Origin of the sequence: Streptomyces sp. AK08-02 (assembly GCF_033795085.1) — a bacterium.
Lineage (GTDB): Bacteria > Actinomycetota > Actinomycetes > Streptomycetales > Streptomycetaceae > Streptomyces > Streptomyces echiniscabiei.
In genome coordinates this window covers 57,286-114,956 of the sequence record NZ_JARAZV010000003.1, presented here as the reverse complement: position 1 = coordinate 114,956, position 57,671 = coordinate 57,286, and the positions used below count along the sequence as shown (strand labels likewise).

Below are 57,671 nucleotides of genomic sequence, written 5' to 3'. Positions count from 1 at the left end.
TTCCTTCCGGGATACGCACCCACTTCCGCCGGGACCCCGCCGGCCCCGGCTGGCGAACCGGCCGGGCGCGGAGCACCCTGGAACGGGGGCCGCGCGTGTTCGTCGGGAGGCCGCCGTGACCAGTGCCGGATACCGCTCCAAGGCGGATGCCGATTTCTTCGCCGATGTCACCGACGTATTCAGAAAGCATCCTGAAGCTGCCCAGAACTACGCTCTGGCAAGCATGGTCCTGGAGCGGCAGATGAAGATCGATTTCACCCGGAAACACGGAATGTCCCGGGTCGACGGCGACCGGATCGTCACCGAGTTCAACGACCGGGAAACCGATCCGGAGGTGCTCCGCGCCCGCCTGTGCGTCAAGTGGGAACTCCACGGCCAGGACTTGGAGTGCGTGGACTGGATCGAAGCGCGGGAGTGAGGGGTGGGCGTGCGCTCCGCCGAGCGCACGCCCACCGGCGTGCTTCAGACGACCGTGCAGGACTGGTCGCCCAGCTTGAAGGCGGTCGGTCTGCCGTTCGTGCCCGGTGAGTTGCCCGTGAAGCCGAAGCTCACCGACGAGCCCGCCGCCACGTTCGCGTTCCAGTTCACGTTCTTCGCTGTCACCGTCGCACCGGACTGCGTGTACTCGGCGTTCCAGAGCTGGGAGACGGTCTGGCCGTTCGGGAAGGACCAGCCGAGTGACCAGCCGTTCCAGGCGGTGGTGCCGGTGTTGGCGAGTTTCACGTCCGCCTGGAAGCCGCCCGACCACTCACTGGTGACCTTGTACGTCACCGTGCAGGCCCCCGTGGGCGTGGGTGGGGTCGGGTCGGTGCCTCCGCCGCCCCCACCGCTCGTGTCCGACGAGTCGCCGTAGATGACACCCCGCCCGTTCGTCGACACGTACACGCGCCCGTACACCCTCGGGTCACCGGTGATCGCGTCACCCGTCCAACCCCACTGGTGGGCGTCGTCGTTGATACGCGTCCAGGTCGCCCCCTTGTCCGTGGAGCGGAAGATGCCGCGTACGCCGCCGATCTTCGCGCTCGTGTAGAGCGTCTGGTACGACGCTCCCGTCGCCGCCTTGCCGAAGCCGATCGTGTCGGCCTGGTCGACGTTCGCCAGCTTGGTGAACGTCGTACCGCCGTTCGTCGAGTGCCACAGGCCGTACGCGCCGTCCGACGCGCCGCCCGCCAGCCAGATGTCGCCCTTCGTGCCCGGCAACGCCTTGAAGCGCACGCTGTCGCCGGCCGGGAGACCGGTCGCCGCCGACGCGGTGAAGGTGGCGCCGCCGTCCGAACTCGCGTAGAACTTGCCCGACTTGAAGCCGTAGAACGTCTTCGGGTCCACCCGGTCCGACTCGACGATCGCTCCCGCCGGGATCCCCGACGCCGCCGCCCACGACGTACCGAAGCCCGTCGCGTACTGCACTCCCGTGCCCGCCGGGCTCCACACGAACCGGCTGCCGTCCGACGCCGCCGCGATCGTGCCGCCGCCCGAGACGCCCGAAGGATCCGTCCCCGCGAACCAGTTGGCGCCGTTGTCCGTGGAGAACGCGACATGCGGGCCGGAGTCCAGGTTGCCCACGCGGGCCACGATCCCCGGGTTGGTCTCCGCGTAGTCCAGGCTCGTGGTGGTGGTGAAGTTCGGTGAAGTGAACATCATCGAGGGGACCTTGGTGAGATCCGTGTGCCGGAATCCACCGATGTCACCCAGGGCGCTGAGCAGTACCGCGCCGCCCGACGGGGGAGCGGCCAGGTCGAGGACCGACGTCTCCTCCAGCCCCTGGACCATCGGCTTGATGCTGAACTGGCCGCCACTGTCCCAGTTGGTGAGGTTCTCGGTGCCGTAGACCGTGGCGCCGGTTCCGTACATCATGCGGTTCGAGTTGAACGGGTCGATCTCCATCGACTCCGTCATCCACCCCAGTTTCGGGCTCTGTTCGGGCGGCGACGGGTTGGCGCCGAAGGTCAGCCACGGTGAGGACGAGACATCCATCGTGTACCGGTTCGCGCGGGTGGGATACGAGGTGTAGTCCCATGCCTTCGTCCAGGTTCCGCCGCTGTCCGTGGAGCGGAAGAGCTGGGTGTCCGGCCACCACGAGCTGTACGCCGTCGCCATGACCGTGCCCGGCTTCTGCCGGTCGATCGTCAGCCCGCTGAACCCGTAGTAGGTGTCCGCCTCCGCGACCGGGCTGATGTTCGTCCAGGTACCGGTGGCCGTCGCGTACCGCCACAACTGGCCCTTGCCGCCGTCGTACGGTCCGCCCTTGTCGCTGTACGGCAGGTACAAGTAGCCGTTCTTCGCGTCCAGGACGCCCTTGTGGGCCAGATAGCCGGTGGGCTGTCCGGCGAGCCTCGTCCAGGTCGCGCCCGCGTCCGTCGAGCGGTACACCGCGTTGTCCTTGTCGGCGACCCCGACATAGATCGTGCGGGTCGTGCTGCCCGCCGTCCCCGTCGACTCGTCGAAGGTGACCCAGACGATCCCCTGGTTGTCGCCGGCGTACCCGCTGGTGTCGGTCGGATCCTGGGCGTAGTTCCCGACGTTGGGGAAGTTCGCCACCTGCGCCCAGCTCGCCCCCGAGTCCGTCGAGCGCCACAGCCCCTTGCCGCTGGGCGCGCCCAGATACAGCACGCTGTTCCTGTTCGGGTCGACGGCGAGACGCTCGCCCATACCGCGGCCGGGCATGTTGCCGCCCAACTTGAAGGGCAGGTCGGCCCGTTGCCAGCTCGCGCCCCGGTCACCCGACCGCAGCACGGCCCCGTTTCCGGGGTCCCAGCTGTTCGTGTACGTGCCGACAGCCGCGTACACCTTGTTCGGGTCCACGGAGTCGGAGGCGAGACTGACCACGCCGGTGTGGCCCCAGCGGTCCCAGCCGACCGAGTCCGTCAGCGGAGTCCACGTCTTCGTCGACTCCTGCCAGCGGTAGGCGCCGCCGATGTCGGTCCGGGCGTACGCGAGGTTCTTCTCGGTGCGGTTGAAGACGATCCCGGGGACGAAACCACCGCCGTCGATCCGGGCGTTCTTCCACGTGTACGTGTCGGCGGCGAGCGTCACCTCCGCGGCGTTCGGGGCGGCGAGGGCCACGGGACTGCCCGCCAACAGGCCTGCGGTCAGGGCCAGTACGGCCGTGAGGATACGGGTTCTTCGCATGGTGGGGGTCCTCTCGACAAGAGGTCTCATGGGTGGTGCGGGGGCGTGGGGGAGAGCAGGACACGACACCGGGCGGCCCCCAGTGCGGGAAGGGGCCGCCCGGCGCGGTACGCGGAGCTCAGGTCCGATCGGACCGGGCGGGGGCTATTCGAGTAGCTCCGCGTACGAACCCATGGCGAGGGCTATGTCCGCCTGGGCCCAGAACCGGTGGTAGGTGAACGAGGGCGCGGCGCCACCGGCCAGGTACGCCTCGATCTTCGACCAGTTGGGGTCGTTCTTGTAGAAGGAACGGAGTGAGGCGAACGTCGACGACGAGTTGACCGTGTCGCCGTTCGGCATCTTCCCGGTCCAGCCCGACGGCACGTAGACGGGGTCGTCGAAGCGGTTGTAGTCGGTGCGGGTCTCCGGGACGGCGATGCCCAGGGTGTCCTGGTAGTTGGACCACATGCCGTCGAGGAGCGCCTTCGCCGTCGTCGCCGCCTCGGTGTCACCGGAGCGGTCGGCGTAGTACGTCAGCGTCTTGGCGTACGCCGCCGCCACGCCCACGTCGTTGGTGTAGTCGGCGACGGTGACGTGAAGTCCCGCGTTGGCTCCCGGAGTTGTGGCGTTCCAGGTGTCGGGGGCGCCCGACCACTGGAGCGTGGAGGGAATCTGGTACGTCCCGTTCGGGTTGATGGTCGTCTTGGACAGCGCCCAGTCGACCCACTTGTCCAGGACACCCTTGGCCGCCGCGTTGCCCGTCTGCTGGTAGTACTCGGCGACCCGCTCCATGGACCACGCCTGGAAGCCGAACCACTGGTTGGACGGCGGGTCGTGGTACACCGGCTGCTGGTCGTAGTACATGCCGTAGAAGGTCGGCGTACCGGCCGGCGGAGTCGCGTAGCGGCCCTGCCAGCTGTTGGTCGCGCCGCCCGCGATGGCACCCTCGTTGGACTGGAGCCAGCGGTAGAACTCGATCTGCCGGCCCAGTGACTTCGACCAGTCCGCCTGCCCTGTCGCCGACTTGGGCTTGAGATCGGCGGACGAGCTGAGCGCGTAGGCGGCCAGGGGGTTCTGGTAGCCGCCGTGCGTGTGGCTGGAGCCGATGCGCCAGGCCCAGCCGGCCGAGGTGTCGGTGGCGCCGCCCCACGCGTAGTACCAGGACATCAGATAGTGCGAGGCGTCCTTGCCGGTACCGGCCGCGCAGGCCGTCGGGCCGACACAGTTCCCGATCTTCTTGAAGTACTTGTCGTACATGGAGTAGCGCAGATAGTCGCCCATCTTCGCCGCCTTGCCGACGGTCGTCGAGACGTCGGCACCCTTGCCCTGCTGCTTCGCCCAGACGTCCGCCCAGTACGCGGCCTGCACGGCACGCGCGTCGGCGTCCGGGGCGTTGGTGAACTTCCACTGCTTCGCGTACGACGCGTCGCCGGTGAACAGGTCCAGGTACCCGTTCGTACCGCCGTACTTGAAGGCGTCGCAGGTCGGCTGCGGAACGGTCTCCCACACCGATTCCTGCGGTCCGCGCTGGAAGGTGTTGATGTAGGAGGGGCCGGTGTCCGTCGGGCCCGCCTCGCACTTGCCGGGCGAGTTGCCGTAGCCGTACACGTTGTCGACGTCCTGGAGCCAGTGCATACCGTAGACGTCATCCGTGCCGTACGCGCTCTTCAGCTCGGCCGCGATCGGGTCCGTACCGACCGAGACACCGGTGTCCAGCTTGGCCGGGTACTGGCTCGGCAGGTCCCACTCGGGGGCGTACGTCGCCGGCTTGGAGGCGTTGTAGAAGGAGTTGGTCGGCTGGTCGGCGTGGGTGGGGATCATGTACTGCTCCATGATCGACCAGGCGCCGTTGAACTTGCTCCAGTCGCCCGTCACCTTGCCGTACATGGCCTGCAGCCACAGGAGGTAGCTGTACGCCTCCGACGTGGTCTCGTGGCCCTGGTCCGGCGCCTCGACGATCAGTGTCTCGACCGAGTGATAGGGGATGCCCTCGGGGGAGAAGTAGCCGCTCGCCGGGTTGGTGATCTTGCCGTAGAGGTCCAGGAACCGGGCGTCGTACACCTTCGAGGCCGCCAGTTCTGTGACGGTGACCGTCGCCTTGGCGTGCCCGGTGGCCGTCGAGTCGAAGGCCGCCGATCCGGTGCCCGTCGCGTTGGCGGTGATCGTCACCTTCTGCGCCGTGTTCCAGTTCGCCGGCGTGAAGGTGAGCGAGGCGCCGCCCGTCACGGACAGTCCCGTGTTGCCGCTCGCGCGAGCGGTCGACACGGTCACATTGGCACTCGGCTGCGTCGACAACTTGACGTCGTACGTCCCCGTCTTGCCTTGCTGGACGCCGAGTTGGGTGGGTACGGCGACCACGGCGGGACCCGAGGCGACCGTGATGCCGACCGGCGTGGACGGCGCCGAGGCGCCCAGGCTGTCGTACGCCTTCGCCAGCAGCGAATGACTCCCGACGGCCAGTGAGGTCGCCGAGTACGTGTACGGCGCGGTGGTGTCCGTGCCGAGCAGCGTGGTGTCGTCGTAGAACTCGACCTTGGTGATCGTCGCGCTGTCCGCCGCGGCCGCCGTGGCCGCCATCGGCACCGCGGTGCCCTGCGAGTAGACCGCGCCCGCTGTCGGGCTGGTCAGCACGGTGACCGGCGGCTGGTGGGCCCCGGCGCAGGTCGTTCCGTTGACCGCGAACGACGTCGGCGCCGCGTTGGCGCCGCTGTACGTGAACTGTCCACCGGTGCTGACCGCCGCGCCGGCGGCGATCGTCGCGTTGTACGTCGCGTTCTGCACGGTGACCGTCTGGCCGGACTGGGACCAGGTGCCGTTCCAGCCGTTGCTGAGCTTCTGGTTGCCCGCGTAGGCGTACGTCAGTGTCCAGCCGTTGATGACGTCCGTACCGCGGTTGGTGATCGTCAGATCCGCGGTGAAACCGGAACCCCAGTCGTTCGTCTTGTAGTCGACGCTGCACTGGACCACCGCCGCCTGTGCGGAGGTCGTGCCGGTCGCGAGCATGGTCAGGGGGAGGGCGAGGGCCGCCACGACAGCGGTCCAGAACCGCCGCGTGACGCGGCGTCTGCGATGGGGGTGCATGGTGCTGGTTCCTCCTAGCGGGCTCGGAGGTGCTCGTGGAGATGTGGGGAGGAGCAACAAGCCTTGAACCAGTGGGAGCGCTCCCATAGTGAGGACAGGTGTGTCAAGGGTCAAGGTGTTTGAAGACTCGAATTGATTCGACGACGACATCTGATGGAAACACGCAACCCCCTCTGTCCTTTGCCGTCACTTGGCGCTAACTTCGTTGACACCAGTGGGAGCGATTCCGTCAGTCGACGCGTCCGTAACGACGCGCCCGATCTGCAAGGAGTCGCTCATGCGACACCCTCCGCGTTCAGGTCTTTTACTTGTGCTCGGCGCTGCCGTCGCCCTTGTGGGCACGGCGGTCGCGCCGGTCCTCACAGCATCGGGAGCCACCCCCGCGTGCACGGTGGAGTACTCGGTCACCAGTACCTGGGACGCCGGTTTCCAGGGCTCCGTCAGGATCACCAACAACCAGACGGCGCTCAGCAGTTGGAGTCTGACCTTCGACTTCGGCGCAGGTCAGAAGCTCACCCAGGGCTGGAACGCCAAGTGGTCCCAGTCCGGCACCACCGTCACCGCGGCCAACGAGAGCTACAACGGCTCGCTGGGCACGGGCGCGAGCGTCAGCGCCGGGTTCATCGCCTCGCGGTCCGGGAGCAACCCCGTGCCGGCGTCGTTCAAGCTCAACGGCACGACATGCAACGCGGATTCGGAGCCGAGCCCGACACCGACTCCGACCCCGTCATCCACCGTTCCACCGGTCCCCGAGGCAGGGGCACCCGCCCTGCACGTGTCCGGCAACAAGCTCGTCGACTCCGGCGGCGCCACCCGGCGGCTGCTCGGCGTCAACCGCTCCGGCGGCGAGTTCGCATGCGTCCAGGGCAACGGCATCTGGGACGGACCGGTCGACAACGCCTCGGTCAAGGCGATCGCCGACTGGAAGGTGAACACCGTACGCATCCCCCTGAACGAGGAGTGCTGGCTCGGCCTGTCCAACATCAAGCCCGAGTACGCGGGCGCCAACTACATCGCCGCCGTCAAGGACCTGGTGGCGAAGGTGAAGGCGAACGGTATGACGCCGGTCGTCGAACTGCACTGGACCTGGGGCCAGTACACGGGCAACTCGGCCGGCTGCTCCGACGTGCACGCGAGCTGCCAGAAACCGATGCCCGACATGCAGTACTCGCCCGCCTTCTGGACCTCGGTCGCGAACACCTTCAAGGGTGACCAGACCGTGGTGTTCGACCTGTTCAACGAGCCCTACCCGGACCGCGCCACCTCCACGGCGGCCCAGGCCTGGACCTGTTGGCGGGACGGCGGCACCTGCTCCGGCATCGGGTACGAGGTAGCCGGTATGCAGGATCTGATCGACGCGGTCCGCTCCACCGGCGCCAAGAACGTGATCCTCGCCGGCGGGCTCGCGTACTCGAACGACCTCAGCCAGTGGCTGACGTACAAACCCACCGACCCGGCGGGCAATCTCGGCGCCGCCTGGCACATCTACAACTTCAACTCCTGCTCCAGCGAGAGCTGTTGGAACTCGACGCTCGCACCGGTCGCCGCCCAGGTCCCACTGGTGGCGGGTGAGATCGGCGAGAACACCTGCGCACACTCCTTCATCGACCGGGTCATGAAGTGGTTCGACGACCGCTCCCTGTCCTACCTCGGCTGGACCTGGAACACCTGGAACTGTGCCACCGGCCCGTCCCTGATCTCCGGTTACGACGGCACACCCACGGCCTTCGGAATCGGTCTGCGCGACCATCTGCGCGCCATCGGTTAGTGCACCAACTCCCCTTCCCAGCAAGGCGCTTCGCACCCCACAGGAAAACGAGAGGACAACCGCACTCATGAGCCGTACCAGAACAGCGATCCTCGCCTCCATGGCGCTGGTCGCCGGTGCCACCGGTGCCGCGGCGGCCGCCGCGCAGGCCGATGTCGGCATCGCCGCGATCCCCTGCACCGTCACCTACACGGTGCAGAACCAGTGGTCCACCGGCTTCACCGCCGCCGTGACGGTCACCAACAACAGCGCGGCCAAGACCAGTTGGGCCGTGAAGTGGGCCTACGCCGGTAACCAGCAGGTCACCAACGGCTGGAACGCGAAGATCACCCAGTCCGGCACCGCCGTGACCGCCGCCAACGAGACCTACAACGGCACGCTCGCCACCGGTGGTTCGGCGAGCTTCGGCTTCCAGGGCAGCTACAGCGGGACGAACGCGATTCCCACCACCTTCACCCTCGACGGCGTCACCTGCAACGTCGACGGTGGGACCGGCCCCACGAACCCGCCGGACCCCGGCACCGGTACGAGGGTCGACAACCCGTACGCCGGCGCCAAAGTGTACGTGAACCCGGAGTGGTCGGCGAAGGCCGCTGCCGAGACGGGCGGCAGCCGGATCTCCAACCAGCCCACCGGCGTCTGGCTGGACCGGATCGCCGCGATCAACGGAGTCAACGGCGGGATGGGCCTTCGCGCCCACCTCGACGCGGCACTCCAGCAGAAGGGCACCGGCGAAATGGTCGTCCAGCTGGTCATCTACGACCTGCCCGGACGGGACTGCGCCGCCCTCGCCTCCAACGGCGAACTCGGCCCGACGGAGATCGACAAGTACAAGACCCAGTACATCGACCCGATCGCGGCGATCCTCGCGGACACCAAGTACGCGGGCCTGCGTATCGTCACGACCGTCGAGATCGACTCGCTGCCCAACCTCGTCACCAACACCGGCAGCCGGGTCACGGCCACGCCCGCGTGCGACGTGATGAAGGCGAACGGCAACTACGTCAAGGGTGTCGGCTACGCGCTCAACAAGCTCGGTGACGTGCCGAACGTCTACAACTACGTCGACGCCGGCCACCACGGCTGGATCGGCTGGGACGACAACTTCGGTGCCTCCGCGGACCTGTTCAAGCAGGCGGCCACCGCCGAGGGCGCGACCGTCAACGACGTGCACGGGTTCATCAGCAACACGGCGAACTACAGCGCCCTGAAGGAGAACAACTTCACCATCAACGACTCCGTGGCCGGCAAGTCGGTCCGCGAGTCGAAGTGGGTGGACTGGAACCGGTACACCGACGAACTCTCCTTCGCACAGGCCTTCCGCAACCAGCTGGTGTCGGTCGGCTTCCCGTCCACCATCGGCATGCTGATCGACACGTCCAGGAACGGCTGGGGCGGCACCGCACGTCCCACCGGCCCGGGCGCGACGACCACCGTCGACACCTATGTCGACGGCGGACGCTACGACCGGCGCTTCCAGACCGGCAACTGGTGCAACCAGTCCGGCGCGGGTCTGGGCGAACGCCCGAAGGCCGCTCCGGCGGCCGGGATCGACGCGTACGTGTGGATGAAGCCTCCGGGCGAGTCCGACGGCTCCAGCTCGGCGATCCCGAACGACGAGGGCAAGGGCTTCGACCGGATGTGCGACCCGACGTACACCGGTAACCCGCGGAACAACAACAACATGTCGGGCGCGCTGCCGAACGCGCCGGTCTCCGGGCACTGGTTCTCGGCGCAGTTCCAGGAGCTCATGAGGAACGCCTACCCGGCACTTTAGGCTCCGCCGGTTCAGCGGTTCAGCGGTTCGCTTTTGACCGCGGGTCCGGTGGGGGCTGGTCGCGCAGTTCCCCGCGCCCCTGGGGGGCGCGGGGCGCGCCCGCCCTCATCGGGCCCGCTCAGGCAGTTGTCCCCAGTCCCCGGCGGATCGCCAGTTCCACCGGGGAGTACGTACCATCCGTACGTTCCAGTTCGTAGGGCACCGCCGGATGCAGTGGCGGTTGGGCCATGAAGCGGGGGCGGGTGCCGTGGTGCGGTTGCGCCGCGTGGACCAGGAAGGGGTGACAGAGGTACACGTCACCGGGGCTCCCCGTCGCGTATGCCAACGGCCGGTGTGCCGAGGCCGCCACCAGCTCCGGGGCGATCTCCAGCCCCGAGACGCCCTCTTCCCCGTACGGCTCCAGCAGCGGGGGTACGTCCAGATGGGAACCCACCCGGATGCGGGTCGGTGCGTCCGCCTCGCCGACCTCGGTGAACAGGAACAGCATCAGCAGGGACCGGTCCCGGGAGCGGAGGTTCGTGTACGGCCAGGTCGCGCCCTCGGGAAAGTAGCTCCCCTCGATGTGCCAGCCCGCGTCCTCGGGTTCCTCCTCGTGCGGGAACCGCAGCGGAAAGGTTCCCAGCGAATAGCGTGACGCCCAGCGGCCCTCGCCCACCAGCGCGTCGAACGCCTCATGCAGCACAGGGGTGTTGACCGCGGCGGCGAACGGGCCCTGCGCCATGTCCGACACCCAGTGCACGGGCTTGGTCCAGGTGCCCGGGTCGTCCGGATCGCACCCCGTCTCCCGCCACAGCATCCGTGCGCAGTGCTCGGCGACCCGCGACGGGAAAGCGCCCTCGATCTTCACGAACCCGTCTTCGAGGAAGCGCTCCACAAGCTCATCGTCCATCCGGACATCGTGGGGGAGCGGGGCTGCCCCACGCATCCGGTTTTTGCCGAGCCGGCCGGAGAGGGGATTTCTGTTTGCCGTAACGGCAACAGAACTGGCCGGTTCGGCGAGGGCGGAGCAGGCTGGTGCCAACGACAACGGGAGGCCCGCACACCATGGCCCAGCAGCACCGGCACGATCATGACCACGACCAGGCGCCCACCCCCACCCCCACACCCACCCACAACCACAACCACAACCACAACCACGACGACATCGACTTCGCCACGATGATCCCGCACCTGGAGGGGCAGGCCGAACTGTTCGCGCCCCTCTACGCCGACGCCCTGGCCTGGCTGTCCGGGCAGCAGCCCGAACCGGGGCTGATCGTCGACGCGGGCAGCGGCCCCGGCATCATCTCGGGCTTCTTCGCCACGGCGTTCCCCGAGGCGCGTATCGTCGCGGCCGACAGTTCGGCGCCGCTCCTGGAACGGGCCCGCGAGAACGCCGAACGACTCGGCACCACCGACCGCTTCAGCACTGTGCTGGCCGAACTCCCCGATGGACTCGGCGAGTTGGAGTATCCAGCCGACCTGGTGTGGTCGAGCAGGGCCGTGCACCACGTCGGTGACCAGCGCGCCGCGCTCACCGCGCTCGCCGCCGTGCTCGCGCCGGGTGGCACGCTCGCCGTGCTGGAGGGTGGTCTCCCCGAGCGCAACCTGCCGCGTGACCTCGGCTTCGGGCGCCCCGGCCTGGAGGCGCGGCTCGATGTGATCGAGCAGTTCTGGTTCAGTGAGATGCGGACCTCCCTGGTCGGCCATGTACGCGAGACGGAGGACTGGCCTGCCCTCCTCACCGCCGCCGGCCTGCGCCCCTCCGGCACTCGTTCCTTCCTCCTCGATCTGCCCGCACCGGTCACGGACGAGGCCCGCGCCTATGTGATCGGTGTCTTCGACCGGCGCCGCACGATGTTCGCGAAGGAGCTCGACGCCGAGGACCGCGCCACCCTCGACCGCCTCCTCGACCCCGACGACAAGGCAGGCCTGCACCACCGCCCCGACATCTTCGTCCTGGCCACGCACACGCTGTACACGGGATGCAAACCGCAGACGTAGCCGCGCCCGCCCCGGGCTTGACTTCGAGGGCGCTTCAACTGATGGACTCCCCGCTGTTCACGGACGCGCATGGCACACGCGCCGCACGGACAGGGCATACCCGTTCCACATACAGGGGGTAGACATCATGACCGACTCACCGAACTCAGCCGGCTCACCCGTAGCGCTCGTCACCGGTGGCGCCAGCGGAATCGGCGCGGCCGTCGCACGGCAGTTGCTCGCCGCCGGCCACCGGGTCACCGTCACCGGCCGGGGCAAGGAGCGACTGACCGGTTTCGCCGAGGAACTCGGGCACCCCCAGGGCCTGTTGACGATTCCCGGGAACGCGGCCGAGTACGACGACGTGCGCGCCGCCGTCGAGACGACCCTGAAGGAGTTCGGGCGGCTGGACACAGTCGTCGCCAACGCCGGTTTCGCGACCCACGACACGGTCGCCGACGGCGACCCGGCGGGCTGGCCGGAGATGGTGCTGACCAACGTCCTCGGACCCGCGCTGCTCATCAGGGCCTCGATCGACGCACTGAAGGAGACCCGGGGCCGGATCGTGCTGGTCGGCAGCGTCGCCGGGTTCGTGCACGGGCCGGGCAACATCTACGGGGCGACCAAGTGGGCGGTGACCGGCCTCGCCGAGAACACCCGCCGCCAGGTCACGGAGTTCGGCGTCGGCGTGACGCTGGTGGCCCCCGGGCGAGTCGAGACCCCCTTCTGGGACAGCTACGGCAGCCTGCCCCCGGGTCATCTGCTGACGGCCGACCAGCTGGCCGACTCGATCGTCTGGGCGATCCGGCAGCCGGAGGGGGTCGACGTCAACACGGTCGTCGTACGTCCGATCGGTCAGCCCAACTGACGTAGAAGCAGGGTGAGTTGTCCCGGTCCGGGGGTTCGGTGTCGCGTACTTGTACGCGACACCGAACCCCCGGACTCCCCTTCCCCCCGGCTCAGTTGTCGCGTCAGTTGTTGCGGATGAACTGCTTGGCCAGCTGGTCGCCCAGGGAGACCGCGGCGCTGTGGCTCTCTATGGGCGACACCTGCGAGTTCTTGAACAGGATGTACGTCACGCCGGAGTCCGTGCCGCCGGTCTCGGGGTCGGGGTCGATGCCGAGGGCCTGAGCGGTGGCGTACGACGCCTCGCCGATGATCTTCGTGGGGCCGGTGTCACCGACGACCGCGTACTCGACCTTGTTGTTGTAGATCACGGCGACCACGCCACCGCCCTTGATGCCGGCGCCGGAGTAGTTCCAGATGCCGCTGGAGCTGGGCACGACGACGTACGGCAGGGAATCGGCCTTGAGTGGCTTGCCGTTGGACTGATGGAACGCCGTGTCGTCCTGGTACCACGGGTCGGTGTCCTCGTTGCACTTCGACGTGCGCTGGCCGTCGCAGTCGACGTCCATGTCGGCCTTCCAGAACACGGCGCCGTTCTTGCCGCACACGGGGACCGACGCCGAGGTCTCGTCGTCGGTCCTGTACTTGCCGTTGGAGAGCTGGGAGCAGGAGGTCACCTTGGCGAGCAGGTCGGCCGCGCTGACCGAGCCCTCCCTGGTGGACACCGGGCGGGCCGCGCCGGAGGCGTACGAGGGGAGCGCGGCGGTGGCGAGCAGGGCCGCACCGGCGGCCGCGGTCAGGGTCAGTGTTCGAGAGCGCACTGTGGGGAGACCCTTCTGTTAGGAAAGTTTCCTTACCGAGTGGGCTCCAAAATGGACCTGCCAGCATGCCCGCGTCAACCCCGTCGACCGGGGTTCGCCGCGGCCCTGGTGTCTTCGTCCCGCCGGGAGTGGGGCTCCGCGCCGTCGGTCGGGGTGACGTCCCGGCCGTACCGAAAACCTGCCCACGGCTGCACGGCTGCACGGCTGCGTGACGTCGTGACGTCATGAGGTCGTGCATTCACGACCGCGTGACGGTCGCGAACTCGCGCCGGGGCAAGCCAAACGCCCCGGCACCGCGACCGGAGTCGGCGCGGGCCAGGGCGTTGGTGTGACTGTTCGGCGTGGCTGTCCGGCCGGTGTCAGCCCGACTCGAACGTGGCGGGGTCAGGACCCAGTCGGCGGCCCTCGTTCAGCGCGCTGATCGCCGCGAGGTCCTCCGTGTCCAGGCTGAAGTCGAAGACCTCGATGTTCTCCTTGATCCGGGACGGCGTCACGGACTTGGGGATCACCACGTTGTCCAGCTGCAGATGCCAGCGCAGGACGACCTGGGCCGGCGTGCGGCCGTGCTTCTGGGCGATGGCCACGATCGCCGGGACCTCCAGCAGGCCCTTGCCGGAGCCGAGCGGGGACCAGGCCTCCGTGGCGATGCCGTGCTCCGCGTGGTACTCGCGGGACTCGTGCTGCTGAAGATGCGGGTGCAGCTCGATCTGGTTGACGGCCGGGATGACCGACGTCTCGGCGAGGAGCCGGTCGAGGTGCTCCGGAAGGAAGTTGGAGACACCGATGGACCGGGCTCGGCCGTCCGCGGCGAGCTTCTCGAACGCCTTGTACGTGTCGACGAACCTGCCCTTGGCCGGCTGCGGCCAGTGGATCAGATACAGGTCCACGTACTCCAGGCCGAGCTTCTCCAGGGAGGTGTCGAAGGCGCGGAGGGTGGTGTCGTACCCCTGGTCGCCGTTCCAGAGCTTGGTGGTGACGAAGAGGTCCTCGCGGGGAACGTCGGACGCGGCGATGGCCTTGCCGGTGCCCTCTTCGTTGCCGTAGATCGCCGCTGTGTCGATGCTGCGGTACCCGGCCTCCAGTGCGGTGGTGACCGCCCGCTCGGCCTCGTCGTCCGGCACCTGCCAGACGCCGAAGCCCAGCTGGGGCATCTCGACGCCGTTGTTCAGAATGATCGGGGGGACCTTGCTGCTCACGAGCTCTCGATCCTTCAGTCGTCGGGTGGGGACTCCCATCGTACGATCACGAGCCGCGCCGCATCCCGGGCCGCGTTCCGAGCGCGTCCTGGGCCGTCTCCGTCGCCGGGGGACCCGTGCGAACTGACCGATGAGTCAGTCCCGGAAACGAGATTGGCCAAAATGCATCCGAGGTCATCGGTCCGGACCATTGACCGCAGCCCGTCATACCGCGACGCTGTATGGCGCCGCCGGACGAGGTGCTGAATTCTGTTCGGCTATGTGAATGACCTGTTGGCCTGGGCTTTCCCTCCCCCACCCGTCCGGAAAGCAGGCGTACGCCCTTGGGTGAGTCTGTGGTGCCTTCCGCCTCGATGAAGGGGCTCTATTTGCAAGACATCCGATGAAAGGTCCGACAAAGCCCCTGAATCCCATCGAAGGGGATGAACATGAGACACCGGCGTCTGTCCACGGCCCTCACGTCCGTCGCACTCACCGCCGTCACCCTGTCCGCCCTCCCCGCGGCCGTTCCGCAACCGGCCGTGGCCGCGAGCGGTCGGCCCGCACCCCGCCCGGCCGCGGACCCCGACCGGTCCCTGGCTGTCGTCGACTCCACCATGGCCCGCTACACGCCGAGCGCCATCGGCGGCTGGTCCTACCCGGTCGGCCTCTACCTCTACGGCCAGTACCTGGTCTACCGGCGCACCCACGACGCCCGCCAACTCGCCTACATCAAGGACTACGTCGACCGCTTCGTGAAGAGCGACGGCTCCATCGACCAGGCCTTCAACAGCCTCGACAGCATGCAGGCCGGCCGGCTTCTGGTGATCCTCCACCACGAGACCGGCCAGGACCGCTACCGCACGGCGGCCCGGAAGATCCGCGACCGCCTGAACACCTACCCGCGCACGGGTGACGGAGGTTTCTGGCACGCGGACACCGCGAGCCGTGCCCATCAACTCTGGGCGGACGGCGTCTACATGGTGAATCCGTTCCTTGTCGAGTACGGCAAGGAGTTCGGCGACAGCGCGTACGCGAACGACGAGGCCGCGAAGCAACTCGCCGTCTACGGCGGTCATCTGCAGGTCGCGAACGGGCTGCTCAGGCACGCCTACGACGAGTCGAAGAGCGTGGGTTGGGCCGATCCGGGGACCGGGCTCGCTCCCGAGCACTGGTGCCGTGCCGTCGGCTGGTACTCCATGGCCGTCGTCAACGTCCTCGACGCGATTCCCGCGAACCATCCACGCCGTCCACAACTCATCGCCATCGCGCGCAAGTTGGCGGCCGGTCTGGAGCGGTACCAGGACCCGGCGACCGGACGCTGGTTCCAGGTGATCGACAAGGGCGGAGAGAGTGGCAACTGGACCGAGACGTCCTGCTCCAGCATGTTCACCTACGCCCTCTCACGAGGTGCCCAACGCGGTTATCTCGACCCGCACTTCAAGGCGGTCGCCCGGCGTGGCCACGAGGGCGTCCTCGCGAAGCTCTCGACCGGCGCGGACGGCCGGACCGAACTCGCCGACATCTCCGTCGGTACGAACGTCGGCGACTACGCGTACTACGTCGCCCGCACCCGGGCCACCAACGACTTCCACGGTCTGGGTGCCTTCCTGATCATGAACGAACAACTGCGAGGTGATTAGTGTCATGAGCACGTCTAGAAGGACCCTGCTGGGTGCCGCCCTCGGCGGGGCCGCCGGAGCTGCCGTCGGTCTGCCGACCGCCACCACCGCCCACGCCGCCTCCTGGCAGCAGAAGTGGGCCCCGTCGGCGAGCGCCGACGGCCTCGACGCCTTCGAGACCATCGAGGACGACCGCGCCGACTCCCACCCCGCCGCACACCCGCACATCTACGCCACCGGCAACAACTGGCGCTTCAACATGCACACCGTCGACCGCGACACCTCGACCGACCGCCAGCGACAGGAGGTCACGGGCCTGCGCAACGGAAGCGGCGGCAACTACCTCAAGTGGACCGAGGGGCAGACCTGGCGGGTCACCTACTCGATGTACATCCCGAGCTCGCTGAAGGCGACCACCACCTTCACCCACATCATGCAGATGAAGCAGCCGGGCAACGGCACCTCGCCACTCGTCGTCCAGTCGCTGCGGCGGGTGAACGGCGTGCAGACCATCGAACTCAAGCTGGCCATCGACGACATCCTGATCGGCCGCACGAACCTGGACCCGCTGCACGACAAATGGACCGACGTCGACTTCCAGATCAAGGTCGGCAACGGGTCGGCGGGCACGGTCCGCTGGATCCTCAAGTCCGGCGGCTCGACCGTGATCGACGCCTCGAAGACCGGCGTCGACACCTTCCTGGCCGACCGCGTGCGACCCAAGTGGGGCATCTACCGCTCCCTCGGCGACACCTCCGGATCCCTGCAGGACACCTACATGCTGCTCACCAGCCTCCGTGGCTACCAGCTCGGTTGAGGAGTCGCCTCCATGAAACCCCCCACCGTTTCCCCGCGCGGGGCAGGGGCGATCGTCCTGTTCGTCCTCGCCGCCGTCCTCGGACTCACCCAGCCCGGCGCCCTCGCTGCACCGCACCCCGTCCCGGCCCCCGCTCCGTACTCCGCCTCGCGCGCGGCAGCCGTCAACCTCGTCGACGCCGTGAAGGACGTCGATGCGGCGGGTCCGGCGGTGCGACCGCTCGACCTGGACAACCCTCGCCAGGACTTCCTCCGGGCCTCCACCGGCGGCCTCTTCCTGCACTGGGGTCTGCGCACCGCACCCGCCCACACCAGCTGCTCCGCCTGGGAGAACGACGTCACGAACGGCGGCTGGACGCCCGGCTACTGGGTGCGGGAGGCGCAGAAACTGCACACGCAGTACCTCGTCCTCGCCACCTTCCACAGCCGCCTGGGCTATGCCCGCCCCTGGCCGTCGAAGATCCCGGGCTCCTGCTCCACCAAGCGGGACTTCGTCGGCGAGCTGATCACCGCCGCGAAGGCCAAGGGGCTGAAGGTCATCCTCTACATGACCGACGACCCCCAGTGGCACGCCGAGGGCGGCCATGAGTGGCTCGACTCGGCGGCGTACTCGGCTCACAAGGGCGCGAACGTCGACCTCACCACCCGTGAGGGTTTCGGGCAGTTCGGCTACGACAACTTCTTCGAGGTCATGGACCGCTATCCCGACCTCGGGGGCTTCTGGATCGACAACGACAACGCGTACTGGGAGAGCCACAACCTCTACGCGCAGATCCAGCAGAAGCGGCCCGGTTACACGCTCAGCAACAACAACGAGGACACGCCGATCATGGACATGATCAGCAATGAGCAGAAGACGGGAATGTCGCCCGTATACGACTACCCGCAGGCTGTATACACCGCACAACCCCGCCTGACCGAGGCGGACTTCAAGCTCCCCTCGTCCGGCGCCTGGTGGTACGACGGCTCCGACCCCGCCGTCGACCGTAAGCTCACCCTCGGCCGGCTCGTCACCAACGCCGGCTCCTCGGTGAAGGCACTCATGGCGGAGACCGCCCAGGTCGACGGCACCTTCCCGGCCAACCAGGCCTCCTTCAACACCTTCGTGGACTCCTACCTCGACCCTATCCGGGAGTCCCTGCACGGCACCGAGGGTGGCGGCTACCTGTACGGAGGTCTGAAACCCGGCTTCTGGAACGACGGGGCGCACGGTGTCACCACGGTCGCCAAGGCCGACCCGAACCGCCAGTACGTGCATGTGCTGACCCCGCCCAGCACCAGCGTGCTGCGCGTCCGGGACAACGGCTACCGCGTCGCCGCCGTCACCGACCTCCGTACCGGAGCGGCGGTCTCCTGGTCGCAGTCGGGCGGCGTACTCACGCTGAGCGGCCTCGGCGGCTGGGACCCGTACGACACCGTCTTCAAGGTCACCACGGCCGGACGGCAGGGCATCCTCTCCGGCCTCAAGGTGAGCGCGAGCGCGTCGGCGAGCGGCCACGCGGGCTCCGCCGCCGGCGACGGCGACCACCTCACCTACTGGGACAGCGACAAGACCCTGCCCGTCGACCTCACCTTCGACCTCGGCTCGGCGAAGCAGGTGCGGTACGCCGGGCTCAACCAGCGCGAGGACTCCGTCGCCTACGCCCGCTCGGACACCGAGCAGTCGGCGCGGATCAAGGACTACAAGGTGTTCGTCAGCGACGACGGCTCTACCTGGGGCAACGCGGTGAAGACCGGCCAACTGGCGAGCAGGCGCGGGATACAGGGGATCGACCTCACGGCCGTCAGCGCCCGCTACGTCCGCCTCGAAGTCGACACCACCTGGGCAGCCGCCACCGACACCACCCGCTACAAGCGCCTGCGCGTCGACGAGGCGTGGATCGGCACCTCATACGCGACTCCGGGGAACGGGGGACAGTCATGACGGGTATCACCCGCGTCCGATCGCTGGTCGTGGTGGTGATCGGGCTGCTGATCGCCTCGGCGATCCCGCTGCTGGCCACCGCCCGCCCGGCGGCCGCCTCCGACAACGGCCAGTCGGTCCGGCCCGCCATGGGCTGGAGCAGCTGGAGCTTCGTACGCCGCACACCGACCGAGGCGAAGATGAGGGCACAGGCCGACGCGCTGGTGTCCAGCGGTCTGAAGGACCACGGCTATGTGTACGTCAACCTCGACGACTTCTGGCAGAAGTGCGACGACAACGGCTTCGTCGTCGACTCGGTCGGCCGGTGGACCGTCGACTCGGCGAAGTTCCCCGGCGGCATCAAGGCGCTGGCCGACTACATCCACTCCAAGGGCCTGAAGTTCGGCTTCTACGTCACACCCGGCATCGCCAAGAACGCCGTGCTGAAGAACACCCCGATCGAGGGCACGTCATACCACGCCAAGGACATCGCCGACACGTCGAAGACCGAGAAGAACTACAACTGCAAGAACATGTACTACATCGACTACGGGAAGCCGGGCGCACAGGAGTTCGTGAACTCGTGGGCACGGCAGTTCGCCTCCTGGGGAGTCGACTACCTGAAGATCGACGGCGTGGGCGGTCAGGACATCCCCGACGTCCAGGCCTGGGACAAGGCTCTGCGTGCCAGCGGACGGCCCATCAACTACGCGCTGTCCAACAACCTTCCGATCGCGGACGCCGCCACCTGGCGGCAGCTCGCCAACAGCTGGCGCACCCAGGGCGACGTGGAGTGCTACTGCGGACCCGGCGCCAACGGCAGCGGCTATCCGCTGACCGACTGGTCCCATGTCTCCTCCCGGTTCAACACCGCCGCGTCCTGGCAGCCGCACGCCGGACCCGGCGGCTGGAACGACCTGGACTCCCTGGAGATCGGCAACGGTGACCAGGTGGGGCTGACCGCCGACCAGCGGCGCTCGCACTTCACCCTCTGGGCGATGGCGGCGTCCCCGCTGCTGCTCGGCACCGACCTCACCGCACTCGACTCCGTCGACAAGGCGATGCTGGCCAATGACCGGCTGATCGCCGTCGACCAGGACGGGGTGGCCGCGAAACGGGTTGTGAACAGTGGTGTCAGGCAGGTCTTCAGTAAACGGGAGAACAACGGCGACTACGTGGTGGCGCTGTTCAACACCGGTACGTCCGGCAACAGCACGGTCGGTGTGAACTGGTCGCAGGTGGGCTTCACCGGATCCGGCGATGTCACGGACCTCTGGTCGGGCTCGCACAAGGGCGTGATCGCGGACTCGTACAGCGCGACGCTGCGGCCGGGTGAAACACGGCTGATCCGTGTGAAGCCGGTTAACAACGTGAACGTTTCTGCACCGGCGGCGGCAGCAGAGGCGGCACCGGCAACAGCAGAGGCGGCGTCCCCCGGCCTGGCCGTCGCCCCCTACGAGTACCTCGGCTGGGGCAGTCCCCAGAACCCGACAGCCGTCATGTCGGCGACCGGCGTCAAGTGGTTCACACTCGCGTTCGTCCTCTCCGACGGCACCTGCAACCCGAAGTGGGACGGCACGCGCCCGCTGACCGGCGGCAACGACCAGTCGAAGATCGACGCGATCAGGTCCGCGGGCGGCGACGTGGTCGTGTCCGTCGGCGGCTGGAGCGGGAACAAGCTGGGCGAGAAGTGCTCCAGTGCCGCCGCGCTCGCCGGCGCCTACCAGAAGGTGATCAACGCCTACCGGCTCAAGGTGCTCGACATCGACATCGAGAACACCGAGTGGTCCAACGCGACCGTGCGGCAGCGCGTGGTGGACGCGCTGAAGACGGTGAAGGCGAACAACCCCGGCCTCAAGACGATCATCACCTTCGGCACGACCACCAGCGGCCCCGACGCCACCGGCGTCGACATGATCAAGCGAGCCGCGAACTCCGGCCTGGCGAACGACGTGTGGTGCGTCATGCCGTTCGACTTCGGCGGCGGCGCCACGAACATGGGCAGCCTGACCACCCAGGCCATGGAGGGACTCAAGGCCCGAGTGAAGGCGGCGTACGGCTACACCGACGCGACCGCGTACGCCCACATCGGCCTGTCCTCGATGAACGGCAAGACGGACGACTCCGGTGAACGCGTCCGCGTCGCCGACTTCAGAACGATGCTCGCCTACGCCCAGGAGCACCACATCGGCCGCCTCACCTACTGGTCGGTCAACCGCGACCGCCCGTGCGCTTCCGGCACCGACGGCGACGCCTGCAGCGGCGTGACACAGCAGCCGTACGACTACCTCAAGGTCTTTGCCCAGTACACGGGTTGAGAGGACAGCCATGAAACCCAGCAGAGCACTTCCGTGGGGGCTGTCACTGGCCCTCGCCGTCCCGCTCGTCGGCCTGGCGGGCTCCGCCGCGCGGGCCGCCACCGACTACCAGGCCGAGGACGCCACCGTCGTACAGGGCGCGGTGGCCTCCAACCACACCGGCTACACGGGCATCGGCTTCGTCGACTACACCAACGTCACCGGCTCGTACGTGGAGTTCACGGTGAGCGCCGCCTCCCCCGGAACCTCCTCGGTCGTCCTGCGGTACGCCAACGGCACCGCCGTCGACCGCCCGATGGACATCTCCGTAGGCGGCACCGTGGTCGCCGCCGGCGTGTCCTTCCCGGCCACCGCCGACTGGAACACCTGGGTCAACAAGACCGTCAACGTCCCGCTGGCCGCGGGCTCCAACAAGATCCGCGCGACCGCCACCACCGCGGGCGGCGGTCCCAACCTCGACCGCGTGAGCGTCGCGGCGGCGGCCGACACCCAGGCCCCGACCCGTCCCGGGCAGCCGAGTTGCGCGGACATCGGCGAGAACGGACTCACCCTGGCCTGGGGCGCCTCGACCGACAACGCGGGCGTGACGGCGTACGACCTCTACGAGCACGGCAACAAGATCGGTGAGGCGTCCGGGAGTTCGACCTCGAAGGCGCTGACCGGTCTGACGCCCGCCACCACCTACAACCTGACCGTCATCGCCCGTGACGCGGCCGGCAACACCTCCGCCGCCAGCCCCGTCGTCGACTGCACCACCAAGCCGAGCTCCGACACCACCCCGCCGACCAGGCCCGGCACCCTCTCGGCCGCCAACGTCACCGCGAACAGCGCCGAGTTGACCTGGGGCGCCTCGACGGACAACCGGGCGGTCGTCGCGTACGACGTGCGCAGCGGCTCCACCGTCTACAAGTCCGTCACCACCGGCACCTCGACCACCCTCACCGGCCTCGCCTGCGACAGCCCGTACGCACTGAACGTCGTCGCGCGCGACGCGGCCGGGAACGTCTCCGAGCAGAGCAACACGGTCGGACTCACGACCAAGGCCTGCGCCACCGACGGCGGCGTCCCGTCCTCCGTCTCCACGCTGTCCACGGGCTGGACGATCCCGTGGGGCACGTACTGGATGCCCGACAGCCAGACCGCCCTGGTCACCCAGCGGGACGACTTCGGGGTCTGGAAACTCGCCAAGGACGGGACCCGCACCAAGGTCGGCACCGTCCCCGAGGCCGTCACCACCAACGGTGAGGGTGGACTGCTGGGCGTCGCCGTCGACCCGAAATGGGCGACCACCCACTTCGTCTATTTCATGCACACCGCGTCCGAGGGCAACCGCGTCGTCCGCATGACGTACGACGGGACGAAGCTCGGCGACTACAAGGTCCTCCTCCAGGGCATCAAGAAGAACCGCTACCACAACGGCGGTCGCCTCGCCTTCGGCCCCGACGGCTATCTGTACGTCTCCACCGGGGAGGCCCAGACACCCGACCTCGCGCAGGACAAGAACTCCCTCAACGGCAAGATCCTGCGCATGACGACCGACGGGAAAGCGGCTCCCGGCAACCCGTTCGGCAACTACGTCTACAGCCTCGGCCACCGCAACCCGCAGGGCCTCGCCTTCGACCGCAACGGCCGGTTGTGGGAAGCGGAGTTCGGCAACAGCTCCAAGGACGAGCTGAACCTGATCAAGCCGGGTGCCAACTACGGCTGGCCCACCTGTGAGGGCACCTGCGACGTCTCCGGGATGACCAATCCCAAGGCGACCTGGAACGTCTCCGACGCCTCGCCCAGCGGTATCGCCATCGTCCGCAACGTCGTCTACATGGCGTCCCTGCGCGGCGAGCGGCTGTGGCGCATCCCGATCAACGGCGACAACGAGAGCGTGGGCACGCCGACCGCGTACTACGTCGGGACCTACGGCCGGCTGCGCACGGTCACCAAGGTGCCGGGCGCGGACCAGCTGTGGCTGTCCACCACCAACAGCGACAACAACGGAGGGGAGCCGGCCGGGTCCGACAAGATCTTCCGCGTGAACATCACCTAGTCCCGGCAGGAGCAGGCCCGACAGGAGGTCAGGCCCGGTACAGGGCCTCGACCTCCTTCGCGTACGCGTCCTCGATCGCCTTGCGTTTCAGTTTCAGGGACGGCGTCAGCAGACCGTGTTCCTCGGTGAACGGCTGGGCCAGGATGCGGAACGTACGGATCGACTCGGCCTTGGAGACCAGGGTGTTCGCGGCGACCACGGCGCGTCGCACCTCCTTCTCCAGGTCCGGGTCGCGGACCAGTTCCGTCGAGGTCAGCTGCGGTTTGTCGCGCATGGTCAGCCAGTGCTCGACGGCCTCCCGGTCCAGGGTGACCAGGGCCGCGATGTACGGCCGGTCGTTGCCGACCACGATGCACTGGGCAACCAGGGGATGGTCCCGGACGCGTTCCTCCAGGCCTCCCGGGGCGACGCTCTTGCCGCCCGACGTCACCAGGATCTCCTTCTTGCGGCCGGTGATCGTGAGGAAGCCGTCCTCGTCGAGGGAGCCCAGATCGCCGGTGGCCAGCCAGCCGTCGTGCAGGGTCGCGTCCGTCGCCTTCTGGTTGTTCAGATAGCCCTGGAAGACGTTGTCGCCGCGCAGCCAGATCTCGCCGTCGTCCGCGATGTGCACCGTCATACCGGGGATGGGCTGGCCGACCGTGCCGTAACGGGTGCGCTCCGGCGGGTTCGCGGTGGCCGCCGCCGTCGTCTCCGTCAGGCCGTAGCCCTCGTAGATGTGCACGCCCGCGCCCGCGAAGAACAGCCCGAGCCGCCGGTCCATGCCCGAACCGCCGGTCATCGCCTGCCGTACGCGTCCGCCCATCGCGGCCCGGATCTTGGAGTACACGAGCTTCTCGAAGAGCTGGTGCTGCATCCGCAGGCCCGCCGACGGGCCGGGGCCCACGTCCCAGGCCTTCTCCTCCATCGCCTCCGCGTAGCGCACCGCGACCTCGACGGCCTTCTCGAAGGGGCCGGATCTGCCCTCCCGTTCGGCCTTGCGACGGGCGGCGCCGAAGACCTTCTCGAAGATGTACGGCACGCCGAGGAAGAACGTCGGCCGGAACGCGGCGAGGTCGGGCAGCAGGGCCGCCGCGTTGAGCTGCGGCTGGTGACCGAAACGCACCCCGCCGCGGATCGCGGCCACCTGCACCATCCGGCCGAAGACATGTGCGAGGGGGAGGAAGAGCAGGGTCGCCGCCTCGTCGCCCTTCTTGGAGTGGAACACCGGTTCCCACCGCTCGATGACGGTGTCCGCCTCGAACATGAAGTTCGCGTGGGTGATGACACAGCCCTTGGGGCGGCCCGTGGTGCCGGAGGTGTAGATGATCGTCGCGGTCGACTCGGGGGTGACCGCGAGCCGGTGCCGGTGCACCGTGTCGTCGTCGAGGTGCGCGCCGGCCTCGTACAGCTCCTGCACGGCGCCGACGTCGAGCTGCCACAACTGGCGCAGCTGAGGAAGCCGGTCGATGACGGTGGCGATGGTCATCGCGTGGTCCTCGTGCTCCACCATCGCCGCCGTGACCTCGGCGTCGTACAGCATCCAGAAGACCTGCTCCGCCGAGGACGTCGAGTAGACCGGCACCACCTGGGCGCCGATCGTCCACAGCGCGTAGTCGAAGAGCGTCCACTCGTAGCGCGTGCGGGACATGATCGCGACCCGGTCCCCGAACCGGATGCCCCGCGCGAGCAGGCCCTTGGCGAGGGCGAGGACCTCGTCGCGGAACTCGCCCGCGGTCACGTCCCGCCACTGGCCCGCCTCGTCCTTTCGGCCGAGCGCGACACGCAGGGGGTCTTCCTGGGCATGTTCGAACACCACGTCGGCCAGTCCGCCCACGGGCGGCGCCAACGCCAACGGAGGGTTGGTGAATTCGCGCAAACCCGCTCCTAGTGACGCCTTGCACAGCGCCGTGAAAACTACCCCACGGCCTCATACCGCGGGAGGGGGTACGAAACCGGGCGGTGCTGTGCTTGTGCGCCGGCGTGGGCGGAAAATTGTGTCTGTATGGGTAGGGGACGGACAGATCCGCCTCCGTCGACGGATGACCAGGTCCCTGTATCTCCACCGAATCCGACCGACCCGCTCACCGCCCGTGCCAGGGCTCTTGGGACTCTCTTTAAGGTCTCGAAGAACCCGCGGGCGACCGCTCGCCCACTCTCACTGCGTTCCGGACGTCGATTTCGTCACGCCTGTTCCGTCAGCGCCGGTGCAGCCGGTCCCCGCTCGTCAGGATCGCCGCCGCCAGCGCGTCCGCCGCGCCCTGGGCCGACGTACGGCGTTGGCCGTGGACCAGGACGAAGTCGACCTGGCCCAGTTCCGGCAGCCCGGCGCGGTCGGGCACGCGGACCAGGCCGGGCGGGATCATGCCGCGTGAGTGGGCCATCACGCCGAGGCCCGCCCGGGCCGCCGCGATCAGACCGTTGAGGCTGCCGCTGGTGCACACGACGCGCCACGCCCGGCCCTGCCGCTCCAGCGCCTCCATGGCGAGGGCACGGGTGATGCCCGGTGGCGGGTACACGATCAGCGGCACCGGACGGTCGGCCTCCAGGCGCAGCCGCTGCGCGCCGATCCACACCAGCTCGTCGTGCCAGACCGGCTCACCACGCGGATCCTCGGGGCGCCGCTTGGCCAGAACGAGATCCAGTTTCCCGGCGGCCAGCTGCTCGTGCAGGGTGCCCGACAGCTCGACCGTCAGCTCCACACCGACCTCGGGATGGTCGCTGCGAAATGCCTCCAGGATCTCCGGCAGCCGGGTCAGCACGAAGTCCTCGGACGCGCCGAACCGCAGTCGGCCACGCAGCCGCGTGCCCGTGAAGAACGCCGTCGCCTGCTCGTGCACCTCCAGGATGCGGCGGGCGAAGCCGAGCATCGCCTCGCCGTCCTCGGTCAGCTCCACCGAGTGCGTGTCCCGGGAGAACAGCTGCCGTCCGGCCGCGTCCTCCAGGCGCCGCACATGCTGGCTGACCGTGGACTGGCGCAGCCCGAGCCGACGCGCGGCCTGCGTGAAACTGAGCGTCTGGGCCACCGTCAGGAAGGTCCGCAGATGAGAGGGGTCGTACACGTCTCCACGCTACCTCGTTATCGCGAAACACGATGACAGTCAGAGCGGTGTACGGGATTCCCGATCACGAGGCGGAGGAGGACGATGGAAAGGGCACGACCGTCCCTGAACCTGAGTAGTGGAGCACCGTGAAACGCCTGAAGTGGCCGAGTTGGATGCCGATCGACCCCTACATCCTGCTGTTGCTCGGGACGGTGGGCCTCGCGGCGCTCCTCCCGGCACGCGGGACGGGCGCCGACGTCGCCTCGGGTGCCTCCACGGCCGCCATCGCCTTCCTCTTCTTCCTCTACGGCGCCCGCCTCTCCACCCGCGAGGCGCTGGCCGGCCTGAAACACTGGCGCCTGCACGGCACGGTTCTCGCCTGTACGTTCGTCGTCTTCCCGCTGCTCGGCCTGGCCGCCCGTGGACTCGAACCGGTGTTCCTGACCCACGACCTCTACACCGGCCTGCTCTTCCTCACCCTTGTCCCGTCCACGATCCAGTCGTCGATAGCCTTCACCTCGATGGCCCGGGGCAACGTGCCCGCCGCGATCTGCGCCGGCTCCTTCTCCTCCCTCGTCGGCATCGTCGTCACCCCGCTGCTCGCGGCCACGCTGCTCGGCAGCACCGGCGGCGGCTTCTCGCTCGACTCGCTCGTCGACATCGTGCTCCAGCTGCTGGTCCCGTTCGTCGCCGGGCAGGTGCTCCGGCGCTGGATCGGGGCGTTCGTCACCCGGCACAAGAAGGTGCTCGGGCTGGTGGACCGCGGTTCGATCCTCCTCGTCGTCTACACCGCGTTCAGCGAGGGCGTGGTCGAGGGCATCTGGCACCAGGTCGGCCCGGGCCGGCTGGCCGGACTCATGGTCGTCGAGGCCGTTCTGCTCGCGGTGATGCTGGCGCTCACCTGGTACGGCGGCAAGGCGCTCGGCTTCGGCCGCGAGGACCGGATCACGATCCAGTTCGCCGGTTCGAAGAAGTCCCTGGCGGCCGGACTGCCCATGGCGAGCGTCCTGTTCGGGACCCAGGCCGCGCTGGCCGTACTGCCGCTGATGCTCTTCCACCAGATGCAGCTGATGGTGTGCGCGGTGATCGCCAAACGCCGGTCGCGGGACCCGGCGACCACCGACGAGACGGCCACCGAGCAGGAACCGGCGGCCCCGCCCCGCGTGACGGCAACGACACGTTCCGCCTGAGCAGCGGGCCGGGGGGCGCCCCGTAGGGGGCGCGGGGAACTGCGCGACCGGCCCGCACCGGCCCGCGGGAAACGATGCAGCTGTCGCGGGGAGCGGCTCGTGTTCACCTGGTCCAGCCGACGTGTTCCGGCTGAGCCGCGGGCCGGGGGCGCCCCGTAGGGGGCGCGGGGAACTGCGCGACCGGCCCCCACCGGCCCGCGGGAAACGATGCACCTATCGCGGGGAGCGGCTCGTGTTCACCTGGTCCAGCCGACGTGTTCCGGCTGAGCCGCGGGCCGGGGGCGCCCCGTAGGGGGCGCGGGGAACTGCGCGACCGGCCCCCACCGCCCCGCGGCGAACGATTCACCTACCGCGCGGAGCGACCGGTGCTCACCTCGTCCATCGGCAGCCACAGCACTGTACTGCTCGTGGCCGCCGCCTCGTCCACCGTCGCCGTCATGGAGGCCGCGGACAGTTCCGCGTTGTCCAACGCCCGGTCCCAGACCCGGACATCGTCGATCGCGCCGCTGAAGTGCTGCAGGCTGTCCACCCGTTGCCCGACGTGCACCCCGAACACCGAGTTGCGGCTGACCGACCCGGTGACGTCCGCGACGCTGACCGCCGTACCGTCGACGAAGAGGGTGAACTGGCCGCCGCCACGACGCAGGGCCGCGAAGTGCCACTGGCCGTCGTTGTAGGTACCCACGGAGGTCGCCGAAGCCGTCCTGACGGCCGACGCGCCGTCCCGGACGGTCATCAGGCCCCGGACCCGGTTGCTCGCAGGTTCGGCCCGCAGCCAGACCTGCGGCTGGGTGGAGCCGACCCCGCCCATCCACAGAAGCGGCCGGTCACCCGATGTCGCCGTGGTCCGGAACCAGAGAGCCACCGTGAAGTCCTTGGTGCCCAGCGGCAGACGGTCGCTGTACGGGAGGCGCACCGCGTCGTCCACGCCGTCGAACTCCAGCGCGCCCCCGCCGAACACCCCGGTGGTCTGCGTGGCACCGCCGAGAACCGCGGCCGGACGGGCGCCGGGGGCCAGGTCACGGGTGGTCGGGTCCGGGCCGCGCGCGGGCGTCAGCCAGTCCTCGGTGAAGCGGGCGAAGCGGATCTCGTCGCGTGCGTCGACGGTGCCGCCCTCGTACATCAGGCCCACCGTCTCACTGTCGATCTTGACCAGGTCGGAGTAGCCCGACCAGTCCCGCGAGACGACCGTGCCCCGGTCCACGCTGTCCCAGGTGCGCCCGCCGTCGTAGGAGGAGCGGATCATCATCGTCCGGCGCCGGTCGGGATCGCCCGGGCAGGCCAGCAGCACACGGGCGCCGAAGCCCACGGTGGAGCACTGGACCTGGGGCGCGTAGAGATCCGGGAGGGCGTGGAACGGGGTGAGGAAGCTGCTGCCGCCGTCCGCGCTGAAGGCCTGGGTGCGGTGTCCGAGATCGGTACCGTCCTGTTCGCGCCCGCTGACCAGGATCACCCCGTCCGAGCGCTCGGTGAGCGTCACCTCGGACGGCTTCTGCCGGAAGGTGCCGTCCGCCGCGATCGGCCAGGTGTCCGTGGCCCCGACCTTCCAGTGGTCGCCGCCGTCGTCGCTGATGATCAGCGCGGCATGGTTGGCGGTGATCCGACTGCCGTCCCACGTCTCGGTGTTGACGCCGAAGACGAGCCGGCCCGCGTTCTCGCCCCGGGTGAGCTGGATGCCGTGCACGGGGCCCGTCGCATACCAGGAGTTGTACTCGGGGGGCATGATCTCGGCGCTCAGATCGCGCGGCTCGGACCAGCTCAGTCCGTCGTCGTCGCTGTACTGCAGATGGGGAGTGCGGTCGCACGGCACCGGGCAGTTCCCGCCGCCCCGGCCGGTGTTCCAGCTCTCCGCGAGGAGGATGCGGCCGGTCTCCCGGTCCACGATGGGCGCCGGGTTGCCATGGGTGTCGACCCCGCCGTCGTCGACCACCTGCACCGGGCCCCAGGTGCGCCCGTCGTCGGTCGACCGCTTGACGACGATATCGATGTCACCGGCGTCCCCGCAGTTGTCCTTCCGCCCCTCGGCGAACGCCAGCAGCGTGCCCTTCAGGGTCCGGACGATCGCGGGGATCCGGTAGCAGGCGTAACCGGGGTCCTGGGAGGCCCGGAAGAGCACCTGCTGCTCGAACGTGGCCGTGGGGGTGGCCTGTTCGGCGCCTGCGGGGCTCGGCATCGCGAGCAGCAGAGCGGCCGTGGTGAACACGGCCGTGAGGGTGTATCTGAGACGTGCGCGAAGACTTGACGGCATGTACGGCCCTGCCCTTCAACGTCTGGACTTCATGCGTCTGGACTTCAGAGTTCGTGACGTGGGAGTTCGTGACTTCAGAGGTCTGGACATCTGAACAATCGGGCATCCGAAAATCTGGACATCCTACGTCCAACGTGCGCGCATCAGACGGTAGTTGGATGCTCAGCCGCCCCACAAGAACCGTGTGTCAGGGGATCAGGACAACCTTGCCGAGGTTGGTCCGGGACTCGATGACCCGGTGTGCTCCGGCCGCGTCCGCCAGCGCGAACTCCCCGTGCACCACCGGTCGTACGGTTCCTTCGGTGAACAGCCGCCACAGCTCGCGGCGCCACCGCTCGTACAACTCGGGTCGCTCGCGGGCTATTCGGCGCAGCTGGAAGCCGGTGACGGTCGTTGAACCCACCAGCAGGTCGTACGCCCGGACGGTCCCGCCGCCCGAGCTGTACGCGACGAGCCGCCCGCCGGGCGCGAGGGCGGCGAGCGCCGGGGTGAGCAGCGCCCCGCCGACCGCGTCGAGGACGTAGTCCACGGGTGCGGACCGGTCGCCGCGGTCCATCCGGTCGTACGTGACGACCTCGTCGGCTCCGAGCGAGCGCACGAAGTCGGCCTTGGCGGGGTCGGAGACCGCGCCGACCACCCGGGACGCGCCGCGCGTCCGCGCGAGCTGCACCGCGAGATGTCCGACTCCGCTCGCAGCCCCTGTGATCAGCGCCGTTTCGCCCGTCGAGGGGCGGGCGGCGGACAGCGCGCCGAGGGCGACCAGCCCGCTGCGGACGAGCGCGACCGCGGCCACCGGGGAGGCGTCGTCGGGGACGGGGGAGGCCATGGCCTCCCGGAGCACCGCGAAGTCGGCGTAGGCGTGGCCGAAACAGAGCCCGGTCACGCGCTCGCCCCGTCGGAAACCGGTCACCCCGGCGCCCACCGCCACGACCTCACCGGCGATCTCGCCGCCCAGCGGGACCGGCTCGTCGGCCTCGGTCACCTTGCGGACGGCGGGAAGGGTGACGCCGACCGCCTCGCAGCGGACGAGGAGCTCACCGGGCCCGGGTTCCGGCAGGGGGGCCTCCTCCAGGAACAGGGGACCACCTGTGTGCCCGTACCGAACGCGCCGCATCCGCACCTCTTACCTCGCACGTGGAGAAACCGTTGGGAGCCCCAACGATAAACGTATAACCATTGGGAGGTCCAATGATTATTGGTTAGTCTTTCCGCATGTCTGTCGAACTTCGCTCCATACGTGTCCTCCCCAGCTGGATCCTGGGGAGGGCCGCCGACCGCGGACGGGCACTGGTCGCCGCCGCGCTGGCGGACGAGGGGCTGAAGATGTGGCATCACGTGGTGCTCTCCGCCGTCGCGGAGGTGGGCCCGGTCGCGCAGGCCGAACTGGTGCGCGGGGTGGGGCTCGACGCCAAGGACATGGTCGGCGTGCTCAACGACCTTCAGGGCGCCTCACTGGTCGTGCGCACGCCCGATCCGCGCGACCGGCGCAAGAACGCGGTGACGGTCACGTCGGAGGGGCGAAAACTGCTGGCCCGCTGCGAGCGGGCCGCACGCAGGGCCAACGACGAACTGCTGGCGCCGCTCACCGGAGTGGAACGCGAACTGTTCCTGGGCCTGCTCACCAGGGTCTCGGGCACGCGTTAGCGGCCGGCGGCCCGATGGGCAGAAGCGGGGCCCCACCGGCGCAGGGGGCGCTCCCCGCCGTTCGGGACCCCGCCGCCGTGCCGCGGGGAAGCCGTTCAGCCCTGGGAGGCCGCGGCCCGCAGAGCGATACGGTCCTCGCCCGCGTACACGTTCATGTTGGCGCCCCGGAGGAACCCCACCAGGGTCAGCCCCGACTCGGCCGCCAGGTCGACGGCGAGCGACGAGGGCGCCGAGACGGCCGCCAGCACCGGGATCCCGGCCATGACCGCCTTCTGAGCCAGTTCGAACGACGCCCGGCCGGAGACCAGCAGGATCACGCGGGACAGTGGCAGGTCGCCGTTCTGCAGGGCCCGGCCGACCAGTTTGTCGACCGCGTTGTGCCGGCCCACGTCCTCACGGATGTCGAGCAGTTCGCCCTCCTCCGTGAACAGGGCCGCCGCGTGCAGGCCCCCGGTCCGGTCGAACACTCGCTGGGATGCCCGGAGCCGGTCGGGGAGGCTCGCGAGCAGTTCGGGGGTCACCCGGACCGGGGGAGTATCGGCGCCGTCGTCGATCGCCCAGCGCGCCGTCGTACGGACCGCGTCCAGGCTGGCCTTTCCGCACAGGCCGCACGAGGACGTCGTGTACACGTTCCGCTCCAGCGTGATGTCGGGCAGCACCACGTCCGGAGCCGTCCGCACATCCACCACGTTGTACGTGTTCGAGCCGTCCGTGGTGGCCCCCGCGCAGTACACGATGTTCTGGAGTTCGCGCCGCTCGGCGAGCACGCCCTCGCTCACCAGGAAGCCGGCGGCGAGCGCGAAGTCGTCGCCCGGTGTCCGCATGGTGATGGCGATCGGCTTGCCGTTCAGCCGGATCTCCATGGGTTCCTCGGCGACGAGCGTGTCCGGCCGGGTGGAGATCACCCCGTCCCGGATCCGGATCACCCTGCGCCGTTCGGTGACTCGTCCCATGTCCTGATCAGCCCCGGTTCTGTACGTGCTGGTAGGTGACCTTCTCGTTCTCATTGTCCTGCACGCGCGAGGTGGCGCCGCGGGCCGTGGAATTCCGCCACCGCGAGGGAACGGGTTGACGACATATTGTCTACAGTATGGGAGTCGACTCGGCAAGAGGTGTGCCCCTGGTCGGCTGCGGCCCTGTGGCCGGGAAGCGGAGAAATGGTGGCCGGGAAGGCGCGCTCAGGGTGGCCGGGGGCACCGTTCGTCCGGTCCGAACGACCGTTCGGCGCAGTGCGGATACCGTTCACCGCATACGGTCGGCGAGTTCGACCGGCCGCCTTCCCAACCGTGCGGCCGGTTCCTATCGTCCGGGATCATGAGTCCCCCCATAGCGCCGCCCGGCTGGAGCCGCTGGCTCGTTCCTCCGGCCGCACTCTCGGTCCACCTGTCCATCGGCCAGGCCTACGCCTGGAGCGTCTTCAAGCCGCCGCTGGAATCCGCACTCGGCCTCAGCGGCACCCAGAGCGCGCTGCCCTTCCAGCTCGGCATAGTGATGCTCGGCCTGTCCGCCGCGTTCGGCGGCACGCTCGTCGAGCGCAACGGACCGCGCTGGGCCATGACCGTCGCCCTGGTCTGCTTCTCCTCCGGCTTCCTGCTCGCCTCGCTCGGCGCCGCCACCGAGCAGTACTGGCTGATCGTCTTCGGCTACGGCTTCGTCGGCGGCATCGGCCTGGGCATCGGCTACATCTCGCCCGTCTCCACCCTCATCAAGTGGTTCCCCGACCGGCCCGGCATGGCCACCGGCATCGCGATCATGGGCTTCGGCGGCGGCGCGCTCATCGCCTCGCCGTGGTCGGCGCAGATGCTGGAGTCGTTCGGTTCCGACAGCTCCGGGATCGCGCTGGCCTTCCTCGTGCACGGACTGGCGTACGCGGCGTTCATGTCACTCGGCGTGCTCCTGGTCCGCGTGCCGCGCGGCGAGAAGCCCGCCGCCGACGGGTCGAGCGGGCCGAGCGCCCTCACGGGCGTCCAGGTCTCCGCGCGCAGCGCCGTGCGGACCCCGCAGTTCTGGTGCCTGTGGGTCGTCCTCTGCATGAACGTGACCGCGGGCATCGGCATCCTGGAGAAGGCCGCGCCGATGATCAAGGACTTCTTCGCGGACAGCTCCACTCCGGTCTCGGTGTCGGCGGCGGCCGGCTTCGTCGCGCTGCTCTCGGCGGCCAACATGGCGGGCCGGATCGGCTGGTCGTCCACCTCCGACCTGATCGGCCGCAAGAACATCTACCGCGTCTATCTCGGCGTCGGGGCACTGATGTACGCGTCGATAGCCTGGTTCGGGGACTCCTCCAAGCCACTGTTCATCCTGTGCGCCCTGGTGATCCTCTCCTTCTACGGCGGCGGATTCGCCACCATCCCCGCCTATCTGAAGGACCTCTTCGGGACCTACCAGGTCGGCGCGATCCACGGACGGCTGCTCACCGCCTGGTCCACGGCCGGGGTACTCGGCCCGTTGATCGTCAACTGGATCGCGGACCGCCAGGAGGAGGCCGGCAAACACGGCTCGGCGCTCTACGGGACATCGTTCGCCATCATGATCGGACTGCTCGCCGTCGGCTTCGTCGCCAACGAACTCGTCCGCCCCGTCGATCCCCGTCACCACGTGCCCGCGCCGAAGGAGGCCGCCGATGTCCAGCGAGAACAGTCCGTCTGAGAACGCGGGCCCGACGGACCGCCGGCCCCTGATCGCCTTCGCCTGGCTGTGGGTGGGCCTGCCGCTCTGTTACGGCGTCTACGAACTGGTGCAGAAGGCGACACAGCTGTTCACCGGGTAGGTGTTCGGACCCGGGGGAGTCTGATGGAAGCCGACAACCCGGCCGCGTTAATCCTGTGGCATCGCGTGCCGTCGTACTGGTGAGTCACTGATCAGACTGGAGGATCCCGCTACCGCAAAGCAGCAAAGGGGACCCGCCCATGAACGGCTCGCGCATCGCCGCCGTCGGTCACTACCAGCCCGCCAAGGTACTCACGAACGAGGACCTGGCGGGTCTGGTCGACACCAACGACGAGTGGATCAGAAGCCGGGTGGGCATCCGTACGCGCCACATCGCCGGGCCCGACGAGCCCGTGGACGAGCTGGCCGCGCACGCCGCGGCCAAGGCGCTCGCCGCGGCGGGCCTGGCCGCCAGCGAGATCGACCTCGTCCTCGTCGCGACTTCCACCGCCGTCGACCGCTCGCCGAACATGGCCGCCCGGGTGGCGAACCGCCTCGGCATCCCCTCGGCGGCCACGATGGACCTCAACGTGGTGTGCGCCGGCTTCACCCACGCCCTGGCCACTGCCGACCACGCGGTACGGGCCGGGGGATCGGTACGGGCCCTCGTCATCGGCGCCGACAAGATGTCAGCGGTGACGGACTGGACCGACCGCACGACCTGCGTACTCGTCGGGGACGGGGCGGGCGCCGCCGTCGTCGAGGCCTGCCCGCCCGCCGCCGCGGACGCGCCGGGACCCGCGGGTATCGGGCCCGTGCTGTGGGGCTCGGTGCCGGAGATGGGGCACGCGGTACGGATCGAGGGCACGCCCCCGCGTTTCGCACAGGAGGGCCAGAGCGTCTACCGCTGGGCCACCACCCAGCTGCCGCGCATCGCCCGCCAGGCGTGCGAGCGCGCCGGTCTCGCCCCCGAGGACCTCGCAGCCGTCGTCCTGCACCAGGCCAACCTGCGCATCATCGAGCCGCTGGCGGCGAAGATCGGCGCGGTGAACGCCGTCGTGGCCCGCGATGTCGTCGAGTCCGGCAACACCTCGGCCGCCAGCATTCCGCTGGCCTTCTCCAAACTGGTCGAGCGCGGCGAGATCTCCACCGGCGACCCCGTCCTTCTGTTCGGTTTCGGAGGCAACCTCTCGTACGCCGGGCAGGTCGTCCGCTGCCCGTGACGATTCCGGCTCCGGAAGGTGTTCGCCGAACACTCACGGTGCCTCGGCGCCCCCTCTTTGTCCTCTCAATGGAAGAAGTCGGCCTCAATCTGTGCTCGACTTCTTCCCAGCCCCGGCGGTCGCTGCTACGTTCCACTCGAAAGCCCGGCGAAGCGGCCGGAACCGTGGCAGGTTGGTGCCTGACCAGGCTGGGAGGGGCTTGTGAGACGTATGACCGCACGACCCGCGAACTCCCACCAGGCCCGACTGCTGCGGCTGTTGCGTGACGGTGGGCCCAACTCCCGGGCCCAGCTGGGGGATCAGGTCGACCTGTCACGGTCCAAGCTGGCCGTGGAGGTGGACCGCCTCCTGGAGACGGGCCTGATCGTGGCCGACGGACTCGCCGCCTCCCGAGGTGGCCGCCGCTCCCACAACATCCGGCTCGCCCCCGCCCTGCGCTTCCTCGGCGTCGACATCGGCGCGACCTCGATCGACGTCGCGGTGACCAACGCTGAACTGGAAGTGCTGGGACACCTCAACCAGCCCATGGACGTACGCGAGGGCCCGGTCGCGGTCTTCGAGCAAGTCCTGTCCATGGCCGCCAAGTTGAGGGCTTCCGGGCTCGCGGAGGGGTTCGACGGCGCCGGCATCGGTGTTCCGGGCCCGGTCCGTTTCCCGGAGGGCGTACCGGTCGCCCCGCCGATCATGCCCGGCTGGGACGGTTTCCCCGTACGGGAGGCACTCAGCCAGGAACTGGGCTGCCCGGTGATGGTCGACAACGACGTGAACCTGATGGCGATGGGGGAGCAGCACGCGGGCGTGGCCCGCTCCGTGAACGACTTCCTCTGCGTCAAGATCGGCACCGGAATCGGCTGCGGGATCGTCGTCGGCGGTGAGGTCCACCGCGGGGTGACGGGCAGCGCCGGAGACATCGGGCACATCCAGGCGGTACCCGACGGGCGCCCGTGCGCCTGCGGCAACCGGGGCTGCCTGGAAGCCCACTTCAGCGGCGCCGCGCTCGCCCGCGACGCCAAAGAGGCGGCCCAGCAAGGACTTTCGGCGGAACTCGCCGCCCGGTTGGAGGCGAGCGGCGCCCTGAGCGCCGTCGACGTCGCCGCCGCCGCTGCCGCCGGGGACGCCACCTCGCTCGACCTGATCCGCGAGGGCGGCAACCGCACCGGCCAGGTCATCGCCGGTCTCGTCAGCTTCTTCAACCCCGGCCTGGTCGTGATCGGCGGCGGGGTGACCGGCCTCGGCCACACCCTGCTCGCCGCGATCCGTACCCAGGTCTACCGCCAGTCGCTGCCCCTGGCGACCGGCAACCTGCCGATCGTTCTGGGGGAGTTGGGCCCCACCGCCGGAGTCATCGGCGCCGCCCGGCTCATCAGCGACCACCTGTTCTCACCCGCGTAGACCGACCCCGTCCCGCTCGGCCCACTCCGTAGCCACGTCACCCGACACACACCACCAGCACAGCGCCCTGCTCTGCCCTGCGAGAAAACGCCTGCCCAGCAAGCGATCCACCCTGCAACCGGCCCGCACGCCCGCCAAGGGGAACCGTCATGGCACCAGAACCACCGCTGCTCAGCATGTCCGGCATCACCAAGTCGTTCCCCGGAGTCCGGGCCCTCGACGGCGTCGACCTCGACGTCCAGGCCGGCGAAGTGCACTGTCTGCTCGGCCAGAACGGAGCCGGCAAGTCCACCCTCATCAAGGTCCTGGCCGGCGCCCACCAGCCCGACGACGGCGTCATCAACTGGCGCGGCGAGCCGGTCACCCTGCGTTCACCGATCGCCGCCATGCGCCTCGGTATCGCCACCATCTACCAGGAACTCGACCTGGTCGAAGGCCTGTCGGTGGCCGAGAACGTCCACCTCGGCCATGAACCGACGACCGCCGGCTTCGTCGTACGAGGAAGGACGGCGAAGACAGCGACAGCGGCTCTGCTCGGCCGGCTCGGTCATCCGGAGGTCGATCCAGGGCGCCTGGTGGGGGAGTTGTCGGCGGCGCAGCAGCAGATCGTCTCGATGGCACGGGCGCTCTCCCACGACGTACGGCTGATCGTCATGGACGAGCCGTCCGCGGCGCTCGACCCGGAGGAGGTCGACAACCTCTTCCGGATCGTCGGCGACCTGACCGCCGCCGGGGTCGCCGTCGTCTACATCTCGCACCGCCTGGAGGAGATCCGCCGCATCGGCGACCGCGTGACCGTCCTCAAGGACGGCCGGGCGGTGGCGGGCGGGCTCCCCGCGAAGTCCACGCCGACCAGCGAGGTCGTCGCCCTGATGACGGGCCGCAACGTCGAGTACGTCTTCCCGGAACGCCCACCGACACCGCGGGACGCGGCCGGCCCGCCGGTCCTCGAAGTCCAGGGGCTCGCCAGGGAAGGCGAGTTCGCGCCCGTCGACCTCACCGTGCGGCCCGGCGAGATCGTGGGCCTCGCCGGACTGGTCGGGTCGGGACGCTCGGAGATCCTGGAGACCATCTACGGCGCCCGCAGGCCCACGGCCGGTCAAGTGCTGGTCGACGGGCACGTGTTGAGGCCGGGCAGCGTACGGGCCGCGGTGCGCGCCGGGCTCGGGCTCGCCCCCGAGGAACGCAAGGCGCAGGCACTGCTGCTGCTGGAGTCCGTCACCCGCAATGTGTCGGTCTCCTCCATGTCCCGCTTCGCACACGGAGGCTGGCTCGACCGGCGAGCCGAACTGGCCGCGGCCCGCGCCGCCACCCGCGAGCTGTCGCTACGGCCCGACAACCCCTCCGTACCCGTGCGCACCCTCTCCGGCGGCAACCAGCAGAAGGCGGTCCTCGCCCGCTGGCTGCTGCGCGGCTGCCGGGTCCTGCTGCTCGACGAACCGACCCGGGGCGTCGACGTCGGCGCCCGCGCCGAGCTGTACGCGGTCGTCCGACGCCTCGCCGACGAGGGTCTCGCCGTCCTGCTGGTCTCCAGCGAGGTACCCGAGGTGCTCGGCCTCGCCGACCGTGTCCTGGTCCTGCGCGAGGGCCGGGTCGTCCACACGGCACCCGCCCGCGAACTCGACGAACACCGCGTGCTCGACCTCGTGATGGAAGGAGCCCCCGTGGCCAGCACAAGTTCCGCGGCCGGCGAAAGGGGCCCCGCGTCATGACGCAGCCCGTGTCCCCACCGCGCGACACCACCGACAAAGCCCCGGCAGCCGGTCAACTCCCGCCCTGGCGAGGTGTGGTGGCCCGCGCCGACATCCGCACCCTCTCCCTCCTCGGTGTCCTCGCCGCACTGATCGTCGTCGGCGGCATCACCAAGCCCGACGAGTTCCTCGACACCCGCAACCTCCAACTCGTCCTCACCCAGGGCTCGGTCATCGGCGTCGTCACCGTCGGCATGACCTTCGTCATCATGTCGGGCGGTATCGACCTGTCGGTCGGCGCGATCGTCGCCCTCTCCTCGGTGTGGGCGACCACCGTCGCCACCCAGGAGTACGGCTTCGCGGGCATCCTCTTCACCGCGGTACTCGTCGGCGTGGGCTGCGGACTGGTCAACGGCCTGCTCATCGCGTACGGCGGGATGGTCCCGTTCATCGCCACGCTCGCCATGCTGGCCTCGGCACGCGGACTCGCCCTCCAGATCACCGACGGTGCGACACAGATCGTCACGATCGACAGTGTCCTCGACCTCGGCGAGCGCGACGCCTACGTCCTCGGCATCCCGCCCCTGGTGCTCGTCTTCGCGGTAGTGACGATTCTCGGCTGGCTGATCCTGAACCGCACCACCTTCGGCCGCCGTACCGTCGCCGTGGGCGGCAACGCGGAGGCCGCCCGTCTGGCGGGCATCGACGTACGCCGCCAGCGCCTCTACCTCTACCTGCTGTCCGGACTGTGCTGCGGGATCGCCGCCTTCCTGCTGATCATCCTGTCCGGCTCGGGCCAGAACACCAACGGGAACCTGTACGAGCTGGACGCAATCGCCGCCGCGATCATCGGCGGCACCCTGCTCAGCGGAGGTCGCGGCACCATCGTCGGCTCCGTCCTGGGCGTCCTGATCTTCACCACGATCACCAACATCTTCGCCCTGAACAACCTGCAGAGCGATGTGCAGCAGATCGCCAAGGGCGCGATCATCGTCGCCGCCGTGCTCGTCCAGCGCCGCACCGCAAGCACGACCTGAGGGAAGGGTTCACCGCCATGCCAGAGCCGACGCCTTTCACAAGCCGCAGAGGACTGCTCTTCGGGACCGCCGCCGTCGGGGCGGGAGTCCTGCTCACCGGTTGCACCAGCAACGATCCGGTGGACGAGCCCGCCGCGAACGACAACCAGCCGGCCGCCGCGGACACCCCCGGCAAGGCCGTCACCATCGGCTTCGCCGGACCGCAGGCCGACCACGGCTGGCTCAACGCGATCAACGACAACGCCAAGAACAGGGCGAAGAAGTACTCCGACGTGACGCTGGAGATCACCGAGGGCTCGAACGACACCGCCGCGCAGATCGGCCAGATCGAGACGCTGATCAACAAGAAGGTCGACGTACTGGTGATCCTGCCCGCCGACGGCAAGGCGCTCACCCAGGTCGGACTGAAGGCCATGCGCGCCGGCATCCCCGTCGTCAACCTGGACCGGATCTTCAACACCCCACAGGCGTACCGCTGTTGGATAGGCGGCGACAACTACGGCATGGGCTTCAACGCGGGGCAGTACATCGGCGAGAAGCTCAAGGACGTGTCCGACGCCAAGGTCATCGAACTCGCCGGCCTCGACAACCTGGAACTGACCAAGCAGCGCACCCAGGGCTTCGACGACGCCCTGAAGAACTACCCCAACATCAAGAAGGTCGCCCGCCAGGCCGCCGAGTTCACGGTCGAGTCGGGCCAGGCGAAGATGGCCCAACTCCTGCAGGCACAGCCCAAGTTCGACGCCCTGTGGAACCACGACGACGACCAGGGCGTAGGCGCGCTGCGGGCCATCGACCAGGCAGGCCGCGACGACTTCCTGATGGTCGGCGGCGCGGGCGCCCTCTCCGCCTTCCAGGCCATCAAGCAGGACAACGGCGTCCTGAAGGCGACCGTGCTCTACCCGCCCACGATGGCCGCCTCCGCGATCGACCTGGCCCGCGCACTGGGCCAGGGCAAGGGGGTGGGCGGCCTCTCCGAGTTCGAGATCCCCTCCTCCCTCACGCTCTACTCGGCGGTCGTCGACAAGAACAACATCGACCAGTACATGCCGACCGGCTTCAAGTAGAGGGACACCCAGCAGGGGCTCCAGAGGGCAAGGTTCCTGGCGCGCCCCTTCAAGGGGCGCGGGGAACTGCGCGACCAGCCGCAACGCACCCGCAGCCGGACCCACTGGATCACCCCCCCACCACGAGGAGGACATCCGCATGGCAGAGCCGCAGGCAGACAAGCCGGCACTGGGCGTCGGCATGGTCGGATACGCGTTCATGGGCGCGGCCCACTCCCAGGGCTGGCGCACTGCGGGCCACGTCTTCGACCTGCCCCGGCGCCCGGTGCTCGCCGCGATCTGCGGCCGGGACCCGGGTGCCGTCCGAGCGGCAGCGAACAAGCACGGCTGGGCGGCGGCCGAGACCGACTGGCGCGCCCTCGTCGAACGGGACGACGTCGACCTCGTCGACATCTGCACCCCCGGCGACAGCCACGCCGAGATCGCCCTCGCCGCCCTCGCCGCGGGCAAACACGTACTGTGCGAAAAGCCCCTCGCCAACACCGTCGAGGAAGCCATGGCGATGACAGCGGCGGCCGAAGAGGCGGAGCAGCGCGGCCAGTTGGCGATGGTCGGCTTCAACTACCGTCGTCTGCCCGCCGCCGCGCTCGCCCGTTCCATGGTCGCCGAGGGACGGCTGGGCAGCCTGCGGCACGCACGGGTGACGTACCTTCAGGACTGGCTGGTGGACCCGCGGTTCCCCCTCACCTGGCGACTGCGCAGAGAGACGGCCGGGTCGGGCGCGCTCGGTGACCTGGGCGCCCACATCATCGACCTCGCCCAGTACCTCGTGGGCGAACCCCTCGCCGGTGTCTCCGCCCTCACCGAAACCTTCGTACGGGAACGCCCGTTGCCCGGCGGCACGGTCAACGGCCTGACCGCCACCGCGACCGTCGGCGCCGGGCAGGTCACCGTGGACGACGCGGCCGTGTTCACCGGCCGCTTCGCCTCGGGCGCCCTCGCGTCCTTCGAGGCAACCCGGTACGCGACCGGCCGCAAGAACGCCCTGCGCATCGAACTCAACGGCGAACACGGCTCGTTGGCCTTCGACCTGGAACGACTCAACGAACTCGGGTACCACGACGGCACCGAACCCGGCACACACGCCGGGTTCCGCCGCATCCTCGTCACCGAACCCGATCACCCCTACCTGGACGCGTGGTGGCCGCCGGGCCACGGACTCGGCTACGAGCACACCTTCGTCCACCAGGCCCGCGACCTCGTCCTCGCGATCGCGGCGGGCAACCGCCCCCGGCCGTCCTTCACGGAAGGCCTCCAGGTGCAACGCGTCCTCGCGGCGGTCGAGGAGAGCGCGGAGAAGAACTCCGTCTACACACCCATAGCTGTCTCATCCGCATCGGTCTGAGGAGGCTCGACGAGAATGCCGCGCGACTTCACACTCTTCACCGGCCAGTGGGCCGACCTGCCTCTCGAAGAGGTCTGCCGTCTGGCCCGTGACTTCGGCTATGACGGTCTCGAACTCGCCTGCTGGGGCGATCACTTCGAGGTCGACAAGGCGCTCGCGGACCCTTCCTATCTGGCGGGCCGCCACCAGCTCCTCGACAAGTACGGCCTCAAGTGCTGGGCGATCTCCAACCACCTGGTCGGCCAGGCGGTGTGCGACGCCATCATCGACGAGCGGCACCAGGCGATCCTGCCCGCCCGTATCTGGGGCGACGGTGACGCGGAGGGCGTACGGCGGCGGGCGGCGGCGGAGATCGCCGACACCGCGCGGGCGGCGGCGGCCTTCGGCGTCGACACCGTCATCGGCTTCACCGGCTCCGCGATCTGGCACCTGGTCGCGATGTTCCCGCCCGCCCCCGAGTCGATGATCGACCGCGGCTACCAGGACTTCGCCGACCGCTGGAACCCGATCCTCGACGTCTTCGACGCCCAGGGCGTGCGGTTCGCCCACGAGGTCCACCCCAGCGAGATCGCCTACGACTACTGGACAACCCAGCGCGCCCTGGAGGCAGTCGACCACCGGCCCGCCTTCGGCCTGAACTTCGACCCCTCCCACTTCGTGTGGCAGGACCTCGACCCGGTCGGCTTCCTCTACGACTTCCGCGACCGGATCTACCACGTCGACTGCAAAGAGGCCCGCACAAGGCTCGACGGCCGCAACGGCCGCCTCGGCTCACATCTGCCCTGGGGCGACCCCCGCCGCGGCTGGGACTTCGTGTCCGCCGGCCACGGCGACGTCCCCTGGGAAGACGTCTTCCGCATGCTGCGCTCCATCGACTACCGGGGCCCCGTCTCCGTCGAGTGGGAGGACGCGGGCATGGACCGACTCCACGGCGCACCCGAAGCACTGACCCGCCTCAAGGCGTACGACTTCGACCCGCCGACGGCCTCGTTCGACGCGGCGTTCGGCAGCAGCGACTGAACCTGGCGCTCCTGACCGTTCCGGGGTGACGGCGCACCCCGGCGTATCGCACCCGCATGTACCACGAGCTCCATTCTGGAGGCATTCGTGCAGGCGAAAGTCGGCCCCACCCGCACCGCGAGAATCGAGCGTCACAGACGACACCCGGGGTTCCGCAGAGCGCTCGCCCTGTTCACGGGCGCGCCGCTCGCGGGAGCGTCACCGGCCCTGGTCGCACCCCAGGCCGGCGCAGCCGTCGCCGACCAGGCTGCCGCCCCCTGAGCGGCGGCGGGCGGGGGACGCCGGACCTCCGCCCGCCGCCTTCCTTGCCCTCCCGCCCCGCCGCCGGAGGGTGCGAACACCGCGCACACCGCGAACGGCAAGGAGGCCGCCCATGCCCACATCGTCGTCCCGTCCTCGAACTCGTGTGGGGGTATGGCTGATCGGAGCCCGCGGCTCCGTCGCCACCACCGTCGTCGCGGGCCGCGCCGCCGTGACAGCGGGACCGCGCCGCCCCACGGGCATGGTCACCGAGACGCCCCGTTCACGGACCGCGACCTCCCGGGCGCAGACCCCGGGCGCCCGACCCTCCGGCGAAGACAAGGAACACCGGTGAGCACCCGACCTGGCGCACCCTCCGCGGACGGCGCCCGCGACCGGACCGACCGGGACCGCGCCCGATCCGGGCCGCCGTCCGACCCCGCCCCTCCCCGCACCCCCCTGGCCCCACTCCGCTTCGGGTACGGAACCAACGGCCTCACCGACCTCCGTCTCGACGACGCCCTCGGTCTGCTGGCCGACCTCGGCTACGACGGCGTCGGTCTGACCCTCGACCACATGCACCTCGACCCGCTCGCCCCCGACCTCACCGAGCGCACCCGACGCGTCGCCCGCCGCCTGAACACCCTCGGTCTCGGCGTCACCGTGGAGACCGGCGCCCGCTACGTACTCGACCCACGCCGCAAACACGGCCCCTCGCTCCTCGACGCCGACCCGGAGGACCGCTCACGGCGCGTCGACCTGCTGCTCAGGGCCGTGCGCGTCGCCGCGGACCTCGGCGCGCACGCCGTGCACTGCTTCAGCGGCGCCCGCCCCGCCGACACGGACCCGGTCACCGCCTGGCACCGCCTGACCGAAGGACTCACCACCGTCCTGGAGGCGGCCACCGCAGCCGGCGTTCCCCTCGCGATCGAACCCGAACCAGGCCATCTGCTCGCCACCCTCGCCGACTTCCACCACCTCCGCCACGCGCTCGACGACCCTGCGGCGCTCGGCCTCACCCTCGACATCGGTCACTGCCAGTGCCTCGAACCCCTCCCTCCCGCGGGCTGCGTCCGTGCCGCCGCACCCTGGCTGCGGCACGTCCAGATCGAGGACATGCGCCGCGGAGTCCACGAACACCTCCCGTTCGGGGACGGCGAGATCGACTTCCCGCCCGTGCTCGCCGCACTGTCGGCCACCGGCTACCAGGGCCTGACCGTCGTGGAACTCCCCCGCCACTCCCACGCCGGCCCCCACTACGCCGAACACTCCCTCCACCACCTACGCCGTACAGCACCCTCCGCCACGAACCAGGCCGCCAACCTCCCCGAAACCACAGAGCCGGCCGCCCCGCCGCCCCGACCCGCCCCACCAGGTCCGCAGACCGTTCACCCCGGGATCGCCACCACCCCGAAGGACGCTCCCGTCACCCACCCCGCACCACCGGCCAGGCATTCCGCCACCCCCGTCGAAAGGAGAGCTGTATGAGCCCGCCCCGCACCGAACCGGGCGCCCCGGCGGCCGGCAACCCCCTCTCCCTCGCCCCACTGGACGATCTCCACACCCAGGTCACCGCCCACCTCGGTGAAGCCGCCCGCACCTGGCTCGCCCTCGCCCTGGACGAGGCAGCCGCCCGCTCCCACACCCAAGGCCCCATCTCCGCCTGGGAGTTGCGCCTAGCAGAAGCCGGTCGCCGCTGCGGCACCGACCAGGCCGACGCCGTACGCGTCCTGATCCTGAACGCCGCCCGGCCCGGCCCGGACGCCGTCACCCGTGTCTACCGACAGGGCACCGCCGCCGAACGCCGAGCCGTCCTGCACGCCTTGCCCCACCTGGTCGCGGGCCCCGACGCCCTCCCCCTCGTCGAAGACGCCCTGCGCACCAACGACACGAGCCTCGTCGCCGCGGCCGTCGGCCCGTACGCCGCCCGTCATCTGGACGCCCACAACTGGCGCCACGCCGTGCTGAAGTGCCTGTTCACCGGAGTGCCCGTCGACGCGGTGGCCGACCTCCACCACCGGGCCCGGGCCGACACGGAACTCGCCCGCATGCTCGACGACTACGCCGCCGAACGCACCGCCGCCGGCCGCCCAGTCCCTGACGATCTGCACCGCGTCCTGGCCATGACGGCGTCCGAAGCGAAGGAGCAAGGAGTCCGATGCGCATCTTCGACCCCCACATCCACATGACGTCCCGGACCACCGACGACTACCGGGCCATGTACACCGCAGGCGTCCGCGCCGTCGTCGAACCCTCCTTCTGGCTCGGCCAGCCGCGCACCTCTCCCGCCTCCTTCCTCGACTACTTCGACTCCCTCCTGGGCTGGGAACCCTTCCGCGCCGCCCAGTACGGCATCGCCCACCACTGCACGATCGCCCTCAACCCCAAAGAGGCGAACGACCCCCGCTGCACCCCCGTCCTCGACGAACTGCCCCGGTATCTCGCCAAGGACCGCGTCGTCGCCGTCGGTGAGATCGGCTACGACTCGATGACCCCCGCCGAGGACACCGCGTTCGCCGCCCAGCTCCAACTCGCCGCCGACCACGGCCTGCCCGCACTCGTCCACACCCCGCACCGTGACAAGCTCGCCGGCCTGCGCCGCACCCTGGACGTCGTAAGGGAGTCGGCCCTGCCCCCGGAACACGTCCTGGTCGACCATCTCAACGAGACCACCGTCAAGGAGGCGAAGGACAGCGGCTGCTGGCTCGGCTTCTCGGTCTATCCCGAGACCAAGATGGACGAGGAACGGATGGTCGCCGTCCTCCGCGGCTACGGCCCCGAGCAGATCCTGGTCAACTCCGCGGCGGACTGGGGCAGAAGCGACCCCCTCAAGACCCGCGGGGTCGGCGACCTGATGCTGGCGGAAGGCTTCACCGAGGACGACGTCGACCGCGTCCTGTGGCGCAACCCGGTCGCCTTCTACGGGCTCAGCGGCCGACTGGACCTCGAAGTCGACGCGACCGACGCCACCCACGAGGGCAACTCCGTCCTGCGCGGCGGGGAGTGACCGATGCGCTTCCGCCACCCCGACGGCTCCACCGTCCACCTCGCCTACTGCACCAACGTCCACCCCGCCGAAACCCTCGACGGCGTCCTCGCCCAACTCCGCGACCACTGCGAACCCGTACGCCGACGCCTCGGCCGAGACCGCCTCGGCATCGGACTGTGGCTGGCAAGGAACGCGGCCCACGCCCTGGTCACCGACCCCTCCGCACTGCGCCACCTGCGCACCGAACTCGACCGGCGCGGCCTCGAAGTCGTCACCCTCAACGGTTTCCCCTACGAGGGTTTCGGCGCCGAAGAGGTCAAGTACCGTGTCTACAAGCCGGACTGGGCCGACCCCGAGCGGCTCACCCACACCACCGACCTCGCCCGGGTCCTCGCCGGACTCCTCCCCGACGATGTCACCGAAGGCAGCATCTCCACCCTGCCCCTCGCCTGGCGCACCGCCCACGACCAGAAGCGCGCGGCCACCGCACTGACCGCCCTGGGCACCCTCGCGCGACGCCTCGACGCCCTCGCCGAACTCACCGGCCGCTCCATCCGCGTCGGCCTGGAGCCGGAACCCGGCTGCACCGTCGAGACCACCGCCGACGCGATCGCCCCGCTCACCAAGATCGGCCACGACCGTATCGGCATCTGCGTCGACACCTGCCACCTCGCCACCTCCTTCGAAGATCCGCACACCGCCCTGGACGCGCTCGCCCAGGCAGGCGTCCCCGTCGTCAAGTCCCAGCTCTCCGCCGCCCTGCACGCCGAACACCCCCACCTGCCCGACGTCCGCGAAGCTCTCGCAGCCTTCGACGAACCCCGCTTCCTGCATCAGACCCGCACGGCCACCGCCGCCGGCCTGCGTGGCACCGACGACCTTGGCGAGGCACTGGGCGGCGACGCCCTGCCCGACGCCTCCCCGTGGCGCGCCCACTTCCACGTCCCGCTCCACGCGGCCCCCGCCGCACCCCTCACCTCCACGCTTCCCGTCCTGAAGTCCGCGCTGACCCGGCTCGTCGGCGGCCCCCACCCACTCACCCGGCACCTGGAGGTCGAGACCTACACCTGGCAGGCCCTCCCACCCGAGCTACGGCCCCGCGCCCGCGCCCAGCTCGCCGACGGCATCGCCGCCGAACTAACCCTCGCCCGCGACCTGCTGACCGACCTGGGCCTGAAAGAGCTGCCATGAGCCCGCACCCCCGGACGAAGCCTCGCGACAAAGCCCCCCGTCCACCCCACCTCCCCCGTGCCGCCGACAGCCACCACTCGGCCACCGACGTGACAGCACTCCCGCTGCAACCGACCGGTCCCTCCTGACTGATCACCAGTGAAGCACCCACCACTGACAACGGCCCTTCACCCAGAGGAGCTCCAGGCATGAGCCGCACCCAGCACACGGACCCCGAACTGGCCCACCGCCTCAGCCGAAGAGGCATGCTCGGCGTGGCCGCGGGCGCCACCGCCGCCGCTCTCCTCGGGTCCGCCTCCCCGGCGACCGCGGCCACCTCGGCACAGACCACCGGCGCCGGCCGCGGCCGTCCCGTCCTGCCGCCCGGCCGACTCGGTATCCAGCTGTACAGCCTGCGGGACAAGGTCTCCACGCTGGGCTTCGCCCCCGTCTTCGCCGAACTGGAGAAGTACGGCTACGACGAGGTCGAGTTCGCCGGATACACCCAGGGCTCCGCCGGCCCCATCACCCTCGCCCAGCTCAAGCGGCTCGCCCGCAACCACGGCCTGAACCCGATCGGCAGCCACGTCGGCTACTACGCCGACGACCCGAACGCGTACACCTTCGCGCAGAACCTGAACAAGGTTCTCGACGACGCCCAGGCCCTCGGCCTCAAGCACATCGGCACCGCCTCCGGGCCGTTCCGCTACGGCTCCACCGTCGACGCCTGGAAGCGGGCGGCGCAGGAGTTCAACACGTACGGCGCGGCGGCCAGGGCGCGCGGCATGAAGTTCTACCAGCACAACCACTCCGAGGAGTTCTCCTTCGCCACCGACAACCCGAAGGTCCGGCTCTACGACGTCCTGCTCGCCGAGACCGACCCCAAGCTCGTGTACCTGGAGATGGACATCTTCTGGGCGTACTCGGGCCAGTTCCGCTTCTCGAAGCGGCCCGACGGCACACCGGCGCCCTTCGAGCCCCTCGACTACGTTCTCAGGCAGCCCGACCGCTACCCGCTCTTCCATGTGAAGGACGGCGTGAGCGACCCGGGCAACCAGTACGGCTACCGCATGACCGACGTCGGCGACGGGGACATCGACTACCAGCGGTTCATCTCCGGCGTCACCCGGCTGCGCGGCCACGGTCTGGCACACCACTGGCAGGCCGAACACGACAACCCGACCGAGTCCTTCACCTTCGCACGCCGCTCCAGCGAGCACCTCCACTCCCTGCGCGAGAAGTGCTGACGCCGCCGCGTACATGTGAAACCGCGCGGACCTGAAGCCGCGACCCGTGAGGCCCCGTGAACATGAGGCCCCGTAGACGTGAGGAGGGCCTCCCGGAATCCCGGGAGGCCCTCCTCACGCGCGCGTGCCGTCACCCGGCGGGCTGCGGCTCCACAGTCCGGGCAGGCGTGGTGCGGCCCGGCTGACGCAGCAGCAGGGCGATCACCGCCGCCACCATGGAGACGGTGCCCGCCAAAGCGTACGCGCCGTCATAGCCCCAGGCCGCGACCACCATGGAGCCGAGGCCACCACCGAACAGACCGCTGACCAGCTTTCCGCTGTACACCAGCCCGTAGTTGGAGGCGTTGTAGTTCTCCCCGAAGTAGTCCGGGGTGAGCGCCGCGAACAGCGGGTAGAACGCGCCGCCGCCGAAGCCGGAGAGAAAGGCGAAGAACAGGAACAGCGGCTCGCTCTTCGTGTCGCCCGCCCAGATCACCCCGAACTGGGCCAGGCCCAGGACGACGATGACGAACACCAGGGTGGATTTGCGGCCCCACCTGTCGGAGAGCCAGCCCACGACACCGCGGCCGATGCCGTTGATGACCGCCATGACGCCCATGGACGACGCGGCCACGAGCGGACCGAAACCCACCTCCTTGGCGAAGTCGACCTGGAAGGAGATTCCGAAGATCGACACGCCGGCGGTCAGCACGATGGAGAGCCACATCAGGGGGAGCATGCCTGTCCTGATGGCCTCCTTGGGCGTGTACTGCTTCACCGCGGGAGGGTTCTTGGCGAGGCTCGTGGCGTTCTTCTCGTCGCCGGCGAACGTCAGCGGATCGATGTCCGCGGGCCACCAGTTCTTCGGGGGATCCTTGAAGAAGAAGGCGGACGCCAGGACCACGATCATGATGTAACAACCGATCAGATCCAGGACCCGGTGGTAGTTCGCGGTGTCGAAGCCGTAGTTGAAGATGAAGATGAACGGCAGCGATCCGTACGCGAACCCGCCGTTGACGAATCCCGTTCTCGCTCCCCGGCGTTCGGGGAACCACTTGCCGACCATGTTGATACAGGTCGCGTAGACCAGGCCGGCGCCGATGCCTCCGACGACGCCGAAGCCCAGGATCGCCAGCCAGACGTTGCTCAGGTGCGACAGGGCGAGGAAACCGAGGGCACACAGGCCCGAGCCGGTGTACATGGCCTTACGGGCCGTCAGGACGCCCTTCTCCCTCAGCCAGCCCGCCGGAAAGGCGATGCCGGCCTGGAAGAAGACCCAGACACTGAGGATCCAGAAGGTGTTGCTCTGCGTCCAGCCGTGGGCGTGGGACAGGGTGTCCTCCGCCGAGCCGAACGCGTACTCGAAGACGCTGATGGCCATCATGGCGATCCACGGCAGGTACACCATGAACTTGCGGGAGTGACCGAGGATGTCCCGGTCCGTCTCGCCCACGCGGTAGACGCGGCCGTGGGGGTCGGTCACCTCTCGATAGGGACGGTGTGCGGCTTCGGGGTGGGTCGATGAGCTGTTCTTCGCGATGGGATCTGCCGTCATGTCAGGCCAATTCCTCCGTGTCAGGCCGTTTCCCTGCTGTCGTGTCAGGCCATTTCCTCGCCGAGCGGTTGGGGGTTGGGGGAGACCCGGCGGTTGGCCGCCGGCCTGCCCGGCGCCTTCAGGAACACCGCCAGTACGGCGGAGGCCAGTCCGATGGATCCGGCCAGGACGAACGCGCCCTCGTAGTCCCAGTGGTCGACGACGATCGCGCCGACTCCGGAGCCGACAAGGCCGGAGATGAGCTTGGAGCTGTAGACCATTCCGTAGTTGGAGGCGTTGTTGTTCTCACCGAAGTAGTCGGCGGTCATGGCCGCGAACAGCGGGAAGATCGCCCCGCCGCCGAAACCGGAGACCATGGAGCAGAACAGGAAGAACGGCATGCTGCCCATCTGGCCGGAGACCAGCACACCGAACTGCGCCGTGCCCAGCACCACACAGACGATGATCAGCGTGTGGCGTCGCCCGTAGCGGTCGGATATCCAGCCGATGACACCGCGGCCGGTGCCGTTGACGATGGCCTTCAGGGACATCGCCGTGGCCACGATCCCGCCCGCGAAACCCATGTCCTTGCCGAAGGGCACCTGGAAGGCGATACCGAAGATGTTGATCCCCGCCGTGCACAGCAGGCAGAACCACATCATCCACAGAACGGGCTGCCGGGCGGCCTCCCTCGGGACGTACTGCTTGACGGCCGGCGGGTTCTTCTCCAGGGCCCGGCGGATCTTCGGGTCGTCGGTGACCTTGAGCGGGTCCACGTGCGAGGGCCACCAGTTCTTCGGCGGGTCCTTGAAGAACCAGCCGGCCGACGCCACGACCAGGCACAGCCCGACGCCGACACAGGCCAGCACGGTCTGGTAGTTGCTCAGGTCCATGTACGACGTGAACAGGAACACGAAGGGCACCGACCCGTAGGCGAAGCCGCCGTTGACGAACCCGGTCTTGCCGCCCTTGCGCTCCGGATACCACTTGCCGACCATGTTCACGCAGGTCGCGTAGACGAGACCGGCGCCGATACCGCTGCACATGCCGAAGCCGAAGTAGGCCACGAGCACGTTGGGCGCGTACGCCAGCGAGAGGTAGCCGAGCATGGTGCCGACCGCGCCGATCATCATCGCCGTACGGGCGGGCAGTCTGCCGCTCTCCCGCAGCTGACCGGCGGGGAAGGCCACGGCCGCCTGGAAGAACACCCAGACGCCCATCAGCCAGAAGATGTGTCCGCTGTCCCACAGATGGGCCTCGTGGAGGGTGTCCTCCGCGGACGTGAACGCGTACTCGGCGGAGCTGATCCCCATCATGCCGATCCACGGCAGGATGACCATCCACCTGCGCCTGCGGCCCATGATGTCGACATCGGATTCACCGACGCGGTACACGCGGCCGTTGTGGTCCGTCACCTCCCGGTACGGGAGGGACGTCGAGTAGTCGATGGTTGTCATCTTGGTCAAGACTCCTTGCGTCGAAAGATCTGGCCAGCGCCCCCTGTCCAAATGCCTTTCGTGCGCGCATGGGTCCCGGGGCCGGCCGACGCGCACCGTCGGTCGTCCCCTTCGCCGGGTTACGTCATGAACCGCCCCCCAACTGCCGTGTGGCGCCGCACTTTTGTGGTGCGCTCCGAGGTCCGCACGTCAGATCCCCGTTCGCCGCCCTGTCCGTTGCCCGGAGCGTCCTGGTCGCTCCGTTCTCGAGTACTGCTTGGCACATTGCATACAGTCGACGAATACTGTATGAAGATTGTTATCCCGCATCTGATGGGTGATGTCCAGGGGGCGTGCAGCACTTTTAAGACGGGAGCCGAATCATGGACCTGTACGAGCACCAAGCCCGCGGACTCTCCGAGGAACACGGCATCCTCGTGCCAAAGGCGGGGGTCACCGACTCGCCCGAGGGGACAAGGGAGTTGGGCCGCCGGCTCGCCGACGATCCCGCCCAGGCCGTCCAACTCGCCCCCACCAAGAGGGAGTTCTTGGCCCCCTACGTCCCCCGCGGAACACGAGGACACTCTGAAGGCGGTCGGGGTCCGGGTGGGAAACACCCTTACCGGGACGGCCCGACGCCTACTCGCCGTTTTGCACGCCGACCACGAAACAGACCGTGCCGCCGGCCATGGCTGACAGCCGCTGATCGCCTGACCGTACGACCCCGCCGTGGCCCATGACCGATCCCTCCGTACCCCACGACGCCACCGTGTCCTGGGGTCCCTCACACGCCCCGCCCCCGACTGTGCACCGAGAGCGGAGACACCGCATGACCACCACCCTCGACACGACCCGATCCACCCACCTCGTGGTGAAGTCCGGCACGTCCTGGACCGACGCCTGGCAGCGCTGCCTCGCCGTCGCCCCCGAGGCGTTCCGCGACGACCGCGTCCTCAACCTCTGGAACTCCGCCTGGCAGGCGGACGGCCGGGCCCTGCCCGCCACCAGCCCGGTCGACGGCAGCCCCACCGCCGGCCCGCCGCGCCTGGACCGGGACACCGCCCGCCAGGCCGTACGCGCCTCCCTCGACCAGCACCGCGCCTGGCGGCACGTCCCGCTCGCCGAGCGGCGAGCCCGCGTCGCGGCCACCCTCGACGCCCTCACCCAGCACCGCGAACTCCTCGCGCTCCTGCTCGTCTGGGAGATCGGCAAGCCCTGGCGGCTCGCCCAGGCGGACGTCGACCGGGCCATCGACGGCGTCCGCTGGTACGCCGACGGCATCGAACCGATGGTCGCCGGCCGGGTGCCACTGGACGGCCCCGTCTCCAACATCGCCAGCTGGAACTACCCGATGAGCGTGCTCGTCCACGCGATGCTGGTACAGGCACTGGCGGGCAACGCGGTCATCGCCAAGACCCCGACCGACGGCGGTGTCGCCTGTCTGACCCTGGCCTGCGCGCTCGCCGCCCGTGAGGGGATTCCCGTCACCCTGGTCAGCGGCAGCGGAGGCGAGCTCTCCGAGGCGCTGGTGCGGGCGCCGGAGATCGGCTGCGTCTCCTTCGTGGGCGGTCGCGACACCGGCGCCGCGGTGGCCACGGCAGTCGCCGACCTCGGTAAACGCCACGTCCTCGAACAGGAAGGGCTCAACACCTGGGGCATCTGGAACTTCTCGGACTGGGACGCCCTCAAGGCCGTCGTCCCCAAGCTCTTCGACTACGGCAAACAGCGCTGCACGGCGTACCCGCGCTTCGTCGTCCAACGGGAACTGTTCGACGAGTTCCTGACGGCGTACCTCCCGGCGGTCCGCACCCTGCGAGTCGGACACCCGCTCGCCGTCGAGAAGGCCGACGACCCTTACCCGGCACTGGACTTCGGGCCCGTGATCAACGCGGCCAAGGCGAAGGAGCTGCACGACCAGGTCGCCGAGGCCATCGCCCGTGGCGCCGTCCCCCTGCACCGCGCCAGTGAGACCGACTCCCGCTTCCTGCCCGGCCAGGACACCTCGGCGTACGTCCAACCGGTCACGCTCCTGGGCCCACCGCCCTCCTCGCCGCTGCACCACGCGGAGCCGTTCGGGCCGGTCGACACCATCGTCCTGGTGGACACCGAGGCGGAGCTGCTCGCCGCGATGAACGCCTCCAACGGTGCCCTCGTGGCCACCCTGTCCACGGACGACCGGGCGACCTACGACCGGCTCGCCCCGCAGATCCGCGCCTTCAAGGTCGGCCACGGCAAGCCGCGTTCGCGGGGCGACCGCGACGAGCTGTTCGGCGGGTTCGGCGCGTCCTGGCGCGGCGCGTTCGTCGGCGGCGAACTGCTGGTGCGCGCGGTGACCCGGGGACCGGCGGGCGAACGGCTGCCCGGGAACTTCCCGGAGTACCAACTCATGCCGTGACCGGCGGCTACCGGGCGGCGCCCGTGCGGGGGCGCCGCCCGGCCGACATCTCGTGCACACACGTCGACGCAACAGTGAGGTGGCGATCATGACGAAGGCTCTTGAGGGGATTCGTGTCCTGGATATGACGCATGTGCAGTCGGGTCCGTCGGCGACGCAGTTGCTGGCGTGGCTGGGTGCGGATGTGGTGAAGGTGGAGGCGCCCGGTGGTGACATCACGCGGCGTCAGTTGCGGGATGTGCCGGATGTGGACTCGCTCTACTTCACGATGCTCAACTGCAACAAGCGCAGTGTCACCCTGAACACGAAGTCGGAGCGGGGCAGGGAGATCCTGACGGAGTTGATCCGCCGGTCGGATGTGCTGGTGGAGAACTTCGGGCCGGGAGCGGTGGACCGGATGGGTTTCACCTGGGACCGGATCAGGGAGATCAACCCCCGCATCGTGTACGCGTCGATCAAGGGCTTCGGCCAGGGCCCGTACACCGGCTTCAAGGCGTACGAGGTGGTCGCCCAGGCCATGGGCGGCTCGATGGCCACCACCGGTTTCGCCGACGGGCCGCCGATGGCGACCGGGGCACAGATCGGCGACTCCGGAACCGGTATCCACTGCGTGGCAGGCATCCTGGCCGCCCTGTTCCAGCGTGAACACACCGGACGGGGACAGCGGGTGAACGTGGCGATGCAGCACGCCGTCCTCAACCTGTGCCGGGTCAAACTACGCGACCAGCAACGCCTGAACCACGGCCCGCTGCCGGAGTACCCGAACGAGGACTTCCACGACGAGGTGCCCCGTTCGGGCAACGCCTCGGGCGGCGGCCAGCCCGGCTGGGCCGTGCGGTGCGCACCGGGCGGCCCCAACGACTACGTGTACGTCATCGTCCAGCCACCCGGCTGGAGTCCCCTCGCCACCCTGATCGGCCGGCCCGAACTCGCCGACGACCCCGACTGGGCCACCCCCGAGGCACGACTGCCGAAACTGGCGAAAATGTTCCAGCTCATCGAGGAATGGACTTCGACCCTCCCGAAATGGCAGGTCCTGGAACAGCTGAACGCCTACAACATTCCCTGCGGGCCGATCCTCTCCACCAAGGAGATCATCGAGGACCCCTCCCTCACCGACAACGACATGATCGTCACCGTCGAGCACCCCGAACGCGGCCCGTTCACCACGGTCGGCAACCCCCTCAAACTCTCCGACTCCCCCACCCACATCACCACCCCACCCCTCCTCGGCCAGCACACCACCGACATCCTCATCGGCGAACTAGGCCTGGGCGACGAGGAACTGCGGCTGCTCAGGGCGCAGGGCGTGATCTGACCGGAGGCGGCGGACGACGCCGCTTCCACTCGTTCCGGGCGAGGTGCGGAGAACCGCGCCTCGCCCGGAGAACGGCTCGTGCTCGAACCGACCGGAGTGAGGTAGCCCAGCATGTCGACTCACGCACCCCGTCTCGCCCGCCCCACCCACAGCACACCCGGTGCCGGTGTCGGTGCCTGTGTCGGTCCCGGCACGGTCACCGACCGGCTCGTCGAGGCCAACCGTGCTTACGCCGCCGACTTCGCCGACCCGGGAATGGATGCCCGCCCGGTGCTGCGCGTGGCGATCGTGGCCTGCATGGACGCCCGTATCGACCTGCACGCCGCGCTCGGCCTGGAACTCGGCGACTGCCACACCGTCCGCAACGCCGGCGGTGTCGTCACCGACGACGCCATCCGTTCCCTGACGATCAGTCAGCGTGCGCTCGGTACCCGCAGCGTCGTCCTCATCCACCACACCGGCTGCGGTCTCCAGACCCTGACCGAGGACTTCCGGCACGAACTGGAACTGGAGGTCGGCCAGCGCCCGGCATGGGCGGTGGAGGCATTCCGGGACGTCGACCAGGACGTACGCCAGTCGATACAGCGCGTGCGTACCTCGCCGTTCCTGCCGCACATCGACGACGTCCGGGGCTTCGTCTTCGACGTGACGACCGGGCTCCTGCGGGAGATCGACCCGAGGCCGTGATCCTGCCTCCCCCTGCCCCTGCGGACATTTGGCTCACCTGTACCTGGTGTTCGGCGAAGGCGTTCAGGATGCTGTATGCAATCCATTCGAAGGGGTACTCCGTGCCGTACCGCCCGCACCGCTCATACCGCACAGCTCTCGCGGAAGTCCTCACCCGTGCCGTCGCACCCTGCGCCCAAGTCACCGGCGTGGAAGGCAGGTTCCCCCGTGGTGCCGTGACGGCCTTCGGGGCCACGGGACTGCTCGGGCTCACCGTCGCCACCGAGTTCGGCGGCGTCGGACTGGGCCTGGCGGAAGCCGCCGAGGTGGTGGCCCGGACCGCGCGGGTATGCCCGGCGACGGCGGCAGTGCTCCGGTCCCACTACACGGCCGTCGCCGTCATCGAGTCGTACGGCAGCCCCTGGGTGCGCGGCGAGATCGCAGCCGGACGCCATCTCGGCAGCCTCGCCCTCGTCGAGGACGACATCGGCGAGCGGGAGACGGAGTCCGACCTGCTCGCGACGCGCTGCACAGCCGTTCGCTCCGGTGGTGTGGTCGCCCTGCGTGCCCGTAAGCGCCGGGTGGTCGCGGCGGGGGAGGCCGACAGTTACGTCTGGTCCTCCAGGTCGCTCGGTGTGCCGGACGGCCTGAGTCTCTGGGGGGTGCCCGCGCATGCCCCCGACCTGTTCGTGCCCGCTCGGCCCGATGGTGCCGGGCCGCCCGGCAGCGGCACGTCCACGGTGCTCGCCGATCCGGTGCTGGTGCCCGCCGACGCGAGACTCGGCGCGGACGGCGGCGGGCGTGACATCGTGCTGCGTACGGTCCTGCCGTGGCTGCTCGAACTGGGGGCTGCCGCCGGTGCGGGGGTGCGCCCCTGCGCGGCCTCAGCGGCCCGACCGGCGAAAACCCTCGCGGCCTCCTGAACTCCGGACTCCGGACTCCGGCGCGCGGACGGCAACTCCGTCCGGTGAGTGGCCCGTTCGGATTCCCTCACGAACGCCGGACCCGACTCAGTCCTGGCCCGCCCCGGCGGCGATCTGCCTGCGGTAGAAGTCGGTCGTACGCTCGGTGTGCTTGCGCATGACCTCGCCGGCGCGGACCGCGTCCCCCTTGGCGATGGCCTTGATGAGCTGGGTGTGCTCGTTCCAGGCTTCCTTGCCGCGGGGCTTGGCGATGGGCGTGTAGTACCAGCGCACCTTCTGGCCCACCTGCGAGAGCATCTCGGCCAGGACCTCGTTGGCGGCCAACGAGGTGACGAAGGCGTGCAGGGCGGTGTTGGCCGCGACCAGGCGCTCGACGTCGTCGGCGGCGAGGGCGTCGACGCCCTGATTCTGGAGCTCGCAGAGGTGGTCGACGTCCTCGGGCTTCGCGTTCGCGGCGGCGAGCTGGGCCGAGTAGGTCTCCAGCACCGATCGGACGCCCAGCAGTTGGGCGGCCTCTTCCTCGGTGGGGGAGTGGACGAAGGCGCCTTGGGCGGGCCGCAGGTCGACCCAGCCGGCGGTCTGGAGGCGCTGCAGGGCCTCACGGACCGGTTGCCTGCTGACCCCGAGATGCTCGGCGAGCTCCGCTTCGACCAGGTGCTGACCGGGCTTGAGGGAGCCGTTGACGATCAGTTCGGTCAGGGCGTCGTACACGGCCTCGCGCAGCGGTGCCGGGCGGGTGACGCGCCGGGAGGCTGCGGCCGTGAGTGCCTCGCGCATGGTTGTCCCGTTCTGCCGCCGGGTCGACGGCTTCGCCAAGAGATGGCCGCCGTGAGGGTCGCCGACGACGGTTGCAGCATACAGGTTTTGGTATGCAACATGGCGACAGCTGTAAGGCGTGCCGGGCTTCTTCGACTGTCGTCTGTATACAGAAGTCTGTATGGGGTATTGTCTCAGTCTGCTGCAACCCTCGCCGGGGGACCCGCGTGACGGAAGGCGGAGCGATCATGACG

General features: G+C 69.3%; 45 protein-coding genes and 2 pseudogenes (1 of these 47 running past the window's edge). 34 read left to right on the top strand and 13 right to left on the bottom strand.

Features of this window, described 5'->3' with window-relative positions; translation table 11 throughout:
• Nucleotides 1-115: 115 nt before the first annotated feature.
• Nucleotides 116-418 (top strand): hypothetical protein, encoded by a 303-nt coding sequence (locus PV734_RS06875; protein WP_319094700.1) that lies wholly within the window; start codon nt 116-118, stop codon nt 416-418.
• 44 nt (nt 419-462) lie between these two features.
• Here PV734_RS06875 and PV734_RS06870 read toward each other — a convergent pair whose 3' ends face one another.
• Both PV734_RS06870 and PV734_RS06865 read right to left on the bottom strand, forming a co-directional pair.
• Entirely contained in the window at nt 463-3,129 is a 2,667-nt protein-coding gene (locus tag PV734_RS06870; protein ID WP_319288935.1) for a cellulose binding domain-containing protein, read from the bottom strand.
• A gap of 144 nt (nt 3,130-3,273) precedes the next feature.
• On the bottom strand, nt 3,274-6,189 hold the full coding sequence (locus tag PV734_RS06865; RefSeq protein ID WP_319094702.1) for a glycoside hydrolase family 48 protein: 2,916 nt from the start codon (nt 6,187-6,189) through the stop codon (nt 3,274-3,276).
• Between the two features lie 277 nt (nt 6,190-6,466).
• On the opposite strand from PV734_RS06865, the gene PV734_RS06860 reads away from it, so the two are divergent.
• Nucleotides 6,467-7,957: a cellulase family glycosylhydrolase gene (locus PV734_RS06860; protein WP_319094703.1), complete on the top strand. Its 1,491-nt coding sequence runs from the start codon at nt 6,467-6,469 to the stop codon at nt 7,955-7,957.
• 67 nt (nt 7,958-8,024) lie between these two features.
• The gene (locus PV734_RS06855; RefSeq protein ID WP_319288934.1) at nt 8,025-9,734 is read left to right on the top strand and encodes a glycoside hydrolase family 6 protein; all 1,710 of its coding nucleotides are present in this window, start codon (nt 8,025-8,027) and stop codon (nt 9,732-9,734) included.
• A gap of 118 nt (nt 9,735-9,852) precedes the next feature.
• Here PV734_RS06855 and PV734_RS06850 read toward each other — a convergent pair whose 3' ends face one another.
• On the bottom strand, nt 9,853-10,623 hold the full coding sequence (locus PV734_RS06850) for a phytanoyl-CoA dioxygenase family protein (RefSeq protein ID WP_319288933.1): 771 nt from the start codon (nt 10,621-10,623) through the stop codon (nt 9,853-9,855).
• A 155-nt stretch (nt 10,624-10,778) separates the two neighbouring features.
• On the opposite strand from PV734_RS06850, the gene PV734_RS06845 reads away from it, so the two are divergent.
• Both PV734_RS06845 and PV734_RS06840 read left to right on the top strand, forming a co-directional pair.
• Nucleotides 10,779-11,717 carry a class I SAM-dependent methyltransferase gene (locus PV734_RS06845; RefSeq protein WP_319094706.1) on the top strand — a complete coding sequence of 313 codons (939 nt, stop codon included), beginning with the start codon at nt 10,779-10,781 and terminating at the stop codon, nt 11,715-11,717.
• 127 nt (nt 11,718-11,844) lie between these two features.
• A complete protein-coding gene (locus PV734_RS06840) occupies nt 11,845-12,564 on the top strand; it encodes an SDR family oxidoreductase (RefSeq protein ID WP_319094707.1) in 720 nt (239 codons plus the stop codon).
• Nucleotides 12,565-12,667: 103 nt separating this feature from the next.
• On the opposite strand, the gene PV734_RS06835 is transcribed toward PV734_RS06840, so the two are convergent.
• Both PV734_RS06835 and PV734_RS06830 read right to left on the bottom strand, forming a co-directional pair.
• Complete coding sequence (locus PV734_RS06835; RefSeq protein ID WP_319288932.1) at nt 12,668-13,363, bottom strand: glycoside hydrolase family 75 protein; 696 nt, start codon at nt 13,361-13,363, stop codon at nt 12,668-12,670.
• A 359-nt stretch (nt 13,364-13,722) separates the two neighbouring features.
• Nucleotides 13,723-14,559 (bottom strand): aldo/keto reductase, encoded by an 837-nt coding sequence (locus tag PV734_RS06830; protein WP_319094709.1) that lies wholly within the window; start codon nt 14,557-14,559, stop codon nt 13,723-13,725.
• A 428-nt stretch (nt 14,560-14,987) separates the two neighbouring features.
• On the opposite strand from PV734_RS06830, the gene PV734_RS06825 reads away from it, so the two are divergent.
• Genes PV734_RS06825 through PV734_RS06805 form a run of 5 tightly spaced genes read left to right on the top strand, consistent with a single transcriptional unit; the run spans nt 14,988 to nt 23,238 of the window.
• On the top strand, nt 14,988-16,181 hold the full coding sequence (locus tag PV734_RS06825) for a glycoside hydrolase family 88 protein (RefSeq protein ID WP_319288931.1): 1,194 nt from the start codon (nt 14,988-14,990) through the stop codon (nt 16,179-16,181).
• Between the two features lie 4 nt (nt 16,182-16,185).
• Nucleotides 16,186-16,977, top strand: coding sequence for a Tat pathway signal sequence domain protein (locus tag PV734_RS06820; RefSeq protein ID WP_319288930.1), 792 nt, complete (start codon nt 16,186-16,188; stop codon nt 16,975-16,977).
• Nucleotides 16,978-16,989: 12 nt separating this feature from the next.
• Nucleotides 16,990-18,900: a discoidin domain-containing protein gene (locus PV734_RS06815; RefSeq protein WP_319288929.1), complete on the top strand. Its 1,911-nt coding sequence runs from the start codon at nt 16,990-16,992 to the stop codon at nt 18,898-18,900.
• Nucleotides 18,897-21,197, top strand: a complete 2,301-nt coding sequence (locus PV734_RS06810) for an alpha-galactosidase (RefSeq protein ID WP_319288928.1) — start codon at nt 18,897-18,899, stop codon at nt 21,195-21,197. The genes PV734_RS06815 and PV734_RS06810 overlap by 4 nt, the downstream gene beginning before the upstream one ends.
• Before the next feature lie 10 nt (nt 21,198-21,207).
• A complete protein-coding gene (locus tag PV734_RS06805) occupies nt 21,208-23,238 on the top strand; it encodes a PQQ-dependent sugar dehydrogenase (RefSeq protein ID WP_319288927.1) in 2,031 nt (676 codons plus the stop codon).
• A 28-nt stretch (nt 23,239-23,266) separates the two neighbouring features.
• Here the strand turns inward: PV734_RS06805 and PV734_RS06800 are convergent, their stop codons facing one another.
• Nucleotides 23,267-25,093 (bottom strand): AMP-dependent synthetase/ligase, encoded by a 1,827-nt coding sequence (locus PV734_RS06800; RefSeq protein ID WP_319094716.1) that lies wholly within the window; start codon nt 25,091-25,093, stop codon nt 23,267-23,269.
• A gap of 319 nt (nt 25,094-25,412) precedes the next feature.
• Nucleotides 25,413-26,276, bottom strand: coding sequence for a LysR substrate-binding domain-containing protein (locus PV734_RS06795; protein WP_319288926.1), 864 nt, complete (start codon nt 26,274-26,276; stop codon nt 25,413-25,415).
• A gap of 155 nt (nt 26,277-26,431) precedes the next feature.
• On the opposite strand from PV734_RS06795, the gene PV734_RS06790 reads away from it, so the two are divergent.
• Nucleotides 26,432-27,448, top strand: a complete 1,017-nt coding sequence (locus PV734_RS06790; RefSeq protein WP_319094927.1) for a bile acid:sodium symporter family protein — start codon at nt 26,432-26,434, stop codon at nt 27,446-27,448.
• 346 nt (nt 27,449-27,794) lie between these two features.
• Here PV734_RS06790 and PV734_RS06785 read toward each other — a convergent pair whose 3' ends face one another.
• Both PV734_RS06785 and PV734_RS06780 read right to left on the bottom strand, forming a co-directional pair.
• A complete protein-coding gene (locus PV734_RS06785; RefSeq protein WP_319094718.1) occupies nt 27,795-29,696 on the bottom strand; it encodes a sialidase family protein in 1,902 nt (633 codons plus the stop codon).
• A 187-nt stretch (nt 29,697-29,883) separates the two neighbouring features.
• A complete protein-coding gene (locus PV734_RS06780) occupies nt 29,884-30,810 on the bottom strand; it encodes a quinone oxidoreductase family protein (protein ID WP_319094719.1) in 927 nt (308 codons plus the stop codon).
• Nucleotides 30,811-30,908: 98 nt separating this feature from the next.
• Here PV734_RS06780 and PV734_RS06775 point away from each other — a divergent pair, with 98 nt between their 5' ends.
• Complete coding sequence (locus PV734_RS06775; protein ID WP_319094721.1) at nt 30,909-31,340, top strand: MarR family winged helix-turn-helix transcriptional regulator; 432 nt, start codon at nt 30,909-30,911, stop codon at nt 31,338-31,340.
• Nucleotides 31,341-31,435: 95 nt separating this feature from the next.
• On the opposite strand, the gene fdhD is transcribed toward PV734_RS06775, so the two are convergent.
• Nucleotides 31,436-32,293, bottom strand: coding sequence for a formate dehydrogenase accessory sulfurtransferase FdhD (gene fdhD, locus PV734_RS06770; protein WP_319094722.1), 858 nt, complete (start codon nt 32,291-32,293; stop codon nt 31,436-31,438).
• A 361-nt stretch (nt 32,294-32,654) separates the two neighbouring features.
• On the opposite strand from fdhD, the gene PV734_RS06765 reads away from it, so the two are divergent.
• From PV734_RS06765 to PV734_RS06690, 16 genes and pseudogenes are all read left to right on the top strand, one after another.
• Nucleotides 32,655-33,989, top strand: a complete 1,335-nt coding sequence (locus PV734_RS06765) for an OFA family MFS transporter (RefSeq protein WP_319094723.1) — start codon at nt 32,655-32,657, stop codon at nt 33,987-33,989.
• Nucleotides 33,964-34,110, top strand: a complete 147-nt coding sequence (locus tag PV734_RS06760; protein WP_319094724.1) for an MFS transporter small subunit — start codon at nt 33,964-33,966, stop codon at nt 34,108-34,110. Before PV734_RS06765 ends, PV734_RS06760 begins: the two co-directional genes overlap by 26 nt.
• A 139-nt stretch (nt 34,111-34,249) precedes the next feature.
• The gene (locus PV734_RS06755; protein ID WP_319094725.1) at nt 34,250-35,212 is read left to right on the top strand and encodes a beta-ketoacyl-ACP synthase III; all 963 of its coding nucleotides are present in this window, start codon (nt 34,250-34,252) and stop codon (nt 35,210-35,212) included.
• A 210-nt stretch (nt 35,213-35,422) separates the two neighbouring features.
• Nucleotides 35,423-36,604, top strand: coding sequence for an ROK family transcriptional regulator (locus PV734_RS06750; protein WP_319094726.1), 1,182 nt, complete (start codon nt 35,423-35,425; stop codon nt 36,602-36,604).
• Nucleotides 36,605-36,753: 149 nt separating this feature from the next.
• The gene (locus PV734_RS06745; RefSeq protein WP_319094727.1) at nt 36,754-38,316 is read left to right on the top strand and encodes a sugar ABC transporter ATP-binding protein; all 1,563 of its coding nucleotides are present in this window, start codon (nt 36,754-36,756) and stop codon (nt 38,314-38,316) included.
• A complete protein-coding gene (locus PV734_RS06740; protein WP_319288925.1) occupies nt 38,313-39,332 on the top strand; it encodes an ABC transporter permease in 1,020 nt (339 codons plus the stop codon). The genes PV734_RS06745 and PV734_RS06740 overlap by 4 nt, the downstream gene beginning before the upstream one ends.
• 17 nt (nt 39,333-39,349) lie before the next feature.
• Nucleotides 39,350-40,399, top strand: coding sequence for a substrate-binding domain-containing protein (locus PV734_RS06735; RefSeq protein ID WP_319288924.1), 1,050 nt, complete (start codon nt 39,350-39,352; stop codon nt 40,397-40,399).
• A 139-nt stretch (nt 40,400-40,538) separates the two neighbouring features.
• A complete protein-coding gene (locus tag PV734_RS06730) occupies nt 40,539-41,744 on the top strand; it encodes a Gfo/Idh/MocA family oxidoreductase (protein WP_319288923.1) in 1,206 nt (401 codons plus the stop codon).
• Between the two features lie 15 nt (nt 41,745-41,759).
• Nucleotides 41,760-42,764, top strand: a complete 1,005-nt coding sequence (locus tag PV734_RS06725) for a sugar phosphate isomerase/epimerase family protein (RefSeq protein ID WP_319094731.1) — start codon at nt 41,760-41,762, stop codon at nt 42,762-42,764.
• An 87-nt stretch (nt 42,765-42,851) separates the two neighbouring features.
• Nucleotides 42,852-43,025, top strand: coding sequence for a hypothetical protein (locus tag PV734_RS06720; RefSeq protein ID WP_319094732.1), 174 nt, complete (start codon nt 42,852-42,854; stop codon nt 43,023-43,025).
• A 112-nt stretch (nt 43,026-43,137) separates the two neighbouring features.
• Nucleotides 43,138-43,284: pseudogene (locus PV734_RS06715) on the top strand (myo-inositol-1-phosphate synthase); the annotation flags it as partial.
• 179 nt (nt 43,285-43,463) lie between these two features.
• Nucleotides 43,464-44,492, top strand: a complete 1,029-nt coding sequence (locus PV734_RS06710) for a sugar phosphate isomerase/epimerase family protein (protein ID WP_319094928.1) — start codon at nt 43,464-43,466, stop codon at nt 44,490-44,492.
• On the top strand, nt 44,489-45,193 hold the full coding sequence (locus tag PV734_RS06705) for an EboA domain-containing protein (RefSeq protein WP_319094733.1): 705 nt from the start codon (nt 44,489-44,491) through the stop codon (nt 45,191-45,193). Before PV734_RS06710 ends, PV734_RS06705 begins: the two co-directional genes overlap by 4 nt.
• Complete coding sequence (locus tag PV734_RS06700) at nt 45,163-46,011, top strand: TatD family hydrolase (protein WP_319288922.1); 849 nt, start codon at nt 45,163-45,165, stop codon at nt 46,009-46,011. Before PV734_RS06705 ends, PV734_RS06700 begins: the two co-directional genes overlap by 31 nt.
• A 3-nt stretch (nt 46,012-46,014) precedes the next feature.
• The gene (gene eboE, locus PV734_RS06695; RefSeq protein ID WP_319288921.1) at nt 46,015-47,184 is read left to right on the top strand and encodes a metabolite traffic protein EboE; all 1,170 of its coding nucleotides are present in this window, start codon (nt 46,015-46,017) and stop codon (nt 47,182-47,184) included.
• A gap of 188 nt (nt 47,185-47,372) precedes the next feature.
• The gene (locus tag PV734_RS06690) at nt 47,373-48,410 is read left to right on the top strand and encodes a sugar phosphate isomerase/epimerase (protein WP_319288920.1); all 1,038 of its coding nucleotides are present in this window, start codon (nt 47,373-47,375) and stop codon (nt 48,408-48,410) included.
• Nucleotides 48,411-48,540: 130 nt separating this feature from the next.
• Here the strand turns inward: PV734_RS06690 and PV734_RS06685 are convergent, their stop codons facing one another.
• Both PV734_RS06685 and PV734_RS06680 read right to left on the bottom strand, forming a co-directional pair.
• A complete protein-coding gene (locus tag PV734_RS06685; RefSeq protein WP_319094738.1) occupies nt 48,541-49,944 on the bottom strand; it encodes an OFA family MFS transporter in 1,404 nt (467 codons plus the stop codon).
• Between the two features lie 44 nt (nt 49,945-49,988).
• Nucleotides 49,989-51,380: an OFA family MFS transporter gene (locus tag PV734_RS06680; RefSeq protein WP_319094739.1), complete on the bottom strand. Its 1,392-nt coding sequence runs from the start codon at nt 51,378-51,380 to the stop codon at nt 49,989-49,991.
• Nucleotides 51,381-51,742: 362 nt separating this feature from the next.
• On the opposite strand from PV734_RS06680, the pseudogene PV734_RS06675 reads away from it, so the two are divergent.
• The 5 genes and pseudogenes from PV734_RS06675 to PV734_RS06655 all read left to right on the top strand — a co-directional run.
• Nucleotides 51,743-51,856, top strand: a pseudogene (locus tag PV734_RS06675) (succinate--CoA ligase subunit beta); the annotation flags it as partial.
• Between the two features lie 332 nt (nt 51,857-52,188).
• Complete coding sequence (locus tag PV734_RS06670; protein WP_319094740.1) at nt 52,189-53,754, top strand: aldehyde dehydrogenase family protein; 1,566 nt, start codon at nt 52,189-52,191, stop codon at nt 53,752-53,754.
• An 85-nt stretch (nt 53,755-53,839) separates the two neighbouring features.
• A complete protein-coding gene (gene frc, locus PV734_RS06665; RefSeq protein WP_319094929.1) occupies nt 53,840-55,072 on the top strand; it encodes a formyl-CoA transferase in 1,233 nt (410 codons plus the stop codon).
• Nucleotides 55,073-55,183: 111 nt separating this feature from the next.
• Nucleotides 55,184-55,759, top strand: a complete 576-nt coding sequence (locus PV734_RS06660) for a carbonic anhydrase (RefSeq protein ID WP_319288919.1) — start codon at nt 55,184-55,186, stop codon at nt 55,757-55,759.
• A 101-nt stretch (nt 55,760-55,860) separates the two neighbouring features.
• A complete protein-coding gene (locus tag PV734_RS06655; RefSeq protein ID WP_319288918.1) occupies nt 55,861-56,661 on the top strand; it encodes an acyl-CoA dehydrogenase family protein in 801 nt (266 codons plus the stop codon).
• Nucleotides 56,662-56,748: 87 nt separating this feature from the next.
• Here PV734_RS06655 and PV734_RS06650 read toward each other — a convergent pair whose 3' ends face one another.
• A complete protein-coding gene (locus tag PV734_RS06650) occupies nt 56,749-57,438 on the bottom strand; it encodes a GntR family transcriptional regulator (RefSeq protein ID WP_319288917.1) in 690 nt (229 codons plus the stop codon).
• 227 nt (nt 57,439-57,665) lie between these two features.
• Between PV734_RS06650 and PV734_RS06645 the strand changes: the two genes are divergently transcribed.
• Nucleotides 57,666-57,671, top strand: partial view of a formate dehydrogenase subunit gamma gene (locus PV734_RS06645; protein WP_319094745.1) — the beginning only. Its footprint extends 510 nt past the window's final position; the window shows 6 of its 516 coding nt (coding positions 1-6); it begins with the start codon at nt 57,666-57,668; its stop codon lies off the right edge, out of view.

Coding starts and splice junctions, on each gene's coding strand:
- PV734_RS06730 (WP_319288923.1), top strand. CDS start 40,539: ATGGCAGAGCCGCAGGCAGACAAGCCGGCACTGGGCGTCGGCATGGTC.
- PV734_RS06725 (WP_319094731.1), top strand. CDS start 41,760: ATGCCGCGCGACTTCACACTCTTCACCGGCCAGTGGGCCGACCTGCCT.
- PV734_RS06740 (WP_319288925.1), top strand. CDS start 38,313: ATGACGCAGCCCGTGTCCCCACCGCGCGACACCACCGACAAAGCCCCG.
- PV734_RS06685 (WP_319094738.1), bottom strand. CDS start 49,944: ATGACGGCAGATCCCATCGCGAAGAACAGCTCATCGACCCACCCCGAA.
- PV734_RS06705 (WP_319094733.1), top strand. CDS start 44,489: ATGAGCCCGCCCCGCACCGAACCGGGCGCCCCGGCGGCCGGCAACCCC.
- PV734_RS06680 (WP_319094739.1), bottom strand. CDS start 51,380: ATGACAACCATCGACTACTCGACGTCCCTCCCGTACCGGGAGGTGACG.
- PV734_RS06750 (WP_319094726.1), top strand. CDS start 35,423: ATGACCGCACGACCCGCGAACTCCCACCAGGCCCGACTGCTGCGGCTG.
- PV734_RS06700 (WP_319288922.1), top strand. CDS start 45,163: ATGCGCATCTTCGACCCCCACATCCACATGACGTCCCGGACCACCGAC.
- PV734_RS06855 (WP_319288934.1), top strand. CDS start 8,025: ATGAGCCGTACCAGAACAGCGATCCTCGCCTCCATGGCGCTGGTCGCC.
- PV734_RS06760 (WP_319094724.1), top strand. CDS start 33,964: ATGTCCAGCGAGAACAGTCCGTCTGAGAACGCGGGCCCGACGGACCGC.
- PV734_RS06745 (WP_319094727.1), top strand. CDS start 36,754: ATGGCACCAGAACCACCGCTGCTCAGCATGTCCGGCATCACCAAGTCG.
- PV734_RS06690 (WP_319288920.1), top strand. CDS start 47,373: ATGAGCCGCACCCAGCACACGGACCCCGAACTGGCCCACCGCCTCAGC.
- PV734_RS06735 (WP_319288924.1), top strand. CDS start 39,350: ATGCCAGAGCCGACGCCTTTCACAAGCCGCAGAGGACTGCTCTTCGGG.
- PV734_RS06820 (WP_319288930.1), top strand. CDS start 16,186: ATGAGCACGTCTAGAAGGACCCTGCTGGGTGCCGCCCTCGGCGGGGCC.
- PV734_RS06860 (WP_319094703.1), top strand. CDS start 6,467: ATGCGACACCCTCCGCGTTCAGGTCTTTTACTTGTGCTCGGCGCTGCC.
- PV734_RS06825 (WP_319288931.1), top strand. CDS start 14,988: ATGAGACACCGGCGTCTGTCCACGGCCCTCACGTCCGTCGCACTCACC.
- PV734_RS06765 (WP_319094723.1), top strand. CDS start 32,655: ATGAGTCCCCCCATAGCGCCGCCCGGCTGGAGCCGCTGGCTCGTTCCT.
- PV734_RS06805 (WP_319288927.1), top strand. CDS start 21,208: ATGAAACCCAGCAGAGCACTTCCGTGGGGGCTGTCACTGGCCCTCGCC.
- PV734_RS06865 (WP_319094702.1), bottom strand. CDS start 6,189: ATGCACCCCCATCGCAGACGCCGCGTCACGCGGCGGTTCTGGACCGCT.
- PV734_RS06850 (WP_319288933.1), bottom strand. CDS start 10,623: ATGGACGATGAGCTTGTGGAGCGCTTCCTCGAAGACGGGTTCGTGAAG.
- PV734_RS06785 (WP_319094718.1), bottom strand. CDS start 29,696: ATGCCGTCAAGTCTTCGCGCACGTCTCAGATACACCCTCACGGCCGTG.
- fdhD (WP_319094722.1), bottom strand. CDS start 32,293: ATGGGACGAGTCACCGAACGGCGCAGGGTGATCCGGATCCGGGACGGG.
- PV734_RS06650 (WP_319288917.1), bottom strand. CDS start 57,438: ATGCGCGAGGCACTCACGGCCGCAGCCTCCCGGCGCGTCACCCGCCCG.
- eboE (WP_319288921.1), top strand. CDS start 46,015: ATGCGCTTCCGCCACCCCGACGGCTCCACCGTCCACCTCGCCTACTGC.
- PV734_RS06780 (WP_319094719.1), bottom strand. CDS start 30,810: ATGCGGCGCGTTCGGTACGGGCACACAGGTGGTCCCCTGTTCCTGGAG.
- PV734_RS06870 (WP_319288935.1), bottom strand. CDS start 3,129: ATGCGAAGAACCCGTATCCTCACGGCCGTACTGGCCCTGACCGCAGGC.
- PV734_RS06790 (WP_319094927.1), top strand. CDS start 26,432: ATGCCGATCGACCCCTACATCCTGCTGTTGCTCGGGACGGTGGGCCTC.
- PV734_RS06840 (WP_319094707.1), top strand. CDS start 11,845: ATGACCGACTCACCGAACTCAGCCGGCTCACCCGTAGCGCTCGTCACC.
- PV734_RS06775 (WP_319094721.1), top strand. CDS start 30,909: ATGTCTGTCGAACTTCGCTCCATACGTGTCCTCCCCAGCTGGATCCTG.
- PV734_RS06660 (WP_319288919.1), top strand. CDS start 55,184: ATGTCGACTCACGCACCCCGTCTCGCCCGCCCCACCCACAGCACACCC.
- PV734_RS06755 (WP_319094725.1), top strand. CDS start 34,250: ATGAACGGCTCGCGCATCGCCGCCGTCGGTCACTACCAGCCCGCCAAG.
- PV734_RS06810 (WP_319288928.1), top strand. CDS start 18,897: ATGACGGGTATCACCCGCGTCCGATCGCTGGTCGTGGTGGTGATCGGG.
- PV734_RS06815 (WP_319288929.1), top strand. CDS start 16,990: ATGAAACCCCCCACCGTTTCCCCGCGCGGGGCAGGGGCGATCGTCCTG.
- PV734_RS06670 (WP_319094740.1), top strand. CDS start 52,189: ATGACCACCACCCTCGACACGACCCGATCCACCCACCTCGTGGTGAAG.
- PV734_RS06845 (WP_319094706.1), top strand. CDS start 10,779: ATGGCCCAGCAGCACCGGCACGATCATGACCACGACCAGGCGCCCACC.